The sequence below is a fragment of the Shewanella eurypsychrophilus genome, from assembly GCF_007004545.3.
Classification (GTDB): Bacteria; Pseudomonadota; Gammaproteobacteria; order Enterobacterales; family Shewanellaceae; genus Shewanella; species Shewanella eurypsychrophilus.
The window spans coordinates 4,667,862-4,725,532 of sequence record NZ_CP045503.2; the positions used below are offsets into that span (position 1 = coordinate 4,667,862).

A 57,671-nucleotide genomic window follows, 5' to 3' on the forward strand; every position below is an offset into this window, starting at 1 on the left:
TGTGGGCAGAATGGGTGCATGTTGCCAAACTCAGCCCAGCTTACCGGCATCATCTCAGTCGCAGCGTTAAGCTTCATGGTACATGAGCCTAAAGATATCATTGAGTGGTTAAGCGCGAGATCTTTGTTCTCGAGACGCTTGATGTAACGCATCATCTCGGTTTCGCTGTGGTAGCGGTTGAACGTTGGGTGAGTCAGAATAGCATCTTTACGGACTAGCGCCGCTGGAATCGATTGACTACCAGAAGCGGCTACCGCTGTAACGATTTGCGCATCAAGTGCCGTAACATCGAGTCCATGGCCTTCACCTAATATGATATCGAACAACTGAGCAACATCGGCGCGGGTGGTCGTTTCAGCAAAACTGACACCGAGAATGCCGTCGTTGTCGATACGCAGGTTTACGCCTTGGGCTTCAGAGCGAGTCTTTATAGCGGCTGCATCTAGGCCTTTAATCGATAACGTATCGAACCAAGTACTATTGACTAACTCAACGCCTTTGGCTGTTAGACCAGCACCAAGAATATCGGCTAAACGGTTGATGCGCTCTGCGATAACTTTAAGACCTTGTGGGCCATGGAATACGGCGTAGAAAGAAGCCATGTTCGCTAGCAATACTTGAGCAGTACAGATGTTTGAGTTGGCTTTTTCGCGGCGGATATGTTGCTCACGAGTCTGCATCGCCATACGTAGGGCGCGGTTACCGCGAGTATCTTGTGATACACCGATAATACGACCAGGCAATGAACGTTTGTGAGCGTCACGCGAGACGAAGAATGCTGCGTGTGGACCACCAAAGCCCATTGGAACACCAAAACGCTGTGCACTACCAAATACCACATCGGCGCCCATTGAGCCTGGTGATTTAAGCAGGACCAACGACATGATGTCGGCGGCAACTGATACAACCGCTTTCTTAGCCTTCAGTGCAGCAAATAACTCAGTATGATCGCTTATCTCACCATACTTGTTGGTGTACTGAAATAGCGCACCAAACAATTCATAGTTAACCGCATCTGATGCTGGGCCTACGATGACTTCAAAACCAAAACACTCGGCGCGTGTCTTGATAACATCCAAAGTCTGTGGAAACACATCGTTGGCAACAAAGAAGATATTGGCTTTCTTAGCTTTAGATACACGCTTAGCCAGCGCCATCGCTTCTGCGGCAGCTGTGGCTTCATCGAGCAGTGAAGCAGAAGCTAGGTCAAGACCGGTTAGGTCCATCGACAGCTGCTGGAAGTTAAGAATAGCTTCAAGACGACCTTGGGCGATCTCTGGCTGATATGGAGTATAAGCTGTGTACCAGCCTGGATTTTCGAACACATTACGCAGGATAACTGACGGGACTTCCGTACCGTAGTAACCCATGCCGATGTAGCTCTTAAATACCTTGTTCTTATCCGCTATTTGACGAATATACGCCAAACCTTCGGCTTCGCTAACACTGTCGCCAACGGCAACATCACGGTTAAGAAGAATCGACTCAGGGACGATCTGATTAGTCAGATCGTCTAATGATTCTGCGCCAACAAAGTTCAACATCTCTTGACGTTGCTCGCTATCAGGGCCGATGTGGCGGCCGATAAAACGATCGTGTTGCTCAAGCGTAGTAAGCGTTTTAGTGGTCATGATAAACCTAATTCCATATTTGCCAGTATCCGCCTGTAGGGGGGCTAAGCTACCGGTCTCGTTGTATTATTTATAATGGTATTGTTTAATAACAAAGTGGTGTTTGGTACATGTACATATAGCTGAATAACTTCCATCAATGTCTTTAAGCTGTAAGTACCTAGCACCTAGCACCTAGCACCTAGCACCTAGCACCTAGCACCTAGCACCTAGCTTCTTACACCTAACCATGAGTTAAAAGTCACTTAGCTATATTCTTACCTATATACTTTTCAATATAAAAAACAAAGCCCCAACCGGTAATGAGTTGAGGCTTGGGTATCGACGCGTTCTTACTCTTCGTCGATCACTGCTTGATAGCCTTCGGCATCAAGCAAGTTTTCAATTTCAGCCGTGTCAGTTGGCATAACGCGGAAGAACCAGCCGTCACCAAATGCATCGCTATTAACTAGCTCTGGAGAATCTTCCAATGCTTCGTTAATTGCCAGTACTTCACCAGAGATAGGTGCGTAGATATCAGATGCTGCCTTTACAGACTCAGCGACTGCACAATCTTCACCAGCGGTGACATCATCACCCACTTCTGGAAGCTCAATAAATACCATGTCACCTAGAAGCTCTTGTGCGTGCTCACTGATACCGATTGTGTAGCTACCGTCTTCCTCTTTGCGGATCCACTCGTGTGAAGAGGCGTATTTCAATTCAGCTGGGATATTGCTCATTGTTATTTATCCTTAATCTATTGTTCTAATTCTGTATTAATAAGACTAAAAGGCTTGCTTGCCGTTACGTACGAAGCTTGGTTTGATCACTTTTACAGCAACGCGCTTCTTACGCATTTCGACTTCAGCCGTATCTGAGATACTTTTAGGTACTCGCGCCATCGCAATAGAATAGCCTAATGTTGGCGAGAATGTACCGCTGGTAATCGTGCCTTTCTGCTCAACACCATCGGCGTCATTGAAGAACACGGCCATGCCTGGGCGAATAACGCCTTTGGCTTCCATGATAAGACCCACCATCTTTTCGGTGCCCGCAGCCTTGATCGCTGTGAGTGCTTCGCGACCGTTGAAGTTACGTTCTTCCGGCTCCCAAGCAATAGTCCAGCCCATGTTAGCCGCTAACGGATTAACCGTTTCGTCCATATCTAGGCCGTAAAGGTTCATGCCAGCTTCTAAACGTAGGGTGTCACGTGCGCCAAGGCCACATGGCTTAACGCCAGCTTCAAGCAGTGCCTGCCACAGAGCTTCGGCTTCGTTTTCAGGAACGATGATCTCGTAACCGGTTTCGCCTGTGTAACCTGTGGTTGCAATAAATAATGAGTCAGCTTGTACGCCGAAGAAAGGCTTCATGCCTTCTACTGCTGCGTTTTGGTCAGCATTGAATACTGTCGCGGCTTTGGCTTTAGCGTTGGGTCCTTGAACGGCAATCATCGCCAGTTCTGGACGCTCAGAAATCACCACGTCGAAGCCTTTGACTTCTTGAGCAATCCAAGCCAGATCTTTTTCGCGAGTCGCAGAGTTAACCACGATGCGGTAATGAGTATCGGTGAGGTAATAGGTGATGAGGTCGTCGATCACGCCAGCGTTATGATCTAGCATGCCGCCATAAAGTGCTTTACCCGGCACCTTAAGTTTAGCGACATCATTCGCTAATAATTTACGTAGGAAAGCACAGGCGTCAGTGCCAGTCACATCAACAACTGTCATGTGAGACACGTCGAACATACCAGCGTCTTGACGGACAGCATGATGTTCTTCGATTTGAGAACCGTAGTTAAGTGGCATATCCCAACCGTGGAAATCTACCATCTTAGCGTCTGATTCTAAGTGCTTGTTAAAGAGTACAGTTTTATTAGCCATTATAATCTCGTTATTATGCCCTTTTCGGGTCTAACCTGGCGTAACTACACAGCTCTCTGTTCTAGCGTCGTCTATTGATAAGAAGCACCGCAGAACAGAAACACCTCGCGTAGGGTACATACGGCCAAAGTGTGTCTGCAAACATATTACTTGAGTCACTATTTACTGTTGCAATAGGCCTAGCGTAATACTTGCAAAAATTGCGTTAGATAAAATTGCATTTATGAGTTTCAGCTTGAAATCTCATAGGTACTAAAATGCGGCGAAATTATACCTTGCGTCACCGCTTTGTATACAAAAGAATTTTCTAATCCGAAGCCTTTTGTCATTACTTTTTCTCATGTTAAACATGTCATTTTTTAACACATAAAAAAAGTTTGTCGCATGATAAATAACAAGCCACTGAAAAGTCAGGTTTTATTCGAGTAATACAGCCAATGATTTAATCTTGCTTGCACAGCTTAGGCAGGCTGTTTTTATTACCCATCGCCTGTTGCATAAACAGTGTTTTCACAGGAGAAAGATTATCGACGAAATTAAGACCAAAATCCCGCAACGCTTTCTTAACTGGGTTGCTACCTTCGAATAACCGTTTAAAGCCTTCCATTGCGGCAATCATCTCTAACGCATCGGCTTTACGCCAGCGCTCAAGTGCACGCAAGTGACTGTAATCGCCTATATCTTTACCCTCTTGCTTAAGCTCGGTAATGGTTTGAATAATGGCTGCAGCATCGAGGAAACCCAGATTGACCCCCTGCCCCGCTAAGGGATGTATGGTGTGCGCCGCATCCCCAGCCAATAACAGACGATGACGGGCAAAATGTCGGGCATAACGCATTCGTAGTGGGAACGCTTGTGGCTCACATTCAAGCGAACACATCCCCATGCGCCCATCAAACTCAGCGGTTAAGGTGCGCTCAAACTCTTGCTTGTCGGCCGCGAGCAGTTGCTTGGCCTTAGCGGGGGGCACCGACCAAACGATGGAACACAAATTATTTTCATATAAGGGTAAGAAAGCTAAGGGGCCATCTTTAAGGAACACCTGACGGGCTGTGTCTTGATGAGGAATTTCAGTGCGAATGCTGGCAACGATGGCATGATGACCGTAATCCCAGAAGGTCATGGGGATCTTACACTGTTCGCGCACCCAAGAGTTGGCACCATCGGCACCTATGACTAATGCCGCACTGATATTGTCGCCATTATCTAATGTCAGCCAAGCTTCGCGCTCGCCGAAGGCTATTTTGTCTAATCTCTGGTTTTCAAGATGGGTGATCTCATCAAATTCGCTGACACGTTTCGCCAGAGCAAAGCTGATGTTGGCATTTTCGATAATACTGCCCAAGTATTCTTCGCTTAAGCTGTGGGCGTCGAAACCTATCTTGCCTAAGCTGTCTTTATCCCAGACTTCCATTTTTTGATAAGGACTGCTGCGCTCACTGTCGATATAGCTCCAGGCCCCTAAGTTTTGCAGTAAGCGTTGACTCGCCTTATTGATGGCACTGACGCGTAATTTAGCATCTCCAGTTACGGCTTGGGTCTCACCGGCGTCGATAACCACCACGCGAAGTTCGTCCATTGCCAGGCCGATAGCGGTGGCTAATCCCACCATACCGCCGCCGATAATTGCGACATCATAGGTTTGCATTGCACTTGAGTTTGAGTTTGTGTGCATGTTACTTCCTTCACTTAAGGTCTAGAGCGTTATATTAAATTCGTATTGATCTTGTAAATAGCTGTAAGCATTAGCTGAGCGACTTCCAGCCCATGGCCGTTCTAACCACAGGTGCTTTTAATGGTGGCACCCAAGACAGTAGCCTTAAGCCGAAACTGCGCCCGGCGACTAATGGCCAATAATCGTTAGAAAAACCGCGCACTAAACACTCGATATTATTCATGGTGGCGTTTCTGTCGCTCTCACGGCTCTGCAAATAACTGTGTGTCAGTTTGGCCGAGCCAAGATCTGCCACTTCTTCAATCGAGTCTTCAGCGAGCAAAGTCTGCTTAACCACGTCCAATAAGCTGACGACATCGCGCAGTCCTAGGTTAAAACCTTGCCCGGCAATCGGATGCAAGGTTTGCGCTGCATTACCGATAAAGACGGTGCGATGGTAAATAGGCCTTGGCATATGCGACAGTAACAAAGGATAAGAGACACGCTCGCCAACGCCAGTAAATTGTCCCGCGCGGGAGCCAAAGGCGGCTTGTAGTTCAGTGAGAAATGCCTGTTTCGATACGGTTTGCAAGCGCGCAGCTTCGCTCGGATTCAGTGCCCAGACTAAAGACACTCGAGTTTTTCCATTAAGCGGTGACAGTGGCAATACGGCTAGTGGTCCGCTATTGGTGAATCGCTCGAACGCCCAATTGCAGTGCTCTTTAGCGGTTTCGACATTGGCAACCAGTGCCACTTGCTCGAAATCTACTTGTTCAAGCGGTTGTTTAAAGGCCTGTCTAACTTTGGAATTAACTCCGTCTGCAGCAACGACCAGCTTGGCCTGAATTTGCGTACCATCATCTAAAGTTAATAGCTGATGCTCACTCTTCGCCTCAATATCTTTCAATTTAGCCGGACAATAGAGCTCAATATCACTGGCTTCAACTTGCTTAAATAGCACCTGACCGACACGCTCAAGTTCAATCACTTGGCCAAGATATTTAAGATGAAAGTCGCTAGCGTTAAGCTCAGTCATACCAAAGTGACCACGATCTGAGATATGAATGTTTTCAATCGCAGTGCCAAGATGAGCCAATTTAGACCAGAGACCGAGCCGTTTAAGCTCGAAAATAGAACCGTGGGCAATGGCAATAGAGCGGGCGTCGAACCCTGGGTGTTCATTGCCAGGCTTATGCGCCTCGATAAGGGCAACCTTGATAGGTCTATTTAACTCGTGAGCTAATTGCTGAAACCCAAGTGCCAATGTCGCTCCGGCCATCGCGCCACCGACAATCGCCACATCCACCTGTTGAGAGTCTGCATTTTGAGACATTGGTCTTGTAACCTGTTGTTCTGTATCCGCTGTCATCTGTGTTCTCTAATGTACCAAAGCGAAGCGAATCACTTCGCCTCGGCAGCTAGATGTATAAAGGGTGTAGGTTTACTATATAGGATGTAAACCTAGAAGAGCGTCAGCTAGTTTAATGGATTACGTTAGCTTCGGTTTGATTTGGATCAGTCAAATCGGGACCAAACTCTGCATAACAAAGCAGCGCCGCCATTTTGGCAAATTCCATCAGCTCCATATAAGCCGCTTCAGACTCATCATCATCGGACACGTCAAATTCGACCAGCGCGATCTCGGCCATATCTTTGATCACTTCCTGCACATCGGCAGACGCTTTACTAATCTTAGGCTGCACCATGGCAATGCCAGTCAGGAAGCTTTGTACCCATAATGACAAGGCCTCAACTCGCTTTGACAGCGGCTCTTCCTCTTCTGGCAACATAGGCGTGAAACCAAAATCGACATCGGTAATTCGGCTTAGGGTGTCTTGATACAACTCTTCAAGCAGTGACTGTAAACTGTCAGGCAGCAGCTGGCCATCGTTCATTAACTCTAACAGTGGTTTAGCCCAAGCCGCTTTCGATTGCTCCACACCGCCACAAATAATGCCTACTAAGGCGCCATGAACTTCGACCGGAGTCTGGCCAATTTCGGCAGCATCTAAAGCAGCCGCTATATTATCGATACGGAGAGAAGGAGGGGTTGCCATAACTGTTTCCACAGGCTGAAAATACTCAGCCCATGCTAGCAGAAGTGGGACGTTCGGCCAAATTAAACAAGGGCGTAGGAGTGAGTTGCTAGCATTACACTCAATTGTAGGACCTGCTTTAGCCGGGAAGGAGGAAAAATACACATCTCGCAGCTAAAGCAGCTCCTACAAAAATCCAACTAAATGTTTATAAATACAGCAACCCTGTCTATCTAAACAACATTTAATCTAATCTTACGCACCTTAGGGCTTACTCATGTTGCACTTTACAATCTAGACCGATATAGTCCGCTCAAGAGACAATAACTAGGATCCTTCGCGACATGACTAGCCACGCTATAGAAATTAGCTTACTAGGCCGCACATACTCCATCGCTTGCCCACCAGGACAAGAGAAAGCATTGCAGCACGTGGCAGAAAAACTTGAACAACAGTTGAGTTCATTGAAAACACGAACTAACAACTTGAGTCGCGAAGAAATTGCCATTATGGCAGCATTAAATACTGGTTATGAATTGCTGGAAGAACAGCAAAAGAATCAAGATTATAATAAGCAGATGGATGAAAAGATCGGTCTGTTGCAAGCAACTTTAGAGAACGCACTCGTTGAGCGTTCGACAAAAGAAGATTAGACTGTACAAACATTAATCTCTTTGGTTAACGATTTTCCGCTACAATAGTGAGGAATTTCTAACGTTAACCAGATTTAGAGCTAGCTTTAAAAAGAGATTTATAATCAGTACCCAAATTTAGATCGGAAGGCTTCACCTCTCAATTAAGAAATGTAATTAAGAGGTGCTATTAAAGAGACACTCTTTAAGAAGCGTTTCAGATCAACAGTTTTGTTCTCTGGGCTACGCGTGAGCCGGCAATGTCCCTGTGCCGATACTTACAAACCCAGGGTGAATGTTTTAATGACATTGAGCAAGCTCGGCTCGTATCGAGAAGCCTTAGGAGTTATTCATTTACCCGCCTTGAACCTACGGTTCTTAGGTCGAAGTCGGCCACGGTAGCCTTGAGAGCAATTTATTCAGTAACTTAGCGTAATCATTACGTTTTTCCGCCTTCTGTATTCAGGTATCATATACAGAAAGGATATACAAAGATGCGGCCACGAAAGAACAATAACGGCGTCTATTCACTACGTAAAGCGATCCCCCTCAAGCTGCGCCCGTACTTCGGAAAAAGTGAGCTAATTAAGTCACTCGGCACAAAAAGCCTCTATGAAGCAACCCGCTTAGCCCCCCACGAAGCGATCAAGATAAACGCCGCGCTAGATACTGCACAGCGGCAATTCTCCGACTCAGCTCTCTGGACGGCTTCGCTGGTGGCCGAAGTTTCTCACAACTGGTTAACCTACTCACTACGGCTTAATGATTGGTCGATAGACACCGACATTGAACAACTAACCGAACTACTAAACGGCACCGCGCTCGACCTTTACGCCAACCTTGCCGCCGATATCAAGCAAGCCTTATCACTGAAAGATATCAGGATTCAAGAAGGCTCTGAACACTGGCACCCGCTGCTATTAGCTATCGGTCACGCTAAGATAGATCTGGTCAAGAAGTGCCGACTTCACCGCCGTCAAGAACAAGCCTTTCAGCGCTTCACAGAGGAGGTCTTTACCTGCCCCGAAGTGATCACGCCTGATTATCTGAATAAGCCTACAGCGCTTGACCTGTGCGGCCTGAGAGACCTCTACAGCTCAGCCACTCGTCGCCGTGACCCGAAGGCAGAAAACAAGTTAGCAACTTATAACGCTGGACTCAATCGGGCGGTTTCTTACTTCGGTTCTCTTGACATAAAGAGCATTGATCGCCGCGCCCTGAGTGACTACCGCACCATACTTGAACAGCTACCCATTAAGCCGAGCCTTAAGGCTCTTTCGCTTGACGAACAGATCATAATTGCCGACCGTGATAAGCTAAAGAGAATTAGCTCCAAGACCGTGAGACTTAACTTAATGGCTCTGTCTGCCGTCCTCTCTTTCGGTGCCGATGGAGGCTACTTGACTGATAATCATGCTAAAGGAATGACAAAAAACATAAGCAGAAAGCCCACCACTGACGGCACCGCCTATACTGCTGCTGAACTTGATCTGATCATGGCAAACCTTGACCCGACCCCGACACAATACGGTCTTGCTCACTACTGGCTACCGATACTAGCAGCAAGCACAGGCGCTCGGGTTAACGAACTGGCACAACTGAGGGCTTCACAGGTCATTCTCGACCACGAAATCCCACACATCAGGATAGCTGCCGACCATCCCGATCAGAGCGTCAAGACCGATACAGTGCGCCTAGTACCGCTCAGCGCTGCCCTGTTATCTTCTGGTTTTCCTGAATACGCAAGCAGCCAAAACGGACAACTGTTCCCTGCGCTGGTGGTCGATAAGCAAGGCAAATATGCCTACAATGTATCATCTTGGTTTTCAGGCTTCATCAAGCGCCTAGGCATTGACCGAAAAGAGCTTAAGCCGTTCCACGGTTTCCGCCATAGCTTCATCAATAGATGCCGCGCTGCCGGGATTCGTGAAGATATCCAGAACGCGATCACAGGACATAGTAACCACAGCACACAGAGCGGCTACGGTTCGATAAGCCTGTCTGTAATGGCTGAAGAAATTGAAAAAATCACCTCTATTGGATTAGCTACAAATGAGTCTTAATGTGTATCTTAGCTGCTTGAAGTCCCCCACATAATTAGACGAACTTCACACTTATATAGCCAACCACAACAAATTGATACTCACATGTGTAGCATGTAGAATGTTTACTATTTCTTCAATAATAATGCCAGAGATTGTTATAAGTAATATAGAGAGGAGCACATCGCTCCAGCAGAATAGAGGTGTCACTATGGAAACTTTACTACAGAATGCTATGCGTGCAGATGAAGCCTTATGGCACGCAGAGTATGATAGAGATCGTACGGTTGGATTCTTCGGTAAGCCGAAGAAGGAACACGATATGGAGAGGATCACTATCTTCCACGAGGCTGCCGAGAAGGCTATCCTGGATGTGTTCCGTCCGGAGATGGAGAAACTACAGGCAGTACGGGAAGAGAACAGAGATCTATGGCAGATAAAGGCTGTAGGTGATCGCATGGCGACTCACTGTAGTTGGTGGAGTCGCACCTTCGGAGAAGCGTCAGCCGAGTACAAGGCGCTAGTCAGGGAATATACTAAAGGGGCTACCGCACTGAATACAGCAGAAACTCGTCTACGCTCTATACAGGGGGATATCAGTAATCTTAACCTTAAGCGTCAGAACAATCTAGAGGAGTATGTCAAGAAGCACGGTCCGCAGGACTACAAGCTACTTAAGTTCGCCGCTAAGGCGACAGTCGCTATCGTCGCTATGGACTTCCTAGCCGGTGGAGAGGGAGTATGGGAGGAGCTACACGGAGAAGGCGCAGGAGATTGGAACGAAGGGGCTACCCGTAACGGTACGGCTAACTGGCAGCCAGGACGTGGAACACTAGGGGAGACGATATAATGTGCGAGTCTCACTGATCTTTCTCGACCACGAAACGCCGCACATCAGGATAGCTGCCGACTATGATAATCAGAGCGTCAAGACCGATACAGTGCGCCTACTGCCGCTCAGCGCTACCCTGTATCTTCTGGCTTCCCTGAATACGCAAAGGCACAGGACAGGCAATTATTCCTGACACTCAAGGCAGATAAGCAGGGCAAGTATGCCTATAATGTATCGCCTTGGTTCTCGGTCTTCATCAAGAAACTAGGCATCGACCGCGATCTTAAGCCGTTTCACGCATTCCGCCATAGTTTCGTCAATCGGTGCCGCGCTGTTGGCGTCCGTGAAGATATCCAGAACGCCATTACTGGGCACAGCAACCACTGCACACAGAGCGGCTATGGGTCTATCACGTTGGCGGTAATGGCTGAAGCAATTGAAAAAATCACCTCTATTGGATTAGCTACAAATGAGTCTTAATGTGTATCTTGGCTGCTTGAAGTCCCCCATATAATTAGACGAACTTCACACTTATATAGCCAACCACAACAGATTGGTACTCATATGTGTAGTATATGGAATATTATTTATAAAATTCTGGCTAATTTAATGGCTACAAGTACTTCTAGTTCGGGCTATTCTGAAAAAAGGTTTTGGAGTAAATGCAAAAGGTGTGCAACAAAGATAGGGACTGAGTCTTTAGAGAAAGTCTTATACCTATACTATGCTCTAGACTCCCCTCAATGCTCTACTAAACATAAGGCTACAATTTATGGCGCCTTAGCTTATGTGGTATCACCAATTGATGCTATACCAGATTTAACCCCTGTACTTGGCTATACAGATGATTTGACTGTCGTTGCTGCAGCACTCGTTGCAGTTGCTACTTGCATTGATAAAGAAGTTAGAGGCAAAGCAAAGAGTAAGGTCACAGAGGTATTTTCATGAGTTTTTTCAAGAATTCAATCGATAACGTTAAAAAATCTATTATCAAGAAAAAGGTTAAGGACGCTGTTAATGACAAGCTGTCACTTGAGGGCAAGCATGATGAAAAAATTGATGATATTTCTAATAAGCTGATAGACAAGGTTGGGGTAGATAATATTCTAAAAGCTAAGAAGATCATCGATACTATAAAGAGTTAATTTTAGAGTAAGGCGAACGCCGTGAGCATCGAGGGGAGAAACCGTCAGTGGCTACTGATATGTAGTAGCCTATGATAACTTACAAGCTACCCACCTTTAACACGCTGAACAGTCGATAAAGAGCATCCAACTTGAGCCGCTATCTTTCTCATGCTGACCCCATCGGCTAGCAACTGCTTTACTTGCTGGTGGACATCAGTACTAGCCTTGCGACCCGAATACACACCCCGCGCTTTGGCCTTGGCAATTCCTTCCTGCTGGCGTTCACGGATCATACTACGCTCGAACTGTGCAACCGCTCCCAGCATACTAAGCATTAGTTCAGCCATTGGGCTAGCATCATCGGCGGTAAAGGTTAGACCTTCCTTTACGAAAGTAACATTTACGCCCTGCTGTCTGAATTCAGCGACAAGGCCACGAAGGTCATCAATGTTACGGGCTAGGCGGTCGATACTATGAATAACAACTGTGTCACCCTCACGAACGAACTCACGCAATCTGTCAAGCTCTGGGCGTTCCAGACTGCCGCCACTACACCTATCAGTAAACGCCTTATCGAACTCAACGCCGTCTAGCTGGCGGTCTGTGTTCTGGTCAACTGTTGAAACTCTGATATAAGCGATAGTAGTCATAACTGTATTCATTTGGGTCTTAGAGTATGTATACGATATCGTACCCAATACACGAAAGCAACCCTAATGAATACAAATAGCGTATTCTTTTCCTGTACCCGTTAGGGTGTACTCTATTAGGTACAAAAAAGGCCAACCCCGAGAGATTGACCTTGATGTTACGCCGCTAGCGGGTCTTTCGGCCTGACCATCTGCCCTGCCAACTCACCAACCGCGCCAAGACCTGCCGCCGCTCCAACCGACTTAACAGCCTTCGGGATCTTCGGCTTCCTTAGCATCTTGACTCCCGCACGAGCAAGATTAGCCAGAAACGCCGCCTTGGTCATTGGCTTGCTCTGCTCATTAAGTCGCTTATCGCTAATGATAAACGACTGAGACCCGCGCCGCTCAAGCCTAAGAGCTGACTCTTTACGATGCCCGACGACGGTAATGCTCTTTTCCTTCGGTGCCGGGATCATCTTGACCTTAACCACGGGGTCGGGCTTTATCTTACGTTGAGCTAACACGCTCGACGCAACGCCCCGATTGATGTAAGCCCCCCGCTCAAGCGGTGTGATCGCCATGCCAACCGTGGCCGACTTCATGAAGTTATTAATCTTGTCCACTGCGAGCCCTGTAGCGGCTCCATCAATCGCAGAGACAATCTTCTTGATGTGGTTTTTCTGTGCCTTCGGTAGTCCTGAATAAGACCGCCGCGCCTTCATCGTTAGTGCTCTAACCCTCGGGCTTTTCTTAGCCCCGATCCGGGAAATCATACCAGCTAAACTACTGGCAAATGCCTGTTTCTCCATGTGTCTTGTACCTCCTGTACTATGTTGTCTCATCCTTCGAGCCATGCGCTTTGCTGCTCGATTCTTTACTGCTCGATGGTGAATGGCAAGCCACAAGGCCAACGCTTCACCTTCACTGATACCTTGAGCCTCAGCAAGTGCTAACACTCCGCTTGCTCTGGCTTCCCTTGCTGCCATGCGCTTAACGCTGGCCATTAACTGCGGTCTATATAGTTTCATTGTCTCCTCTTATCAGATAACGGGACGGGGGCGGGTCTTAACTACCACGCTATCACTGGTAGAACTCTTAGTTTGCATGGCGCACAGTATTGTCGGTCAAAAACGTTTTTCCCCACCATAAAAACCCTTTGCCCTGCTGTTAAGTTATCGCATCATATCCGCTCTCAAGTAGTGCCTTGTCGCCGAACTCATAGATAGTAGTAAAACCGCACTGGTGATCACCTACGCCGTAGGTCGCCCAACACTGCTCGAACTTATGGCCGCTGCTTGGGTCTTGAACTGCCGCAACCACTGCCGCCCCTACGTCACTTTCAAAACCGACATTCTTAAACGCTGACCCGAGTCGCACCAAATCAGGATGGTGTAAAGCGTACCTGTTGCGCCGAACTAGGTCACGAACAAAAGCCTTGCCAATGCGCCCCCGCTCGCCGTCTAAGGCTTCTAACTCGTCAACGGAACCACTTGCCACAAGCTGCGCCCGTGTCGCCTCTGGTGGCTTCTCAGAGATCCGAGCGGGTTTAATCCTGGCCTCACCTGACTGCCTGACTAAATGGACTCGCGCCCCCACTGGATCTGCTTCATCTTCATACACTGGATTCGCCGTGTAATGTACCTGTGCTGCACTGAATGGCGACTTATCACGTATGGTCTTACTGAATGCGATCTTAAGCTGGCGACCCGTTAATGGCTCCTCGTTAATCATCCAGATATGAACCTTGAGCAAACCGCCGTCGGGTCTGTAGCTGCTGCTCAACTGGTAGACATAATCGGCATCAGAGCAAGGCAACCCCGCCACCACTTCGGCCACGGCTTCGGCTGCTGGTTTGTCGGTTTCATAATCGTCAATATCCAGCATGAACCAACGGCGCGGCACTTCCCGGAGCGTGGGCGCTTCTCCATCCCATTGAGTGTTTGTCGTTCTGCGTTTCGGCTGGTGGTCTTCATCTACTTGAGCCGCACGAATCACGGCGCTGTGTGGATCGTCTGCCAACTGCTTAAGTAACTCATAAAGCTGCTCGATATTCTCGACGGCTTCGGTCTTCATCGTGAAGGTTTTTTGCTTGCTGTAACCAGTTTTGACGCCGCCTGAAAACGTCTTCGTAAGCGGTCGATTCTTATCAACTGCGGTAATTATTGTTATTTCCATATTGGTTTCTCCTAAAAAGGACAGGGTGAAGGACAGGGTAAAGGACAGGGTTAAGGACAGGGTGGACAATAAACGCACAGTAAAAATCCTAAGCCCTTGCTAGCCGTTTTTACTAGGACAGGGTAGGACAGGGTTAAAGTCCACCCTTTTATATAAATGTTAGTCCTTATGTTTTTTTAGCATCTAGAGTAGCCTGCTTCGACCCTTCCGCTTCCACATTTAGCTAAGACGAACTCGACGACTTGCGACCCATTCAGGCCACCCCGGCTACGTGCCATAGCTTTCTTACCCGATGTATTACACGAGTGCCTTTTGTTCTTTCCCCAGCCTTGAGCCTGTAGTTTGCTCTCAAAGTGACTATCACGATTCTTAAGCAACTCCTGATAGGTAAACCCATCGGTATAGCCTAGATGTTCAGCGTGGTCATCCCATAAGTTCTGGTTCATCACATCGAACTCATAGGTCTCAATTAAGTGATCAGCCCCCGTATCACACAGCCCCAAGTATTCCCGTTTAGCTTCGGTTTCAATGGCATCATGAGGCGACCAATCACCTAAATCTATTCCTGCAAGATAGTCCCGAATGTCACTAATGACCCCCGACTCAAGCCAACTAGAATACGCAGAACCAAACGCTTTGCTATCTGCCTTACTCACCTTATGTTCGGCATACTGGCAGATATAAAAGCGACGATCGTCTTGCTCAATAGGTATGTTTGCGCCTTTATCATTGGACGCAAAGAAGAGGCGACTAAACACCCGCTGGCTGTGGGCGTTCTCGAACTTCTTCTCAATCATGTTGGTATCGTCGGCCATCTTTCCCTTAAGCGCTCGATAAGCACCACCACCTATGGACTTACTCTCATCTACCATCGTAAAAAGATTACCATCGTCACCGACCCCGAACCTCGTAAGGTACTGTTCAAGGCTATCCAGTCTCACTGCCTGTTTGTGAAGCACGAGATCCATAGTCCGAAACAATAGCCCTTTACCCGTACCATGCGCAGATCTCACGCTCATGTGAACGCTTGGCCGCTCCTCAGGTTTCTGTACCATATGAGCAAGCCACTTCACCCCCTGATCTCTATCGCACTCCAACGGCCACACACGGCCACACAATTCGATAAACATGCCGACATCACTCGAACCGAAGGCCGTGCCTTCAAGTTCATCAACGGCACCCCCGCTCACATCTAGGTAACTATTAATAGCCCATGTACCGCCGCCCAGATCAATGTACTCGCCGCAATCAGGTCTAAACTCAACATGCTTGATAACCTTGCTATACTTCGCCAGACAACTAGCCTCAAGCGCCCCGAGTCGTATCTGTGCCGCCTGATAATCCATCCCGGCACCACTGTGTCGATTCTTAAAGATAAGCGCACCATTAGGTGTATTTGTCTGATACCACCCACACGCCACAAGACCAGCTGCAACCTCTCTGGCATCACCATAGGCAACCTGTGCCCCTGCTTCTCTATCGACCTCAGCAACTCGCTTAACTTCACTCCTAAGCCGTTCAACTTCATTCTTAGCAGCGACACCCAACTCACGACATTGAGCAACCTCAAGCTTAGCCGCCGCTTTATCACTAGCAGACTCAAGCGCCGTCTTGGCCTCGGCAAGCATCTCCTTTGCAGCACGTTCATCATTAACGGCTGCTGCTAACCTCATTTCTACGTCCATGTTTCGCCCCTTTATCGCCCGGCACATCCTGTGCTAAATACTGTCTGACTATCATCTTGACCAGCTTCTTTGCTGGCATATCGGCATGATTAGCCGCTGCGACTATTCCTTGATAATCATCCCGCCCGAACTCAATCACCATGCGATCACCATAAGGACACTAAGCCCTATCATGAGGCCGAAGTAAGTCCCGAACCCTGCCGCCTGTCTGCTCATGCCTTCACCACTCGATAAATGGTGCTAACGTGAACGCCGAACTTATTAGCGATACTCTGGCGTGTGTACCCATCGGCAACCATTGCCCGGATCTTCTCTTTCTGCGTAGTCGTAAAACAACCTCTTACTTTTAGTTCGCTCATTGGACTATCTCCTTGTAAATACGGTCTCTTTTCTCATGTAGGCGCTGTGCGTCCTGCATCATTTCGCGTCTAATATTCGGTTCCACGAACCACTTATAGCGGTCAACCACCTCATAGTAATCCCACGCTAATTCATTGAGCCTATCGACTCCACACAATAGGTCTCTTGCCCGATCGCTCAAGCGGTCATACGCCTTCTGTTGTTCCATCTGTTTATCTCCCTGTGGTCTCTATACTTATTTTAAGGTGTACTAGATAACAGCAAGGTAAATAGAAGATATCTGCTAGGCATTCCATATAGTTATCAATCACTTACTACTGATAAATACTTGAAAACTAACTACTTCGGCTTAATCATGTGACCTGACTCTCTGAAAAGTCAACTTGCCCCCGGAATCCCGACCCTGTATCATATACAGAAAGCGATACAGAACGCGAAAAGGCAAACTGCTAAGCCACTGATAAATAAGACACCAATAAGGCCACCAATGAACCTACGGTTCAAGGGCTACGCCGGCAACGGTAGTTTGGAGAGCAATTTAAATAAAGAAGGTTCTAGTCGCGAGACCTGAGCAACGGATTAGCCACTGCATTTATGTAGTGGCTTTTTTGTGCTTGAATAAAAGTACGAGGTTCGAGTTCCTAGGAAAAGAGAAACCGTCGTTTACCATGACGGTCTTTTTTTATGGCTAAAAAAACACGGTTCAAAGGGCTCTTTGTTAGGAATAGCGTAAATATTGTGATAACGGTAGTTTGGAGAGAGATTTAAATTAGGAAGAGTATCGAGGTTGGATCCGCGAGTCGTAGGACCGGCTTTAGCCGGGAGCGATGGAGCAAACAAGACACCAAAGATAAATCAGCGTCGACATAAAGCAAATAAATTGATCGGTGTGACTATATTGCCCTATTTATTTAACCAAGTTTTAAGAAAATAGCCGCCATACCCAAGCGTTGTGACAAGGGCAATAATCCACTCATACCAATCTATTATGTCACCGGTTATCAATGAGTGAGCCAGATGGCTCCAAAATACAATAAGTAGAATGATTGGCGAAAGTACTGCTGAAATCATATTATTTCCTCTTACCTTGAGATAGAGTTATTTCACTTCATTAGTCATAGAAAATAGGAAAAAGTTTCAAGCGTTTAATCCGAACTCTTAAATAAATACAAAACTGGATCCTGAGATAAACTCAGGAAGAAAGCCTCCTGAAACTAAGGTTTTGTACTTGAATCGATATCAAACACAAGCGTACACTGAGCCCTCCTATGTATGAATAAGCCGTTGGAACTTATCTTGAAGCAAGTATTTTCATCAAGTTTAGATGCTACAGAGAGCCGTAAGGCTATCCGCACTCAGATCCGCTCAGCACGTCGCAATATCAGCGCAAGTGAGCAGAGTCGCTTTGCAGAGCAAGCTTCGCATTCCATGCTTGCAGAGCTTATTCAACTCAAGGCTAAACATGTCGCCCTGTATCTGACCAATGATGGTGAGCTTGGTACTCAGCGGCTCATTGAGATGCTCTGGCAACGAGGAGTCAAGGTATACCTGCCACGCCTACACCCATTTAGTAAAGGCAATCTGCTGTTTCTGGCATACACCTCATCGACACCTTTAGTACAGAACGCCCTGAAAATTTGGGAGCCAAAGCTAGATATCACTCAGCTGATATTGCTGCATCAATTAGATGTGGTGGTGACGCCTCTGGTCGCTTTTGATTTGGCGGGTAACCGTATGGGGATGGGCGGTGGATTTTATGATAGAAGTTTAGCAAATTGGTCATTAATCGGTAAACCTTATCCAATCGGCTTCGCGCATGATTGTCAGCAAGTCGCTACATTACCCTGTGAGCATTGGGATGTGCCCTTACCTATGCTGGTTACCCCCACTCGGGTGCTGAAGTTTGATCCAAAACTCTAGACACCTAGGTTCTGGTTCTAGGCTCTAGTTCTAATTCCTAGGACCCTGTTTTAACTCTTGCTGCCAATAGGCGTTTGTCTCGAAACCGTGCAGTTTGAGAATACGCTCGACGCTACCATCTTGCTTCATCTCATTGAGGCCGTTATTAAACTGCTTGATAATCTCTTTATGATCCCGCCTATTTCTAGATACCCCAAAGTGAAACAACTCTACACTGAAGGGGGCACCAATCACCTCAAATTCGTCACGATAGTCGATGGCGTTTTGACTGATTAGAAACTCTGCAACACCTTGGCTAATCAATATCAGATCTGTGCGACCAAGATGGAGCTTTTTAAGATTTTCACTATCAGAGCTACCCTCCTCAGTGGTTAATCCAGCTTCATCAAATGCTGCTGGGTTAGCATAGCCTCGTCCGACACCGATTATGTACTGCTTTAAATCACTCAGCTGATCGAAGCTAATGTCTCTATCTATGCGTTTATATAGCACAACTTGCACCGATAGTAAGGGCTGAGAGTATTCCACCCACTCCTCTCTAGATTGTCTAAACCAGATCCCTACAATCCCATCTGCATAGCCCGCCTTAGTGAGTAGTACGGCGCGTGAAAAAGGGAAGAAACGATGGGTAACACTCAGGTTTGCGCGTAACAGGGACTCATGGATCAGATGTGAAACCACGCCATAGTTTGGTAATTGGTTGGAGTAAAATGGTGGATACTCATTAGAGACAAGCTTAAGGGGATCCTCTTTTGCATAAACGGCTGTAGAGATGATGCAACTAACCAGAAGTGCAATAAAAGGTAAAGTTCGCCTTAAAACACAAATTGGCTTTACCATATCCCCACTCCCTGCCTGAGCCATTAATCCCATGAACTATGTCATTATCCATCTCTAGTCATAGTCACTCTCTATTCATAGAAAAGTATAGCTAATAAAATGACAACAATAGCTGGAACAAACTTGCAATGAAACGATTGGGCATCAGTTAAAATATGACACAAAGATAGAAAGAGAGAGGTGACTTTCATAAACAATGATTAAGCTTTGACTCAGATAAACACCACCTTTTCTATGTTAACCTCAATCTATTGACACCTATGGTCAATTCTTAAGGAATAGAATGAAATTTCAACTCATAGCCATCTCGCTGATTGCGTTCAGCATCAGTGCTTGCTCAAAGCAAGACACAACAGCCGAACAAACACCCGCTGCAAAAGCTGAAGTAGCAAGAACACTGGCTCAAGTTGAGCAACTCCCAGTTGGAGATACTAGCCGTACCTCACTGGATTGGAACGGTACCTATTCAGGCGTCATTCCTTGTGCCAGCTGTGAAGGTATTAGTACCGTGCTGACGTTAGAACTTGATAACAGCTATGTTTTAGAAACATCCTATTTAGGTGAAGCGGAGCCAGGACAAAAAACTAAAGTGTTTGCTGAATCTGGCTCCTTCGAATGGAATAAGACAGGCAATACGATCAGCCTGATGGGCGATGCGAGTCGTCAATCACCGCAACAGTTTCAAGTGGGTGAAAACCAGTTGTTCATGCTAGACAACGAAGGCAAACGCATCACAGGCTCTCTGGCCAATAACTATCGATTAGCTAAACAAGATTAAGCATTTCCGGCTTTAGCCGGAATACGACATCATCAATTTAACTCTTCACTCCTAGGCACTAGATCCTAGGAACAAGTTTAAACCTGCCAATCAATCGGCTTAGTGCCTAGCGAAGTTAAAATCTCATTGGTTTTTGAGAAATGCTGGCAACCGAAGAAGCCTCGGTAAGCCGATAATGGCGAGGGATGAGGACCCGACAAAATATGATGCTGTTTGGCGGTGATCACCTTGCCTTTTTTCATCGCATGAGCGCCCCACAAGATAAAGATAATCGGTTTTTTTTGCTCATTAAGCAGTTTAAGCGCATTAGAGGTAAAGGTTTCCCAGCCCGATTTAGCATGGGAATGCGCCTTAGCTTGTTCAACGGTAAGCACTGTATTTAACATCAAGATCCCTTGCTCAGCCCAGCTTGAAAGGTGGCCGTGTTCAGGGGTTTTAAATCCAGGTATATCCGTCACTAGCTCTTTATACATATTGACCAAAGAAGGTGGCGTTTTCACCCCGTGCTTCACCGAAAAGCAGAGGCCATGAGCTTGATTCGGTCCATGGTACGGATCTTGGCCTATGATCACCACGCGTACCTTATCTAGCGGGGTTTTATCGAATGCGGTAAACACTTCCTCTTGTGGCGGGAATATCGCCTTGCCACTGTCGCATTCAGCTTGAACAAATGACGCTAATTTTTGGTAATAGGCTAACCTTTTCTCTGCGTCTATAAAGGTGTTCCAATCTGTGTGTAAAGCCATGTTGTCCTTATTACTAGTTAGATACACCCATTAGGAATATCGCCAACATCAGCAACACACCGTAAAAAGGCACCGCACATAGTTTTAAAATAGATAAAAGTGTTACAATCGTCCTATCAAAATTGATACGGTTATTATGATAGATGTTCTGCCTCACCAACAAAACTTGTGTTAATACTCCCAGCCCTAATAGGGTACAGACTAGTGCTGTGATGAATAGCCACAGAAGTAGAAATAGCAAAGCAGCAGGCTTTACCTTAATCGAACTTGTTGTGGTGATCATTATACTTGGAATTCTTGCTGTCGTCGCAATGCCTAAATTTATCAATATATCTGAAGATGCACACGTATCAACGGTCAAAGGCACTGGCGGCGCATTCAAATCAGGAATCAACCTTGCCCATAGCGTATGGGCTGTACGTGTGGGTTCGGGACCTGCCGACGACTTACCGACTTTTGGCGATAATGAGTCTGGTGAGATGGACTTTAATGATAACGGTTGGCCTGCACAGCATTGGGGAACGGCGGATTCAGAAGGCGACTCTCCTCAGCTCGACAACACCGATGACTGCATTTCAGTTTGGCAAACAATTTTTGCAGGCGACGAGCCAACTGTCTCAAATGATATCAGCAATGAGACCGACTATGTGGCGGTTTATAATTCTGATAACTCGTGTACTTATACCTATTCAGCCAACACTAACCTGAGTATCACTTATGACTCTCTCGACGGCAGTGTAACTATCGATGCAGATCCTACATAAAAACTAAAAACGATAATTGTATAGAAAGGCGTAACTAAACCGCATGAAAAAAGTCGCAGGCTTTACCCTGATTGAGCTGGTCGTGGTGATTATCATCTTAGGGCTCTTAGCGATCGTCGCCCTACCCAAATTTATCAACATCAAGCAAGATGCTCAGGTATCGACGCTGCAAGGAACTGGTGGAGCATTTGCAGCAGGGATTAAACTTGCCAATGTAAAATGGGCTGCCGAAGGAAACTCTGGTCCCGTTGATAATTTGCAAGTCTACGATGGTGGACAAGCAGGACAACTCGATATCAATTTATGGGGTTGGCCAGCACAAAATTATCCACCCTTTGAATCTAGCCCCAGACTGAATAATACCAACGACTGCATGTCAGTATGGCGAACAGTGCTACAAGATGCGCCTACCGTTTCGACCTCAATCGATGTTGCCGACTCAGATTACCGCGTGAGCTACATCTCCCCAGACCAATGCCAATTCTTCTTCAATGAGTTGCCAGCATTATCTATCTATTACGATTCTCGCGATGGTTCAGTGATCACAGATTCAGATCCAACGACATAGAAGCTCAAGGAAAGGTCCTAGGTCCTAGGTCCTAGGTCCTCCAACCCTGACCCAGATCTCATATAAATGATAAGAGTGCTTCATTAATGGCTAATTTACGTTAGTATTCGGTCACGAAAATTTCGATTACCTTCTTATTAAACTATTATAAAATAGCGAGAGCATTATGTCAGAAGCAGAAAAAGAGACCACAATCTTTCAATTGGCCGATCAGTTTATTGCCCTTGCCAATGAGTTAAGTGCGAAAGAACAAGATGTTAGCAAAGTAGGCACAGCAATGCGTTTTGCAGCCTCTCGTTTCAATGCGTTCGAAGCATCTCTTAAGTCTGCCGATCTGTCTGCAGAAAGAGATAATGCCATTGAATGGTTTACTAGCGAATACAAAGAGATGCTTACAGACAATCTGAATGATCATATTAAAAACCCGCCAGCATCTTCAAAGCAAGAGGCTAAAGAGCCAGCATCTTCAAAGCAAGAGGCTAAAGAGCCAGCTAATGATGACGCGGTTCAAGTTTTTACTAGTTAAGAAAAGTTTCTAGGTGCTAGGATTGAGTTCCTAGGACATAGCTCGGAGCGCTATCTCGCTCAGAGAAAGAATAATGCCATCGTTCAGTGAATCACTGCGATGGCATTTTAATTTCTAGGACTTAATTCCTAAGTCCTAGAACCTAGGAACTAGCGCCTCATCCCTCGCAACCTCCAACCTAAATCGTCACTATTACCCGTACAGCTAACAAGATAAGTACCACGCCCGATAGTTTATCGATTAATGCCGCCTTGGCTCTAAGCTTTGGCAACACTGACTTGTGAGATAACACCATAGCAATCACTGTGTACCACAAACCATCGATGATCAGCGGAGTAAAAACGATTAACGACTTGCCCCATAAGCTGTCAGCTACCATCACAAATTGACTAAACAGCGCCAGAAAAAACAGTAATATTTTAGGGTTAAACAGTGAGATAGCTAAACCATCTCTCGCTGCAGTAAGTGCATCAGTCGACTTACCCGCCGCTAACTTCTGTGACATGCCGCCTTTTGAACGTAACGCTTGCACGCCCATCCAGGCCAGATAAAGCGCACCCATGATGGCAATGCCATTAAAGACCATAGGGGCTTGTTTAAGCACCACTGCCAATCCCAACAAGGTGACTAAGGCATAGATACCTATGCCGATAGAGTGAGCCCAAGCACAGATAATCCCCTTATCTCTGCCTCCGCCTAAGGTGTGCCTCACTACCATGGCCAAACTCGGCCCCGGAGACATGGCGCCTAAACAACAGATGGCTACCAAACTAAGCCAAGCAGTAAAACTCATACTATTTCCCTAACCTTCAAATTTTCAATGAATCGATACCAGTCACAATAACTCACTCAAATAGCTTACAAACATTACCGAGTCTAAGCAAAACTCATTTTAAGTCGCGCACCTTTTCCCTTTGAGGTGGCCCTTAACTTTGGGAGCAACAGACATAAAAAATGGCTGCGTGTGCAGCCATTTTCATTTCAGGTGTTAGTCGCTATTCACACTCACTACTAGAAAGTGTAGTTAACACGACCGTAGTAGAATCCACCGTTATAATCGAATGGCCCACTTTCATAATAAACGCCACCAAGCTCGCCTAAAGTACCATCTTTCAGCTTGTGCGCTTCTTGATCAAAGATGTTATTCGCACCTACTGAGAAAGTTAAACTGTCAAGCACTGCATAGCTCACTTCCAGATCAATGGTCACAGCTGCATCTGCCACTTCAGATCCCCATTCAGTAGTATCATCGGCGTGAGTTGCATAATATTCGCCGAAGTAATTAGCTCTAAGTGTAGTACGTAACCTTTCCCATGATTGCCCCCACGTGAATGTCGCTCTATGAGCTGGAATACCGTCCTCTAAACGACGAACTTTTCCTTCATCAGTTGTATCGGGATCAAATTTATCAACGCTGGTATCGGTCCATCCATAAGCCAAACTGAGGTTAGCATCGCCACTTAAGAATGCAGCCTCATAAGAACCGACGATATCGATGCCTTGCGTGGTTGTATCAAAGTCATTGGTATAAAAGGTCACTGCAGAGATAAGCTCTGGATGCTCAACGCCAGCTTCTCTAAGCTCATCGTAATCCTCCTCCTCTACCGTGATTTGACTCGACTGAGCAATACGCCCACTCACTTCAATGTTGTAATAATCTACTGTTAAAAAGAAATTCTCGTACTCAAAAACAGTACCTAAGGCATAACTTATAGATTCTTCAGGGTTTAACACTTCACCACCATAGAAAGCCGCAAGCGGATTAGTTGGAGGCGCTATGAAGGTCTGGATCAGGTCCCCATTCACGATTGAAGTTTGTGTATTAACAACGTTCTCTTGACCCACTGTTGGCGCTCTAAACCCCGTGCTGTGAGAAGCTCGAAATGATAGGAAGTCTGTCGCAGAATATTGAGTCGAGATTTTGTAGTCAAGTGTGTCTCCGAAGGTAGAGAAGTCTTCATAACGCAGTGCTACACCCAATAACCAATCATCAGTAATGTAGCCTTCAACATCAGCGTAGACACCAATGTTATTGCGAGAGTTTTTACCTGCCGACTCAGGACCAAAACCTTTAAAGCCATGAGAACCAATATTGAAACCTTGATCAGCATAAGGTCCAGCTATCCAAGATGCTTCTTCACCTTGTGTGATCTCAAATGACTCCTCTCGCCACTCAAAACCTGTCGCAAAGCTTATGTCCTCAAGGCTGCCAATAGAAAACAGTCGTGAAAAATCAATATTGACTGTTGTTTCAGCCTGCTCATAAGCCCCTGTCTCAAAATCTGTTGGTGTATCTAAGCCTAGAGATGGGTTTAATGAATTACGTAAGCTAAACGTCGATTTGTTATTTCCCATTCCAGCACTGGCATCATAACTCCACTCACCAATATCACCTTTTACACCAGCAAAAAATGAATGGTCTTCTACAGTACCGGCAAATTGAGGTGTATATCCGCCCGGCCTAACCTGATTCATAGAGAAACAATTCGGGTCGGCTAACATGTCCAGATACGCCTGACTCGTCAGTACGTTGCCGTCAACAGTATTGCCATTAGCGTCCGTTACTTTAGGGATCGGAACCACATTACAGGTAGACTGATCACCATTTACGGCACCAACCAATAACGTCTCACCATCATCGACCGAATAGACGTTGCCACGGTTATGCGGATTACGATAATAAAAACCGCCCACGACATCTCTTGAAGACAAGTTACCAAATGCATAAAGTTGAACATTTTCATTAATATCAAAACCTGAATTTACAAATACAGTGTAATCATCTTTGATTTCAGGATTACCCCAGACTTGAGCGGGGTCATTAACATCAGTATTGCCCTGTTCTATCAGGTTTGCAGCATCAGGACGCTGGACACTTCGACTCGTCGCATCTGCTGTTTTATATTGAGCACTGATATTAACAAAACCACTGTCAGTAAGAGGTAAGCCAATATTGCCATCAATCGTTGTTGTCGCACCATCACCTTCGTAATACTCACCTTGACTGACAGTAATCGAGCCACCTTCGGCATCATCTTTTAAAACAAAGTTCATCACACCTGCAATCGCATCAGAACCGTATTGCGCTGAAGCACCATCTCTTAAGACTTCTACTTGTTTTAATGCAGCCCCTGGAATAACTGAAATATCTGGGCCCTGAGCACCATCATTAATACCACCGCCCTGAAATGCAATCACAGAAGCACGATGACGACGCTTACCATTAACTAATACCAAGGTGCTATCTGAAGGCAACCCCCGTAGGTTAACTGGACGCACTAAGGTTGCAGCATCACTGATTGGCTGTGCTCTTGAGTTAAAAGAAGGCACTGAGGTCACTAACATATCAATCATGTCAGTTGAGCCATTCTTTCTTAAATCTTCGCTATCGATAATATCGATAGGAACTGGTGAGTCACCAACTGAACGTGGCGCAGCTCGTGAACCTATGACTGCAATTTTTTCTACGTTATCTAGCTTTGTCTCTTCTTCAGCCATAGCTTGTGTGCTGATCGAGGCCCCGGATAGCGCAATTGAAACCGCTAAGCTCAATGAGCTCACGGTAAATCTTTTTTTGTTATTCATGGTTTTTAATCTCATTTAATTATTATAATTTTTCTGACCATTGCGCTAAAAAGAGCACGTTCAACCCTGAACAAAAATGGTACCCCCAGAAAGTAATGATAAACATTACCAATACTTTTTATAACAAAAATAAAACAAGATCCATTTTTAATTTATTAAGGTCTAAAGTAAGAAAAAAAGTTTATGCACAAAAAGCGACTTTTGGTGACTTATTATTCGAGGTTAACTGAATATAAATTCTAAACTTATTATTCACCCAACGTTTAAAACAGTCAAAACTGAAACAATTATTTAACAAGATTATTTGTACCCATTCGAAACATCTACAGTTTTAAATAAGTAGCCACTCCAAGTAACGAACAAAAATCAAACTAAAACCTAAGTGAGAAAGATCCGAGTAAAACAAAAGCTAAAGACGTTAATACTGCAGGAATCGTTAAAGAAATAGCTGAGAAGTAATACCAAAGGGGTAACTAAATAGTTCACGATATATCGCGTGTTTATATTTTTGATTACACTGTAGATGAACTTGATGCTTTTAAGGTGACTAGATGACCGACTCAACTCAGCTAAATATCGATAGCCATGCAGACTTTCTCCCGGAAAATAAATTGCTGCTCAACGCCGTAGGCGAAGGTATTTACGGATTCGATCTTAACGGTAATGCGGTATTTATCAATCCTGCAGCCGAGCGCATGACAGGCTGGAAAAATGAGGAGCTACTTGGACGTAATATCCATGACTGTCATCACCATAGTCATGCCGATGGCAGTCATTACCCTCAAGAAGAGTGTCCAATCTACAATACCTTGAATGATGGTATCGCCAGAGAGATCAGTCATGATGTCTTCTGGCGCAAGGACGGCAGCAGCTTTCCAGTTCACTATACGTCGACACCGGTTTACAAGTCCGGAGAACTCATCGGTGTTGTCGCGATATTTCGTGACATCACAGTACAGAAGCAGACTGAAGACTCACTCAGACAGGCTTTAGAACAAGTTCAAGCCATGTCAGAGAAGCTAGCCAACGAAAACCACTATTTACTTGCTGAGCTGGCAGACAGAACGGGCGATGTAGGCATATCGGGTGAGAGCGACATCATTAAGCAGATGATTTCACAGATAAAGCTGGTAGCAAACACTAGCAGTACCGTGTTGATCACGGGTGAGAACGGCACAGGTAAAGAACTAGTAGCACGTAACCTACACAAGTTGAGTGACCGCAGTGACAAACCTATGGTTAGCGTTAATTGTGCCGCATTTTCTCCGGCTCTATTAGAAAGTGAGCTGTTTGGTCATGAGAAAGGCGCATTTACCGGTGCGATAAGTAGACGTAAGGGCCGTTTCGAGTTAGCAGATAAGGGCACCCTATTTCTCGATGAAATAGCAGAATTGAGCCTAGAAGCACAGTCTAAGCTGCTCAGAGTCATACAAGAACAGGAATTTGAACGTGTCGGAAGTAGTGAATCAATCAAACTCGATATCAGGTTAATTGCTGCTACTCATCACGATTTACTAAAGCGAGTCGATCAAGGTTTATTTCGTATGGATCTTTTCTATCGTTTGAATGTTTTTCCTATCAAGGTTCCCCCGCTCAGAGAGCGTCCTAATGATATCCCTTATTTAGTCAGTCATATTGTCAACGAACTCAATAGAAAGTTAGGCAAAAAGCTCAAAGGTGTTAGTAAGCAAAGCTTGAAAAACCTCATGGCTTATACATGGCCAGGTAATGTGAGAGAACTGCAAAATGTACTTGAAAGGTTTAGTATTCTTGCGGATAGTCAGATTTTACGGATCCCGAAAATCACCATTTCAAACACTGAGGCAACGGCCAGCAGATCTCGAACCTTAAGTGAATTAGAAGCCGAGCATATCACACACACTCTGCAGCAACTCAATTGGCGGATTTCAGGCCCCCTCGGTGCTGCAGCCTTATTAGGCTTGCCGGCTAGCACCCTAAGATCACGTATGAAGAAATTAGGCATTCAACGCACCACTTAGTTGATAGCCTCCCTATGTAACACGACTAACGTCACCACAGAAAAGTCACGACATATGACACAAACGCGATATATCGTGACACGGGGGTTTAAACTAATTTTTAATTCACTAGTTTTCAACTGGTTAACAGCAACTCATTCTGGCCTCAGGCTTGCATTAGATTATTCACTTTGAAGCCTATTCACATTAAAGCTTATCGTCTTTGTGTGAGAGTAAGTCGCCGAGATCAACAATGAGTAAAACCAATAATCTAGCCGATAGTGATCTGCTATCGACGAATAGCAAACGAGATGAATTTTCAATAAAAACAAATACCCATGAGTCTATTGCTATAAAACAGATCCCAAGTCGCTCACCCAATACGCAGCCGAACGCCAGAAACACTAAGATCCATATTAGGGAGCAAAAAGGCTTTTTTCAGCGTATAAGAACAGGATTGAATAGCCTGTTAGTGGTACTTTTCTTTCTTATGCCGCTTATTCAATATCAAGGCAGGCAAGCCGTTTTGTTCGATCTTGAAGAGCAAAACTTTTTCTTTTTCGGTACCACGCTTTGGCCTCAAGACTTTACTTTACTGGCTTGGATTTTAATTACCGCCGCATTTCTACTTTTCTTTATTACTACCTTTTTAGGTCGTGTCTGGTGCGGTTACTTATGTCCACAAACCGCTTGGACATTTATATTTGTCTGGGTTGAAAATAAAATTGAAGGTAACCGCAATAAACGTCGAACCTTAGATAAGGCTCCTTGGAATAAGAATAAAATTATTAAGCGAGTGAGTAAGCATCTTATTTGGGGGATCATTGCTCTGTTCACCGGTTGTGGTTTTATCGCTTATTTCGTGCCAGCGCAGACTGTTTATCCGCAAATTTTTAGCGTTAATGCCAGCTTTTTACTCACTGCTTGGGTATGGTTCTTTGCCATCTGTACTTACGTTAACGCTTCATTGATGCGAGAAATGGTCTGCCTACACCTTTGCCCCTATGCTAGATTTCAATCATCTATGTTCGACGCCAACACCATCACTGTGGCCTATGACGCTACAAGAGGAGAGTCCAGAGGACCACGTAAGCGCAAACAAGAAACCAACTTAGGTGATTGTGTCGATTGTAATTTATGTGTCGATGTCTGCCCGACGGGTATCGATATTCGCAACGGATTACAGTATGAATGCATCAACTGTGGGGCTTGCGTCGATGCCTGTAACCAAACCATGGACAAGTTCGGTTACCAAAAGAACTTAATCGGCTATCGCAGTGATAACGATTTGGCAGGTAACAAAAATGCACCGCTTAAATCGCTAAAATTTTCTGGTTATGGGATCTGTATTTTGATTATGCTGGCTGTTATTTCAGCCGATATTTATCTGAAGAAAGACATTCAACTCAATGTGATCAGAGACAGAATGAACCTATATCGTGAAACCTTGGACGATAAAATTGAAAATAGCTTTACCCTTAAGATCCGTAATAAGACTCAGGAAAAAAAGATATACCAGATAAACATAACTGGAGATATGGACTATCGACTCAATGGCAGTAGGTTTGTGACAGTAGAAGCAGGAGAGCAGGTAACTCACCCTATTACAGTGGTCATTGACTCCACCTTTTATGCTACTGGTATGGGTACAGATAGCCATGCTGGACATGCAAACATAAGCTTTAAGATCGTCGATATCAGCCTTACCAGTAATCAAGTGTCTCAAGAATCTAACTTTTTCACTCCATAAAACAAAGAGAAAGGCTGCTACCTTAACCAGGTAGTAGCCTCACTCCCCTTATAAAGCGTCTCAACACCTCACTATATAGAGTTAAAACTCTAAAGTTAACATGGTGTTATCCCAATCAATTTATTGTGATCTAATTCACAATTTTAGTTGACCTTATCCTATTTTTAGCTCTAATCTAAACGCCTGTTTGATTTTTTAAAAATATAGCATTGCTAAACATAAATAACGCTATTTGACGATTAGATGACAACAAGGGTTTAAGGCATGGCATACGATTCAGATCCAACTCTCGACCTCACTCAATACACATCACTTATCGATTTGATTGAGCAAGCCAGTGAAAAGTATGCCGATAAAACGGCCTATGCCTGTTTAGGCCATCACAGTACGTTTAGTGATATAGAGCGTGACTCACGCTACTTTGCCGCTTATCTGCAAAATATTCCAGGCTTGAGAGTCGGAGATCGTATTGCTATTCAGCTGCCTAATATCACCCAATACGTGATTGCGGCTTACGGTGCAATTCGTTCAGGTATGGTGCTGGTAAACACCAACCCGCTATATACCGAACGCGAGTTAACCCATCAATATAATGACTCAGGCGCTAAAGTCTTAGTCGTACTGTCGGATCTACTACCAAACCTTGAGAATGTAGTTGCCAACACAAGAATAGACACTGTCATTTCGACTCATGCGGCGGATCTGCTCGCACCTCAGGCACAACCAGAGGTTAGCTTTGAAACACATAAACTGTTAGATGTTTTAGCCCTGGGAAAAAGTCTCCCATTTGAACGCTTAAGCGCCAACTTAACCGAGCTTGCAGCACTGCAGTATACCGGTGGCACTACCGGATTATCTAAGGGTGCGATGCTTAGCCACTGCAATTTAATTGCGAATGCGATGCAGATAAAATCACGCTTGAGCGACAAGTTAGTAGAAGGTGAGGAGATATTTGTTGCACCACTGCCTGTCTACCATATCTATGCCTTCATGGTGAATCTAGTGCTGTATTTCGAGCGCGGTTGTTGTTCTGTTCTGGTACCTAACCCAAGAGATATCTCATCACTTATCAAGACACTATCAAACTACCCTTTTACTGGCTTCGCTGGGCTCAACACCCTGTTTGTCGGTTTGTGTCATCAGCCAGAATTTAAAGCGTTAGATTTTAGCCACCTTAAGGTCACCATCTCAGGTGGCACGGCCCTAACACAAGCAGCTGCGAATATGTGGCAAGAGACCACCAAGTGCACCATATCTGAAGGCTATGGCTTATCCGAAACCTCTCCGGTTGTGTCACTCAACGCGCCCGGTCTTGAGCAGTTAGGCACCATTGGTAAGCCCGTCATTGATACTTGTGTAAAGATCCTCGATAACGATGATAATGAAGTGCCTCAGGGCGAAACTGGCGAACTGGCAGTCAAGGGCCCTCAGGTAATGAGTGGCTATTGGAACAAGCCCGAAGAGACTGCCCAGGTAATGACCAAGGACGGCTATTTCAAAACGGGTGACATTGCCTTAGCGACGAAAGACGGTCTGCATAAGATAGTCGATCGTAAGAAAGATATGATTATTGTCTCAGGCTTTAACGTCTATCCAAATGAAGTCGAAGATGTGCTGGCTAATCATGAGTCTATACTGGAATGTGCCGTTATCGGCATTAAAGATGAACGCAGCGGCGAAGCGGTAAAAGCCGTTATTGTGTTAGCTGATCAAGCTGCTGATACTGATGCTGCAAAGCTCGCTATCACAGCATACTGCCGAGAGCAGCTTACCGCTTATAAAATACCGAAACAGATAGAATTTATGGCAGCACTGCCTAAATCGACAGTGGGCAAAATCTTGCGTAGAGAGTTAAGAAAAAGCTAAGAAAATGACCAACAAGGTACGAGTTCCTAGGTCCTAGGAACTCGTACCTTGCTTCATCTACAATCCCTCTAACCACTCCTTAATAACAGGCCTGACATCTGGGCTGACGACTATGCCCATATGGCTTAAACCTGGCAATACCTTCACTTGAGTCTTTTGACTGTTAACAGCATGCTTAGTGATTAATCCCTGATACTTATCGGCAAACATGGTCTCATCTTTGCTGCCAGCAAGGAGCAATAAGGGCTGAGTCAGCGCACTTAAATCTTTGCCATAATCCCTTGGAGCAAATGAGGTGTTAAGCCTGTAGGAGTAAGCGAGTGTTTCAGTGCCATTTCGTACCTCTGGGGGCATATTAAACTCGATACTGATCAGATGGTTTAAGCCATGAATACCGATATTATTTAGCATACTCAAACCAATAATTCTGGCGGTATAGGGCTTAGCCCAACCACCCGCATTGGGCCGAGTTGTAGACGCGTTATAATAGACAAATGGTGCCAGCAGCAGATAGGCATCGGCCAATTGCCCATGTGTGCCACCTGCGAAACGGATCGCTAAGCCACCGCCAGATGAGTGGCCGCCCATGATGATGCTGGAACCGGGCGAGTCCTGTTTTATCCCTATAATCAGATCGGTAAGGTCATCTTCGAACTGGCCGATATAATCGATATCTCCGCGCCGCTTAGGGTTAACGCCATGGCCACGCAGATCCGGCGTGTAGACCTGCGCCAAGCCCTGCTCACTGATAAATTTGGCCAGCGGATAAAACTGTTGGCTGTGCCAGCCGGAGCCATGGAGTAAAATTAACACCTTATCCGAGTCTGAAGAGTAATACCGATATTGAAGCTGGCCTTCCCCTCTTGTGCCATAGCTTTGCAGTGGCGGCATCTGGCTGTAGTCGATAAGCATTTCACTGAAGTTAATACCGGCTTGCTTATCAGACGTATCTGCTTCGTCAGGTTCTGATGATGACACACCAAACAGGGTAAGACTCATCGCGATAACAAGGTAGCCCCCCATAGATAACAGCACAGAGAATAGTACTTTTTTTATCACTTTATTCATAAAGATCCCTCTTCTATAAAATGTGTCAGCTCACTTCTGGCACCAGTTTCTGTTTGAAGATTATCTCGGGTGGTCGATCACACACGACTTCGACACAATCATCACTGGTCGTTATAAAATAGGAGAATCCATCATCGCTGCCCATGGCAAAACTCACCGGACTCTCTTCACTCCAGCCATGACCTTTAACTTTGAAACAGTTATGCTCCGTCTTCTTCTCAGCCCAGATATCCAGCAAACCTCCCTCATCTAACACCCGAAACGCCGATGCAGATAGGAATCTCAATTCATACACCCCCTCAGTTTCCAGATGAAATACCGTAAGGGTTAATATCTCTTTCGAGCCTGTCGGTATCGGCAGGCGATAGGTTTCCCCTCCGGGATAACTAACGCTCCATTCGTCTCCGCCCCACATTGCGTTAACGAGAAATAACTCTCCCTGATTGAAAGGGGTGTCCCAAGTATCAAACATCATAGGTAAATAGTCTCCACTCATATCAGTCCATCATATTCGCTCGTAACTCTAATCTTCTGGGCCTTCGCGGCTAAAGCCGCTCCTACACTTGCTGCTTACAACTCCAAGGCCCTAGCTCGTAGCTCGTAGCTCGTTATACAGTCTCAGTGATCAACTGCAGGCTGGCAAACTTGCGATATCGATACCATCCAACTCAATGCTGCCACTGTCTAAGCAATAAAATCGCTGCTGCAGTTCAAACAGCCTCCTCTTTTGGCCCACCAAAGTAGGTAAGCCCCAAGGCAATGCTTAGGTAGATGGCAATATGCGCTCATTGACATCATGTCCCCATCATCAGATAAGTTCAATCATAAGTTAGTTTGCTTCGAATGAAGCATGATGGCATTTTGTCTTTGCTTCATTAGGATGTGTTGGTATTTGGGAATGTGTTTGAAGGTCTAACCTTCAATGTCACCTATCGCTTCCCAGCGGGGGGTGTGCAGATGCTTCTATGACACACTGCAAGTACATCCTTGTAAGTTCGGCCGTGACACGGACGGTCACAGCCGCATCTACACTTGGGGTTTAACAAGCAGTCCTACCTTGTCCAATCGGAGTCTTTTGTTACTTTTGAAAGTGTGACAGTCCGATTTTTATTGTGCATGTGGCATAATGGCATTCATTAGATAACAGATAGCTAGATAGCTAGATAACAGAGAGCAACAATGGACAACGAACAAGACAGCTACATGACTCAAGAGATGTTAATTGAAACCGTCGAAAATCAGATCGCCGACGGTGAACCCCAAAAGGTAAAAGCAACCTTGATGCGTTTAGTCATGACAGGAACGTCCCGTGAAGAAGCGATTCAATGGATAGCCTGCGCACTGGCTGTGGAAATATTCGACATAATGAAAAATGAAACCACTTTTAACGCAAAGCGTTATGACCAACATTTGGATGCATTACCGAATATGGATTGGCTAGACGATTAAGCTGGCCTTTGAATGAAGGCTGATTACATTTTTGTTGGCTCATTGGGCTATGTGGGTACTTGATGGTGAGTTTTAGCAACTACATCGTGGCCCATTGCGAGGCCGATTAAAAGGGGATGGGTCCATTCCATTATCCATGTTTCGGAAGCTCGCAGCTGCATCTACACAGGTTGTTTAACAAGAATATTTCTCTTGTTAGCTAAGCGCATTGCTATGGAAGTATGATCTCGGAAACAGATCAATTATTACGATCCTTTTGTTTTTAATCATTACTAGAAAGCCTATGTATTACTTCCAGCACTCAGGACCGAAAATATCAAAGTCAGATTCATCATCAGTATGCATAAACAACCGAATTTCTTTACCTTTATTAGTGGTAATTAAATTAATATTATTACCGCTAAATAAGGGCGCGTAGTGCAAGGTCTCATCTATAGTTGTAGTAGCATAACCTCTGAAATCAACTATATGCTCAACTGTTTCTCCCACTTTTAAAACATACCAGTCGTACTGTTCATAATTTGGTTTAGCTTTGTATTTAAGGTTTATTGCTTGCCCTTCTGGGTCTGTATACAAAGATAAACCAGCATAGATTGGATCAAACTTTGATTTATCCATATAGTGAGGATCAACAAGTAAATGTTGCCCAGAGACATTGGTAAAACTTAGTGTAATCTGACCCTCAGCAGTACATAAAGGAGCAATACCTACGGTTATATAGCTGCCATCATTGCTTGTTGAACTTGCTACCGCTGCATTAGCAACAAATGTAAAAGTCACAGCTGCCATCATAGTCATAAAGTTCTTCATAAATATTCCCCTAGGGTCTGATCAAAAAGTAAGCGCTATTGAGTAATATCTCTAGTGGGTCTGCTCTTAGGCGTTTATTTGCTGGGAGCTAGTGGGGTCAGTGTATACTTTAATTCCCCACACTTAACCTAGTAGCAGTCAGGAAGTCTCTCACTTCCTCTGAACTAGCTCTATTGGAGGAAGTGTTAGGTTGCCATACACCTCATAAAGTAAATAATCGCTTTATGACCTTTAACCCTAACAACATTTTGTCCAGAAATGAGTTGCTGCCAGTAAGCTTAAATCCGGAGCCGTACCTTTCTTTAAATCAATAAAGTGTGAACGCGGCTGTGACCTTCCGTGACATGGATGTCACGGCAGAGCCCACAGGAATTGTGCTTGCGGCGAGTCACAGATAATGGAATGGACCCATCCCCTTTTAATCGGCCTCGCAATGGGCCACGATGTAGTTGCTAAAACTCATCAGAAAGAGGACGGGTCCACTATGAAGATTACTACAATTGGTTTAGATATCGCAAAGTCTGTTTTTCATTTTGTTGCAGTAAATCAGGCTGGCAAGCTAGTAAAAAAGAAGATGCTCAGGCGAAAAGATGTGATGTGCTTTGTTGCCAAGATAGAGCCATGCCTAATAGTCATGGAGGCCTGTGGTAGCGCAAACTATTGGGCTAGGGAGTTTCAAAAACTCGGGCACCAAGTGAAGTTAATCGCGCCACAATTTGTCATTCCCTATCGACAAGGGAATAAGAATGATTATAACGATGCCCTTGCCATTGCTGAGGCTGCCCAAAGGCCGAACATGCGCTTCGTACAACCAAAGCCTGTTGAACAGCAGGATGTACAGATGCTTCACCGAATGAGGCAGCGTTTAAACAAACAGTCTACAGCTTTAGTCAACCAAGTCAGAGGCATGCTGGCAGAATACGGCATCGTAATAGCGAAAAGCAAAGCGGCATTTAGAAAAGCGTTTCCTGACATTTTATCTGATGAAAACAATGAGCTGACAGTGAAAGGAAGATACATATTTCGTCAGTTGCATGACGAGTTTAGCGATATTGAGAAACGTCTAAAAAGCTGTGATATGCAGATAGTAGAAGAGAGAAATACAAACCCAGTTTGCCAGCGTATAGAGACATCGCCAGGTATAGGCCCTATCACCTCTACTGCTTTTTACGCAGCCGTAGGGGATGGAAAAGACTTCACCAATGGTAGGCACTTCTCAGCCTGGTGTGGCTTAGTGCCAAAGCAACATAGCAGTGGCGGTATTGATAACCTGCTAGGGATAAGTAAAAGAGGCAATGCCTATTTACGAACGTTATTTATACACGGCGCAAGAGCGGTCTTGCAGCACTGCGGAGGGAAGCAAGATAAGCTGAGCCGCTGGGCATACGCTTTGGCTGAAAGAAAGGGGTTCAATAAAGCTTGTGTTGCAGTAGCGAACAAGCTTGCAAGAATGACCTGGGCTATTGCTGCAAGGGAAGATGAATATAGGACATTTGCGTAGCAGTTAGCCCTACAGTAAGACGAACCGAGTTAGTGTAAAAACACACCAGCAAGTTGCTACGACACTTGATTTGATGATGAGACAGTCAGACTGCTCTACTTAAAACCTTACAAACACTTAGGCTCTATAAGAAGCCGTACAGATGATAAGGAAAGTAGAGGCAAATATCCATCAGGGCCAGAGGTTAACCTCATAAACAGGCCGAATATATGGGTGCAATGAACTCTTCTCAAAATTGATATCAAATGTCTTGCAAACGGGATGGGTCCATATAAGTGTTTGCACATCCCTCGCCGGGCAGGCGTTTAATAGCAATGAAATATCGGCAAACCTAATATTGCCAAATACCAAAACCTTCAAATGAACCCATCCAAAGATACTTCCTACCTGTTATCAGACAGGTTAAGCCAATTTGTTATCCGACAAGTCGATCACACCACTGGTTAAGCAACATCAGTGATCAACTGCAAGCTGGCAAACTCTCGATAGAGCTCACTTGAGCCCATTAACTCTTGATGTGTGCCGCTAGCGATCAGTTGGCCTTTATCCATCACTAAGATACGATCGGCATTAAGCACTGTCGCTAAGCGATGGGCAATAATCAAGGTGGTCTTGCCGACCATTAAGCTGTCTAACGCTTGCTTAACTTTATGCTCACTGATGGCATCGAGGGCGCTGGTTGCCTCATCGAGAAGCAGTATTGGCCTATCGGCTAATATGGCGCGGGCGATGGCGATGCGCTGCTTCTGACCACCAGATAAACGTACACCTCGTTCGCCTAAATAAGTGTCATAGCCGTCACTAAACTCACTGATGAATTCATGGGCACGCGCCGCTTCACAGGCTTTGATCACCTCAGATTCGCTGGCATCTAAGCGACCATAGCGGACATTTTCTAACACTGAGGTGGCAAAAATAACCGAATCTTGTGGCACCAGTGCATATTGCTGACGTAGCTCCTGAGGTTTAAGCTGCGCAATATCGATACCATCGAGCTCAATGCTGCCGCTATCTAAGCTGTAAAAACGCTGTAGCAGTTCAAATAAGGTGCTCTTACCCGCACCACTAGCCCCTACTAACGCGACGCGCTCGCCAGGCTGGATATGAATATCTAGCCCTCGAATCACCTCTTCATCTTTAGTGCTACTTTGAGCACTCATATTTTGATAGCTGAAACGCACCTGTTTTAACAGCAGTTCGCCCTTTACTTGCTCAGGCAGAGTCAATGGATAGTCTACGATTGGAATATCTATCGGCGCTTCAACCAACTCGATTAAGCGTTCGGATGCGCCGGCAGCACGCTGAATTTCACCTATCACTTCACTAATGGTGGCGACAGAACCTGCGACCATCACCGCATAAAACATAAAGGCAGATAACTCACCACCTGTCATCCCACCAGCCATCACATCATGGGCACCGACCCAAGTCACCAAGGCGATCGCCAGAATACTGAGAAACATCACTAACGCGATAAGCACTGAGCGATACCAGATCCGCCCTCTTGCCGCGTCCATTACCGACTCGACTCTTTGAGCAAACAGCTTTCTATCCTGCTCTTCATGAGAATAGGCCTGTACGGTATGGATCTCATGCAGAGTCTCATCCACATAGGCACCAAGATCGCCGACTCTATCCTGACTCTTGCGAGACAGCTCTCTCACCTTGCGGCCAAAGAAGAAAATAGGCACCAACACCATAGGCACGGCAAGTAAAACCAGGCCTGTCATTTTAATGCTGGTGATCGCCATCATGACGATCCCACCAATCACAGTCACACTGGCGCGCAGTGCCATAGAGAGGCTAGAACCAACAACAGATTGCAGTAAGGTGGAATCGGCAGTGAAGCGGGAGATCACCTCCCCGGTACGTAATTTGGCGTAAAACCCCGGTGAGAGTTTGAGCAAGTGGTCATACACTTTGAGTCGAATATCCGCGCTGACCCGCTCACCCAACCAGGTCATCAGATAGAAACGACAAAAAATGGCTGAGCTACTCAGCGCTGTGATACCTATCACCAACATGATTATCTCGTTGAGGCGCTCACCATTCTCTTGCAAGAAGCCTTCATCGACCATCAAGCGCACACCTTGCCCTAATGAGAGCCAAGCGAGCGATCCGATAAACAGAAAGATAATCGCAGCGATAACTCGTAGTCGATAGGGCTTGAGGAATGTGGCAATCCAAGTCAATACAGAGCGCTTTGCCACATTATCAGGCTGTTTAGATGCTGATATTGACGAAGAGTGGCCCACTAGCGGTGTCGATATTGCTGTTTTCTGAGTCAATTGCCTTCCTTACTTTGTGAACCAGTTCTCAAATTTGAACATCAATTAAAATAGATAATATCTAAACTATACGCTCATTACGCAGTTAGTTTGTATCTAAATCTACTGGCTCCAATAGTAAAAAGCTAAGCACCTAGTCACTTTATGCCCATGATGTTAATCTTACTAACATCAGCATTCCCCTAGCACTTCCTTAATAGACAGCAGCAGAGACCAGTAGATACGATGGCCAAACCAATCTCAACAGAAACACAGAATGAAGCGATGAAAGTTGCCAAAGCCACTCAGAAGCCGGGACAAGCCAAGGAGCAAACTAAGCTCATTGCTCTGGGTATCGAAAAAGGCATTGCCGAATACAAGAAGCAGCAAAAGAGCAAGGCACGAGATAGAGATAAGTCGCGTAAACAAGATATTAAGGCTAAAGCTCGCGCTGCAGAGTCTGAAGTGAATGAAGATGTTGACGTTGAATCAAACTCCAAAGGACATCTATTGCCTTGGGGATTACTGATTATCAGTTGGCTAGGATTTATCGGTTACATTGTAATCAAGTAAACATAAGATCCTAGGAGCTAGATTCTAGGATCTTATGCCTTTTCAGCATTTAGAACTTATATGAAAGGCTCGCCGCAAAGGTACGACCCGCTTCAGTGAGCTGACTCATATCAAAATCTTCTGCATGACCTGATACATTGCTGTAACGGACATATTCAGTATCGAAGAGATTATTTACTGCAAGGTTTAGCCTGAAGTTATTGCTAATATCATAGTTAAGTAACCAATCTACTACCGCATAACCAGCAACTTCTGCATCACCTTCATTGACCTTAGTCATGCGATCCGCCCAGTTCATTACCAAATCTGATGACCATGTATCTGACTCATAGCTCACCCCGGCAGTCCCTGAAAGCGGGCTAATGCTGGTGATGTACTCTCCAGTGTTATCATTCTTACCATCTTGATAGGCTGCGTTAGCAAAGATTGATAGTTCATCGCCAATATAATAGGTCAAACCAAGCTCAGCCCCTTTAATGGTTACCGAGTCGATATTGTTATATTGATAAGTCTCGTAACGCACACCGTCTATGGTTTCGGTATTGACCAATTCCGTGGTGAGGAAGTTGGTGTAGTCGTTATAGAAAATAGCCGAAGTAAAGGCCATGTCGCCAACATGACCACGTAGACCTATCTCATAGCTGTTGCTCTCTTCTGGCGCTAAGTCTTCACTCGGTATAATGGTGTAGGTATAATCTGAGCTCGGTGAGTTAGTGTGCTCAATATAGGCTAGATCATATGAGGGTACCTTAAAGCCCTGACCGAACTGAGCATAAGCCGTGAGGTAATTGCTGATGGAGTAAAGCGCACCTAAGTTAAACGAAGTGTGGTTCTCATCAAACTTCTTAAAAGCTTCACCGTCGGTTTTAAGTGCCCCATTGGGATCCATCTTGTACATATCGAAACGTACACCAGGCGTGACTGTTAAGCGGTCATCGAGGAACTTCATCTCATCATTAACAAACAGACCCGCTCTGAAAACATCGGTCTCTGGAAACTTATTGGTTGTCGCATCTTTAGTTGGCTCACCTTCCACTTCACGGTACTCAACGACAGTGCGTGAACTGGTTGAGCTTTCGATATCTAAGCCATAGCCTAGAGTGTTCCAGCCATTAAGCTCTTTGGTAGCATTTGAAAGAAAGCCTGTCGTCTGCTGCTCAAAGTAACCTGTTTTCCACATATCGCGCTTCTCTATCACACCAAACATGGGCGCATTGATATCGAGAAAAGCATACTCTTCATCATCTTGATTAGTAGAGTTGCTATAAACCGCCACACTTAAATAATCGTAAAGTGCAGTATTGGCTTCAGAGCGATACTCCAATTTAAAAGAATCTGTACTCTTCTCTGATGTAGAGTTCTCCTCCTCAATTTTATAACCGTACTGCTCAAGTCCTCTAAAATAGGAAAGCAGACCATCAGCAGACTCGCCTTTACGGGTTTGACGCCACAGATCCGCACTAAAACCTAAGTAATCCGTATCGTTTAGATTGTATTTGGCTTTGTATAAGAAGCTGGTAGATTCAACAGTAAAGGGGCTCTGGGATTCATTATATCGCTTCTCCTCTTCACCATCTCGATAGCTAGCGTTTAGCATCTGCTCAAAATCACCGGTTTTCAACGCCAAGGTACCTGAAACATTGGCCTGACTACTCAAGTCTGAATAACCCACCTTGATGTTACCGCCAACCGTCTCACCATCCTCGAGATAATCACTGGCATCTTTAGTGGTAAATACCACGATACCGCCCAGCGCATCAGAGCCGTACAGTGATGAAGCCGCCCCTTTGGCGACCTCGACCTGCTTGAGAGTATCAGTCTCGATGAAGCCACGGCCGACAATATCGTTAAGCCCGTTGGCACCATAGCCTTCATTCATACGCATACCATCTTTGATCATCAGTATGCGATCGCTGCCCATGCCACGCACTATGATATTTTGCGCCCCACCAATACCACCGGTGATCTGCACACTTGGATCATATTTAAATAACTGGCTCATATCGGTAGCGACTTGGCGCTCAATCTCTTCAGCCGTAACCACAGAGATGCTTCCTGCAACATCTTTTAACGGCTTTTCGGTGCGAGATCCACTGATCACAATCACTTCCATCTGCTGGGCAGCATCATTGATTGGCAGATCATCAGCCTTAGCTCCCGTCGAAAACAAAACAGTCGATACGGCAACAGCAACCAGTGCAGGGACAGGCTTAAACATAGCGTGTATTCCTTAGAATAATTAACAAAATATAGACAGGTAAATAGTTATGTGAACTCATCATACTTAAGTTTCAAATAAGATCAAATGAAAACACGAATAGATCTCATTTGCATTCTTGCCATTGCTATTCAAATAGTTTACATTTCACTTTCTTTACAAACCTGAGACCTAATACCGTGAATATTCAACAGATCGAATCTTTAATGGCAAACGTATCCGCCATGCTTATGACCCCAGTTCTAATCATCATAGTTTTACTATTTATCTATGCCATTTATGCACTGGGCCGATTCCTGTCTCTCTATTTAGTCAGAAAAAAGAATAACTCCGAATATCAGGCTCAGATAAAAAGTAAACAATCACAATGGTTAGCCGGTTACCCGATACACAATTTCTTTGCCAGCAATCCTGATGCCTCTGAAGATGAGATGGAAGTGTTTGCCTTGAAGAAGCTAGAAAGCCTGCGCATTGTGACGCGTATCGCCCCCATGCTTGGACTCATCGCCACCATGATCCCAATGGGACCCGCGCTAAAAGCATTAGGCGATGGCAATATCCAAGGCATCAGTGAAAACCTTATCGTGGCTTTTGCAGCGGTGATTTGGGGACTCGTTATCTCAACTATCACCTTCTGGCCAGCATCAGTTAAGAAGCGCTGGTTCGCCCACGAATTGATCAACATCCGTAAAATCAAGGGAGAGGCTTAATGCGATTTCTCGATGAAGATGAGGAACTCAACCCTATTGTCAGCGCCGTTAACTTGATTGATGTCTTTCTGGTGATCATCGCGGCGCTACTGATTTCAATCGCTCAAAACCCGATGAATATCTACTCTGCCGATGATGTCACCGTGGTGAAAAATGCCGGTAAGCCCAACATGGAAGTGATCGTCAAAGAGGGGAAAGAGATAAAAAAATACAAATCGACCGGGTCAATTGGCTCGGGTGAAGGTATGCGTGCTGGTGTTGCTTACAAGATGGCTGATGGTAGCTTTGTTTATGTTCCTGAAGCAGGCGAGCAGCAATCAAACTCAAGTAAAAATGTCTCACAAGCCTCTAGCCAAACGCCTGTTCAAGCTACTAAGGAAAAATTGTAATGCGAATAATTCTGCTCTGTATGTTACTGGTGCTATCCCCAACAGCATTGAGTAAAGAGCCGCCAGAAGTCCTGCTGATGATGTCGGGTCATGCATCAAAATCTAAAGGTGCACTGCTCGAAGACCTAGCAAAATCTCAACCTTTTACACTCGAAGTATTCAGTACAAAAGGTAAGAGTGACGAGGAGGTACTTGCCGTTTGGTCTAAAGCCGATCTCATCTTACTCGATGGCATCAACCCTGCGCTGTCTAAGTATATGTTCAAGCAATTTGAGCCCAACTTAGTTATGGCCCCAAATGTTGCAGTGCTCTCTCTGGGCGATCTTAACAATGGTAAAATGAACCAAGGCATTAGCGATTCAGATAAAGAGCAGCTAGGGAAATACTTCAACAATGCGGGGCGTAAAAACTATCAAAATATGATGATTTACCTCTCTAACAAGGTATTTAAACTTTCAGAAAATCAAGCCGCTGCACCTGTCATCGTGCCAAATGTCGGCCTTTACCATCCTAACTTCCCCGACCTTGTCACCAATGACGAGACCGCTTTCTATCAATGGCTTTCACCTAACCATCAAGAAAAACAGCCTGTTATTGCCGTAGCTATGCACAGATCGGTTATCGACTATGAGCAGCAACAGATTGTTGATCAGATAATTAACGACCTTGAAGCAAAAGGCGCACGCGCTTTCGGCGTATTCTTCGAAGGTAATGATGAGTCTCTGACCTATCCAGAACTGCTGATGGACAGCAATGACATCGCCCGTATCGATCTGATGATCAACTATCGCTCGCTGCACTATGTAGAAAAAAGACGTAGCGAATTTACTGAAATTGGCGTCCCCGTGATCCATGCACTTAACTACAGTGATGGTGATGCAGCAGAATTTGAAGCTGATCATACTGGTGTTTCAGCAGCGCTGACTCCCTTCTTCCTTGTTATGCCTGAAGATACAGGTAGCACAGATCCCATCGTTATCGCCGCGAGCGATAAAGGGGTAAAAAAAGCCATGCCTGCGCAGATGAATGCCCTGGTTGAGCGAGCCTATAACCATGCAAGTCTAAGCAAGATTGCTAACGCAGATAAGAAGGTTGCCACCTTTATCTGGAACTACCCTCCGGGTGAGAAAAATATCGGCGCCGCCTTTCTAGATGTGCCCTCCTCTATCGAGCAGATCGCCAAGGCAATGAAGGCTCAAGGCTACAAGATTGAGCTTAAAGAGGCACAAGAGATCATCGACAGTGCCGGTAAATTGCTGCGCCCTTACTACCGCAACGAAGATACCTCAGGTTTAATTGAGCAAGACCTTGCCGATTACCTACCACTGGATACCTACCTTGAGTGGTTTAATCAGCTACCAGCATCGGTCAAAGATCCGATTATCGCCCGCTGGGGGAAACCTGAAGAGAGCAAGCTTCTGGCCGATAATGACGGTAAACCCGCATTTGTCATTCCTCGTATGAACCTTGGTAACATGATTGTATTGCCACAAGGGATGCGCGGCGAGACCATTGATGAGCATGCAGCACTTTATCACAGCACCAAGACACCAATTAACCACAGCTACTTAGCACTGTATCTCTACACCCGTGAAGTGTTTGGTGCCGATGCCTATATTCATCTTGGTACCCATGGCTCACAAGAGTGGTTAACGGGTAAAGAACGTGGCCTATCCGTCTATGATGCCCCAAGCTTAGCAGTTGGCAATATCCCAGTATTCTATCCCTACATTATCGATAACGTCGGTGAGGCGATGCAAGCTAAGCGCCGCGGCCGCGCGACGATGATCAGCCACCTGACCCCAGGTTTTGCAAAAGCGGGACTCTATACTGAGGTCGCTAAGCTTAATGACCTAATTTCAAACTTTATGACGCTAGAGGAGGGGCGAACTAAAGAGAACACCCGCGAAAATATCATTAAGGCGGCAAGCACACTCAATATCCTTAAAGATCTATCGATCACACCCGAAGATTTAGCGGCTGACTTCGATACCTATGTGGTCAAGATACAAGATCAACTCAACCAACTGGCACAACTAAGCCAGCCGCTTGGGGTGCATATCTTCGGTCTACTACCAGAGCAGACACACCTTTACAGCACTATGCTGCAGATGCTGGGTGAAGAATATGTCACTCTAGCCTCAGATTATGAGCTAGAGCATGGCTTAGCCATTGCCGTCGATAATCGCAAAGATGAGCGCGAGGTGGTCAAGCTTGAGGCACTAGAAGGTTTTGCGCTACTTAAAGCCTTTATCGAAAAGCAGCCACTTAAGGATATTCCTGAAGCGTTAACACCTAAGCTTGAGGAAGCGCAGAAATTTTGGGATAACTTCCAAGATATTGCCGAGATAGACAACCTGCTTGCAGCACTATCGGGTAGCTATATTCCGGTGAGTTATGGTGGCGATCCAATCCGTAACCCAGATGCGGTTCCCACTGGTCGCAACCTTATTGGCTTTAACCCAGCAAAAGTACCGTCTAAAGAAGCCTATGATGCGGGTGTCACCTTGATGGATCAAACCATCAATGATTACGTGGCTAAACATGGTACCTATCCAAAGAAGCTGGCCTTCTCACTGTGGTCACTAGAAACCATGCGTCATCACGGTGCCCTTGAAGCGCAGATCCTCCATGCCATGGGTCTAAAGCCTAAATGGGATGAGCGCGGTGATGTCGTCGATACGGAGATTATCCCAGTCTCAGAGCTTAAGCGCCCACGTATCGATGTGGTGATCTCAGCAACCGGGCTCTATCGTGACGCCTTCCCTAATGTGATGCTGTTCCTTGCCGAGGCAATCGATAAGGTGGCTAAGATGAAGGAGGAAAACAACTTCGTCTACCGTCATGCCAATGCCCTCAAGAAAACGCTAATCGAGGAAGGTAAATCAGAGGAAGATGCAGACTATCTATCTTCTATCCGTATTTTCTCTAATGAGACGGGTAACTATGGTACAGGTCTTGCAGGCAGCAGTTTAGCGTCTGATACCTGGGAAGATGACAGCAAACTCGCCAACCTCTACCTTGATCGCATGGGCTATGCCTTTGGTAAAGATGAGAGTCGCTGGAGTGAAAATGTCGGCGATACAGGACTTTATTCAAAAGTACTATCGGGTACCGATGGGGTGATCTTCTCTCGCTCGACCAACCTCTACGCCCTGATGACCAATGATGATCCCTTCCAATACTTTGGCGGTATCGGCCTTGCTGTTCGTCACTTAGACGGTAAGACGCCTGAGATGTACGTTTCTAACCTTAGACGTAAAGATCAGCTTAAGAGTCAGACCATGGGTGAGTTTATCAACCAAGAGATGCGTAGCCGCTACTTCCACCCTCGCTGGATCAAGGCGATGCAGGATTCAGGCTATGCTGGCGCCACTGTGATGTTAGATAGAATGAACAACATGTGGGGCTGGGAAGTCATGACGCCCGAAGCGATTCGTGACGATCATTGGAAAGAGTTCTTCGATGTCTATGTCGATGATAAGTACGATATGCAGATGCGAGAGTTCTTCGAAAATGCTAACCCTGAAGCCCTAGCGCAGATCATCGAGCGTATGCTTGAAGCTGTACGTAAAGGTTACTGGGAAGCGGATGCTGAAACCATCAAGAAGATGGTTGAGACCTACACAGAAATTGCTAACCAGCACGATGTTGTCACCAGCAATAAAGCCTTCACCGATTATGCCAATGATAAAGCAGTTGGTTTTGGTTTAGCCTTGATTGCCAGCACTCAGCCACAAGCGGCACCTGAAACCAGCGCTGTACCACCTAAAGGGGCTACTCAGCAGGTTTCAGGGCAGAAGCTTGAGCAGGTCAACGAAGAGATTCAAGAGATAGAGCAAGATTACCGCCTCTGGTATCTAATCCTATTTATCTTCTTCACCGGCTTTATCCGCACCGGCTATGAGCAGGTGTCAAGACGCAAGGCTGCCTAGCTCCTAGCTCCTAGCTGCCTAGCTCCTAGCTCCTAGCTCCTAGCTCCTAGCTCCTAGCTCCTAGCTCCTAGCTCCTAGCTCCTAGCTCAGCATGATCATCTAGCCACTCTTAAATAGAGTGGCTTTTTTATTAACCACTTTCGAGTCAGCACTCTTGTTCTGCCTTATATCATGACTAAAAACAAGCTTCTGCAGTGCCACTCAGTGGGAAAAAAGGAGGGAAGGAATAAATAGACCAAACGTCTTAGAAAACGTAATATACTCATCCTAGTTTGAGGAGACATCCTAAGGCTCGTAAAGCTTCGCTTTTTAAAAGGCTCACTTGACTTCAAGTAAAGGAAGCAATGCTTCCCTAACACTGTAAGTGAGCTTCGAAGCAATCCGTTAAACGAGACCTTCTTTTCTTGAACTTTTATAGTTATAATTTCAATTAAATTCAAGATCTGTTTTTGTCATGGTGATAGCGAAAACAGATTATATTCTTCACCATACGATAAAGAGCACATTATGAGTAAAGGTACTGTTAAGTGGTTTAATGCAGATAAAGGCTTCGGATTTATTACACCTGAAGACGGTAGTAAAGATCTGTTTGTTCATCATTCTGAAATTCAAGCGGGTGGTCAATACGCTACATTGAATGACGGTCAGGCTGTTGAGTTCGAAGTAGGTCAGGGTCAAAAAGGTCCTTGCGCCAATAACGTTCGCCCTCTATAAGGCAAACAATACCAGACCTGCTAATCGCTCAGCAAAATTACGCTGGTCTGGACTTGCTGCACAAGCAGGCGTTATCTCATATCCGCTTAGCTAACCAGTAAACAGCGTAGTTAAAACGCTGAAAACGAGTTCCTAGGGTCTAGATCCTAGGAACTTTTTTATTAAGCCTAGCCAGCCTTTTGTACACTTTGTACACTTTGTACACTTTGTACACTTTGCATTAGCATACCTTTAAGCTCAGCTATCTGTGCCTTAAGCTCCGCCACATCGGCTGCACTCGCAGATTCATCATGTTCTATCGGCACACACAGAGACGTCATCCCTTAGAAGCCATTAAAAACCTTACCTTTATTTGTCGCTATCGACTTCGGCGAAGGCCTTGCGTGAGTGACCTAATGTCATCATGATGAGATATCAAAGCACGACGTACATTTAAGCTGAAATAGTTGAAACTTATCACTCAATTAGTGATATTCATCACTGTTTTTTATTCAAAAAGGCATACTATGCGATCTTCTCAGAAGGAATGTTCTTTCCTTCGCACTGCTTACCACAATTTATTTCAGGATACACACAATGAAGAAGCTTCTTCCTACATTGATCATGCTATTGATCCCTTCTGTTTCATGGGCACACCCAGGTCACGGTTCTATTGGTTTATTCCATCACTTGTCTGATGTTGCACCACTTATCTTATTGGCCATTATCGTCGCTTGTGGCGCTGCATGGATCCGTTCTAAACGCTAACTATTCATCACCAGCTATTTATTAGGTTTTAAAAAGCGCTCGCAGCCGATCCTTCATTGAATCGTTTGTAACTTGTCGCGGCTACACATTTAGATTAAGTCTAAAATTTCATCAATCCTGTATTGACTGAACAGCCTAGTTGCGCGTGTTTTTTGAGACCGTTTATTTAATCTACATAGCTATTTGAACTGTATGTGATTTTTAGGCTGTCTAGATAGCCATCTATATTTGGATAAGTTTCATTGATGAATATTCCCGAGAGTGTTTATTTTAAACGCCCTGAGTCTCATTTTGGCTGGCGTGCAGAGTTGAGCCTTACATATGGTATCAAGCGTGAAAAAACTCGCCTTTTAGAGCGTCATCAACTTGGCCCCTTAACCGTACAAAAAACCTTTTTCCCTGAGGGTTCAGCTTGCCATACCTATCTATTGCACCCTCCTGGCGGCGTAGTGGGAGGCGATCAGCTCAGTTTTAATATTGATGTTGGCCCTCAATCACACGCCCTATTGACCACGCCGGGGGCGACAAAATTTTACCGCAGCAATGGCGAACAAGCATGGCAAAGCCAAGTGTTAAAGGTTGCTAAAGGGGGCTTGCTTGAATGGCTACCTATGGAGAATATTTTCTTTGCTGGGGCTAACTGTAAATTACTGACTCAAATTGAGCTAGCGTCTGATGCTCGATTTATAGGTTGGGAACTACAGTGCTTTGGTCGGCCGATGTTGGCTGAGAGGTTTGATAAAGGGCAAGTATTAGGACAAACCTTTATTAGCCGAAATAACCGAGTATTGCTGGCTGAAAGCCTACGGGTTCAAGCACAAAATAACATCGACCAAGCTGCAACATTACGAGACTTTGCAATGACCGGCAGCCTTTATATCACCCCGATTGAACCCGAGCTAATCGACAAAATTAACCGGGTCATCGATGAGCAACAACGCCGCTTTAATGGCGATGTTCTACTCGGTTCCAGTGAGATCGGCAGTTCGTCGACAAGTAGTGCTATGTCATTAACCAGCACCGCAGAAGATAGCTTAATGGTCGTACGCGCCTTGGGCCAACAAACAGAACCTATGATGGCCAGCTTTGTGCAGATCTGGCGCTGCGTTCGAGAACACTGGTTTGGAGAATATCCAGAGGTACCAAGGATCTGGTCGACCTAGCCCGACGCTCATTTTAGCTAAATTGGTAGACCAAATAACATGCTCGTCATTGAAATAACAGAGCGATTAAAAAGAGAAACATGTCATGGAATTAACCCCAAGAGAGAAAGATAAGCTGATGCTGTTTACCGCTGGATTAGTGGCTGAGCGTCGATTAAGTCGCGGCTTAAAGCTGAATTATCCCGAAGCGGTAGCACTGATCAGTTGCGCCATCATGGAGGGTGCAAGAGATGGCCGTACAGTGGCTGACTTAATGAATTATGGCCGCACTGTTTTAACCGCTGAGCAGGTGATGGAGGGTATTGCCGACATGGTGCATAACGTCCAAGTTGAATGCACTTTCCCTGATGGAACTAAGTTAGTTTCGATTCACGAGCCTATTGTTTAATAGCTGATGTTATTGGCACTAAACAAATTAAGTTGTTTGAGGACTACACCATGATCCCTGGTGAAATCATTGTAAATAAAGCTCTTGGCGAAATAGAGCTTAATCAAGGCTACGACAAATGTAGCTTATCTGTAGCAAATATTGGCGATAGGCCTATACAGGTAGGATCTCATTATCATTTTTATGAAGTGAATGAGTTTCTTAGTTTCGATAGAGAGCAAACCTTAGGTTTTCGTTTAGATATTCCAGCCGGAATGGCGGTTCGATTTGAACCTGGACAGAGCCGTACTATTGAATTAACCGCCTTTTCTGGCCATCGCATCATCCAAGGCTTTGATGGCCGAGTGATGGGAAAAATTAAGGAGTAAGCATGGCTAAGATCTCAAGACAAGCCTATGCAGATATGTTTGGCCCTACAGTTGGCGACCGCGTTCGTTTAGCGGATACCGTGCTAATGCTAGAGGTCGAGCAAGACCTCACCACCTATGGTGAAGAGGTAAAGTTTGGAGGCGGTAAGGTGATCCGTGATGGCATGGGTCAAAGCCAAGCGTTAAGTCAAGATTGCGTCGACGCCGTGATAACCAATGCACTAATTCTCGATCATTGGGGCATAGTCAAAGCCGATATAGGTATTAAGAATGGCCGTATTAGCGGTATTGGTAAGGCGGGAAATCCCGATGTGCAGCCAAATGTCGATATTATCATTGGTGCTGGTACAGAGGCGATAGCGGGCGAAGGTAAGATTATTACCGCTGGGGCGATTGATACACACGTGCATTTTATCTGTCCACAACAGGTTGAAGAAGCCTTATGTGCGGGAACCACCACCTTCATCGGAGGAGGCACCGGCCCAGTTGCTGGCTCGACAGCAACGACCGTGACGCCGGGAATTTGGAACATGCACCGCATGTTAGAGGCTGCGGATGAGTTACCGATTAATGTCGGCTTATTTGGTAAAGGAACCGTCAGTAACCCAGATGCGATTCGCGAACAGATAGCAGCGGGCGCGATTGGGCTCAAGATCCATGAAGATTGGGGCGCAACGCCTGCTGCTATCGATATCTGCATGACAGTGGCTGAGGAGATGGACGTACAAGTGGCGATTCACTCCGATACGCTAAATGAAGGTGGCTTCTATGAAGCAACTGCCAAAGCGATTGGTGACCGTGTTATTCACGTATTCCACACCGAAGGCGCTGGCGGCGGCCATGCACCCGATGTGATTAAATCTGTGGGTGAGGCCAACATTATTCCGGCGTCAACTAACCCGACGATGCCATACACGATTAACACCGTTGATGAGCATCTGGATATGTTGATGGTTTGCCATCACTTAGACCCTGCCATTGCCGAAGATGTCGCCTTTGCAGAATCTCGTATTCGCCGAGAAACCATCGCTGCCGAGGATATCTTGCATGATTTAGGCGCAATATCTGTGATGAGCTCTGATTCACAAGCGATGGGACGTGTTGCCGAAGTGGCGATGCGAACTTGGCAGTGTGCCCACAAGATGAAGTTACAACGTGGACCGCTCGAGGGTGATTCTGAGCACAGTGATAACACTCGTCTTAAACGCTACGTGGCTAAGTACACCATTAACCCGGCAATAGCCCATGGCATTAGCCATGAAGTGGGTTCGATTGAAGTGGGTAAGCTGGCGGATATCGTATTGTGGGACCCAGCCTTCTTTGGCGTTAAACCCACTTTGATATTGAAAGGTGGTCTGGCTGTTTATGCGCCAATGGGAGATATCAATGGTGCGATTCCGACACCGCAACCTGTGCATTATCGCCCCATGTATGCGGCTACGGGTAAAGCACGGGCTGCCACTTCAATGACCTTTCTATCTAAGGCGGCACTCGAAGCGGGCATCCCAGAAAAGCTTAAGCTGACTCATCTTATCGGAGAGGTGAAGGGTTGCCGTGATATTCGTAAGAAAGACATGATCCATAACAGCTACACCCCAGAGATAGAACTCGATTCACAAACTTATGTGGTTAAAGCCGATGGCATGCCCTTGGTCTGTGAACCGTTAGCCGAGCTGCCAATGGCCCAGCGTTACTTCCTATTTTAAAACACACGCCGATTGATTATTCAATAAAACTCAGTCGGCTTATTAAAGAGATAAAAATGATTAAGTTAACTCAGATACTCACTGAAGCGTCTCACGTGGACGCAAGGATTTGTTTGACTATGGTGCAACGCACTAAAAGCCGTTTACGTGCAGTGCTTGAAGATGGCCGTGATACCGGCTTACTACTTCCTCGAGGACATATTTTGCATCATGGGTCTTTATTATCAACCGATGACGGTTTTGTGGTTGAAGTTGTTGCAGCAAAGGAACAAGTTTCTACCGCACGCAGTGACGATCCAACCCTTTTTGCTAAAGGTTGCTATCACTTAGGTAATCGGCATGTGCCATTGCAAGTTGAAGCGGGGTGGTGTCGATTTCAGCATGATTATGTTTTAGACGAGATGCTTATTGGCCTTGGATTACAAGTGACTGTTGAGCATGCAGCATTTCAGCCTGAACCGGGCGCATACGGCGGCACCACAGGTGGCCACTCACACGGTGAAAGCTATGACTCTAGTCTAGAAAAAGCAGGCAGTGAGCATAGCCATGATCATAGTTATGCCCACCAGCCTGTTCACTCTGATGACGACTCACATAAGCATGAGCACTAATCTATGTACAGCGTTCAAAACATGTTGCCAGAGTTGCGGCTCTATCAGCTCATTAGCCCCTCACTGCCTGTTGGCGGTTTTACCTACTCTCAAGGCTTAGAGTGGGCAATTGAAAAGGGTTGGGTAACCACGCCAAAAGCATTGGAAGATTGGCTTAAAAGCCAGATGTTAGAGAGCCTAACGAGCCTTGAATTACCCATATTAGTGCGTATCCAAGGTTATTTGGCCGCTGCGGATTATGTTCAAGCGCAAGCTTGGTGTAATTATCTTGCCGCGAGTCGTGAGACCAAGGAGTTACGGCTGGAGGAGCATCAACGTGGTATCGCCTTTGTGCGCTTGCTGCCAAAGCTCGGGATAGAGCTGACCCCAGCGCTAACAGATATGGTGAAAACCACTCAACTGGCGGCTTTTGCTTTAGGGATTAATGAATGGCAAATCCCCTTAGATAAAGCACTCGGCGGTTATCTGTGGAGCTGGCTTGAAAATGCTGTTGTTGTTGGGATCAAGTTAGTCCCATTAGGACAGAGTGATGGTCAGCAACTCTTAATGTCGTTAGCCGAGAGTATCCCTACTGCGGTAGAGAAAGCACTGCAGATGACAGATGAAGATATTGGCAGTTTCACCCCTGCTCAAGTGATGGCCAGTTGTCGTCATGAGCATCAATATACTCGGCTATTTCGCTCTTAGCTTCACAGCAGCAATCAATAAATAAATAGATAGATAAATCAAACTAAATACAGCTTGCGGCCACGGGAGCTGATAACACTTTGGGCACAGTCTCAACATGAGCCTTTGTCGTAATTAGGAATAAATAATGACTGAAGTAGATTATAAGCAACCGCTGCGTATAGGCGTCGGTGGACCTGTTGGCTCGGGTAAAACTGCACTTTTAGAGGTGCTGTGTAAGGCGCTACGTGATAAGTATCAGATTGCGGTTGTCACTAATGACATTTACACCCAAGAGGATGCCAAGATTTTAACCCGTGCTGAAGCGCTAGACGCTGATCGGATTATCGGCGTTGAAACGGGTGGTTGCCCACATACCGCTATTCGTGAAGATGCCTCAATGAACTTAGCCGCGGTTGAGGAGCTAGCCAAACGTCATAAGAATTTGGACCTGGTATTCGTTGAAAGTGGTGGAGATAACCTAAGCGCAACCTTTAGCCCAGAACTTGCCGATCTAACGATTTACGTAATTGACGTCGCTGAAGGCGAGAAGATCCCACGTAAAGGGGGCCCAGGGATCACACGCTCAGACTTGTTGATCATCAACAAGATCGATCTGGCACCTTACGTTGGTGCGTCACTCGTAGTAATGGATCAAGACACCAAGCGTATGCGTCCTGAAAAGCCATACATATTTACCAATATGAAAACCGGCAAGGGTGTACCAGAGATCATCACCTTTATCGAAACTGCAGGCATGTTAAATGTTTAACAGCTTTAGCTGCTAACAAAAGGTAAAAGCTTATAAAGCATCAAGCTTTATTTGAATATTGGTGATATTGCAAGCTGCAGATCCATCTCTATCACCATCAAACTAACATCTAAATAAACACTATATCAAAGAGGTAAAAATCAATATGAGTAACGACATCATCAAAGTTTCAAGAAACACAGCTAATGCACCAACAAGCTCTGTATCTACACAAACTGTCGCCTTTTCTCATTACAACAATATTTCAGCTCAGTTGCCTGTCAATCCTAAAACTGATGAGATTGTCGTTGGCAATGTCACTGTTCAGGCAAAGCAGTGTTTAATCAATATAAAAGCCATTGTAGAAAGCATCGACCACGTGATGGACGATGTGGTTAAAATCAATATCTTCGTGAAACATATCGCTGATATTGACGCCATAAACGATGTTTATTCCTCATTCTTCCAAGGTGCGCTTCCTACACGAACAACCGTTGCTGTGGCCGCCTTGCCGATGAGTGATGCTTTGGTACAAATGGATGCACTTATTTCAAACGGTGAAGGCACAGCACCACAAGCACCGTGTGAACTGATCAAGGTATCAAGAAATACCGAAAATGCACCACAGGGTCTGTATTCACAAACAGTGGCTTTTTCTCATTACAACAACCTGTCGTCTCAACTGCCTATCGACTCGAAAACAGGTGAAATAGTCAAGGGAGGTATAAAAGAGCAGACAACACAGTGCTTAAATAACATCAAAGCTATTTTAAACAGTATCGACCACGTGATGGACGATGTCGTTAAAACCACGATATTCCTTAAAGATATCTCGAATATTGAAGCCGTAAATGAAGTTTGCCAAACCTTCTTCCCAGACTATGTGCCAACACGAACCTTTGTTAACGCAGCCGATTTAGCTATGGGAGCTTTAGTGCAAATTGATACTGTGGTGTCACACGGAGATGGTACGCCGCCACAAGCACCTGAAGACACAGCTCTAATTGTTATAGAAGCAAGCAATACCGACAGTGCCCCCAAAATGCCATACTCGCACACCGTTGCTTTTTCTCATTACAATCATATTTCAGGTCAACTGCCTGTAGATCCAAAAACCACTGAGATGGTAGCGGGTGGCGTAAAAGCGCAGACAGAACAATGTCTAAACAATATTAAGGCCATTGTGGAAAGTGTCGATCACGTGATGGACGATATCGTTAAAGTGAATATCCAAGTAAAAGATATCGCAGATCTTGATGCTGTAAACCAAGTTTACTGCACATTCTTTAAAAGCGACCTTCCAGCAAGAACAAGCATAGGTGTTGCGGCGATCCCTATGGGTGCCTTGGTGCAAATCGATGCTGTGGTTTCTAACTGTGAAGGCACGCCTCCACAGTTAGAAACCGCATCCAGCTTATCGCTCTGACTTATAGCTGAAAGCTGCTAACTTATTAAAAGGAAGCAAGCTCCTAGGATCTAGATCTTAGGAGCTTTTCTATTAAACTTATCCTACCTTCTGCTCCGCTTGCGTACTTTGCGCAGTTTTAATTAGCATACCTTTAAGCTCAGCTATCTGTGCCTTAAGCTCCGCCACATCGGCGGCGCTAGCTGGTTTATCATCTGCTACTTCTAAAGGCTCGAGTAAAGGCGCCAGGTTTTTGGCCTTCTCAGCTTCTTCCTCGGCTCGCATCGCTGCAGTTTCCTGAGTCATCACATCTAATACCGCACCGACCATCATGTTCAAAAACACGAAAGCTGTCAGAAAGATAAAACTTAAATAATAGATCCAGCTCAGTGGATAAACCGCCATGGTTTCATACATCACAGAGGTCCATGACTCGAAGGTTGAAACCCTAAACAGGGTCAACATGGCTACCGATACATCACCCCAGAGGAAATCATTAATATGGGCAAACAGCATGCTGCCAATTGCACCGTATATATAGAAGATAACGAACATCAACAAGGCGATATAGCCCATGCGTGGAATGGCTTTTAATAGCGCGTTGACCAGCATTCGCAGCTCAGGGATCATCGAAACTAATCGCAGTACGCGGAAGATCCTCAATAGGCGAGCAATGAGAATTCCTGCGCCACCAGCCGGGATCAAACTGCCTATCACGATCAGCGTATCGAAAATATTCCAGCCATTGCTAAAGAACTTCTTCGGCCCATCACTAGCTAAAAAGCGGATCACAATCTCTATGGCAAAGAAGACAGTAATACCGATATCCAGCACGAGTAAGCTATTCTCGATCCAGTTTGGTAGATGATAAGTATGCGCACCAATCGACAAGGCCGAAACAATAATGACAAAGATAACAAAGCCCTGAAACGCTTTACTGTTATCAATAAGTTTTAGTTTGTTCTGTAAACCAGAAACGTTAGCCAACACGGCTTTCTCCTATGAAATATATGACTGTTTAACTGCGCGTTCACTGTGCGACAAAAAATGTGGGGGATGACTCTGGAATTGTTCTGTAGATACAGGAATCAGGGAGTGTTTGGCCACAGTCGCAGCCGGCGGAGCATATCAGTGATTACTTAAGAGAGCATTAAAGAAAAGATCCTAGGCACTAGATCCTAGAACCTAGGCACATCGCTATCTCATTTAAGCAGCTCGGTGATCGTTTGTAGGTGTGTATCTACCCAGGCTGAGTTTATAGGCCCCCAGGTACTGATCTTGTAATAACCAGAATTATTACGCTCACCATCCTGAATGAAATGGCACTCAATACCAATATCATTAAGAGCCGCTATCGAGTCTTGCAAGGTACGACGTGGCATGCCCGTTAATTTATTCAATGAAAGCAGGTTATGCTGTTCACTATCGATAGCGTGAGCGATATACAGCTTACGCAAGAAAGCTTTCTTCTGTTTTGAAACATCTTCAGTTGTCACATTCAGGCCCAAATAGTTTTATATTCTTATTAATAGCAATCAGTATAAGCTATCACAATCAAGTATTTATTAATAATTCCAATCACAGGGAAATACATATCTTGGCTAAAGTGTTGTGAAATATGTCACAGCCTAGAGAATGATAACAAGATACTGATATAGTGGTCATATAATGGATATAAGAAAATGATAAGCAATGGAAGATTCGATTAAGCCTATGACAGAGCCTGTAAACTTAGCTGAAGACTTACAACTAGATACACATACACTTCCACCAGCCCTTTCACATACTAAGCAGGATGAAAGCGACTGGCTTAGCTTCGATCAAATTCCGCTAACCTTGGTCGATGAACGTCATTACACTCAAGTCATGGGCGAGAGTATCTTAGCTTCATTGGTGCTATTTACCTTACTGTCACTTTTTATTATTTTAGTTGCGACAGTGCCACTACTCATCGCCCTACCAATATTGTCAGCCTTAGCCTTAGTATTAAGCACCATCAGCTACTTTAGATATGCTCACGCGAAATCCATCGGCTACGGGGTCTGTGATAATGAGTTATTGATGCAAAAAGGCGTTATCTGGTTTAAACGTATCTCCTTGCCTTATACCCGATTACAGCATATCAGTTTGTCTCAAGGACCTATCGAGCGAAAATTTGGTTTGCATACCCTTAAGTGTTTCAGTGCAGGCAGTGGCAGCGCTGAAATCGAACTACCAGGACTTGAAAGCCGCACAGCCGAAA

Annotated in this window: 55 protein-coding genes and 1 other RNA gene (2 of these 56 cut by a window edge); 31 read left to right on the forward strand and 25 right to left on the reverse strand. The window is 45.4% G+C overall.

The genetic code is table 11. The features are described 5' to 3' along the window. The 6 genes from gcvP to FM038_RS19970 all read right to left on the reverse strand — a co-directional run. A protein-coding gene (gcvP, locus tag FM038_RS19945; RefSeq protein ID WP_142871521.1) for an aminomethyl-transferring glycine dehydrogenase crosses the window boundary here: on the reverse strand, window positions 1–1,631 show its 5' portion. Its footprint begins 1,270 nt before the window's first position; the window shows 1,631 of its 2,901 coding nt (coding positions 1–1,631); its start codon is at window positions 1,629–1,631; its stop codon lies beyond the left edge, outside the window. 332 nt (window positions 1,632–1,963) lie between these two features. Then, entirely contained in the window at window positions 1,964–2,353 is a 390-nt protein-coding gene (gene gcvH / locus FM038_RS19950) for a glycine cleavage system protein GcvH (RefSeq protein ID WP_142871520.1), read from the reverse strand. Between the two features lie 45 nt (window positions 2,354–2,398). Next, on the reverse strand, window positions 2,399–3,493 hold the full coding sequence (gene gcvT, locus FM038_RS19955; protein ID WP_142871519.1) for a glycine cleavage system aminomethyltransferase GcvT: 1,095 nt from the start codon (window positions 3,491–3,493) through the stop codon (window positions 2,399–2,401). A 442-nt stretch (window positions 3,494–3,935) separates the two neighbouring features. Beyond that, a complete protein-coding gene (locus tag FM038_RS19960; protein ID WP_142871682.1) occupies window positions 3,936–5,141 on the reverse strand; it encodes an FAD-dependent oxidoreductase in 1,206 nt (401 codons plus the stop codon). 97 nt (window positions 5,142–5,238) lie between these two features. After that, window positions 5,239–6,516: a 2-octaprenyl-6-methoxyphenyl hydroxylase gene (gene ubiH / locus FM038_RS19965; protein WP_185965724.1), complete on the reverse strand. Its 1,278-nt coding sequence runs from the start codon at window positions 6,514–6,516 to the stop codon at window positions 5,239–5,241. A 112-nt stretch (window positions 6,517–6,628) separates the two neighbouring features. Next, window positions 6,629–7,204 carry a UPF0149 family protein gene (locus FM038_RS19970; protein ID WP_142871518.1) on the reverse strand — a complete coding sequence of 192 codons (576 nt, stop codon included), beginning with the start codon at window positions 7,202–7,204 and terminating at the stop codon, window positions 6,629–6,631. A gap of 323 nt (window positions 7,205–7,527) precedes the next feature. On the opposite strand from FM038_RS19970, the gene FM038_RS19975 reads away from it, so the two are divergent. The 6 genes from FM038_RS19975 to FM038_RS20000 all read left to right on the forward strand — a co-directional run bounded on the left by FM038_RS19975 (window position 7,528) and on the right by FM038_RS20000 (window position 11,834). Beyond that, window positions 7,528–7,836 (forward strand): cell division protein ZapA, encoded by a 309-nt coding sequence (locus FM038_RS19975; RefSeq protein ID WP_142871517.1) that lies wholly within the window; start codon window positions 7,528–7,530, stop codon window positions 7,834–7,836. Window positions 7,837–8,047: 211 nt separating this feature from the next. Continuing rightward, a non-coding RNA gene (gene ssrS / locus FM038_RS19980) (6S RNA) lies at window positions 8,048–8,229 on the forward strand. A gap of 80 nt (window positions 8,230–8,309) precedes the next feature. Then, window positions 8,310–9,878: a site-specific integrase gene (locus FM038_RS19985; RefSeq protein ID WP_142871516.1), complete on the forward strand. Its 1,569-nt coding sequence runs from the start codon at window positions 8,310–8,312 to the stop codon at window positions 9,876–9,878. Window positions 9,879–10,068: 190 nt separating this feature from the next. Further along, a complete protein-coding gene (locus FM038_RS19990) occupies window positions 10,069–10,707 on the forward strand; it encodes a hypothetical protein (RefSeq protein WP_142871515.1) in 639 nt (212 codons plus the stop codon). Between the two features lie 591 nt (window positions 10,708–11,298). Beyond that, window positions 11,299–11,637, forward strand: coding sequence for a YkvA family protein (locus FM038_RS25335; protein ID WP_142871680.1), 339 nt, complete (start codon window positions 11,299–11,301; stop codon window positions 11,635–11,637). Then, complete coding sequence (locus tag FM038_RS20000; RefSeq protein ID WP_142871514.1) at window positions 11,634–11,834, forward strand: hypothetical protein; 201 nt, start codon at window positions 11,634–11,636, stop codon at window positions 11,832–11,834. Before FM038_RS25335 ends, FM038_RS20000 begins: the two co-directional genes overlap by 4 nt. 86 nt (window positions 11,835–11,920) lie before the next feature. On the opposite strand, the gene FM038_RS20005 is transcribed toward FM038_RS20000, so the two are convergent. The 7 genes from FM038_RS20005 to FM038_RS20035 all read right to left on the reverse strand — a co-directional run bounded on the left by FM038_RS20005 (window position 11,921) and on the right by FM038_RS20035 (window position 17,739). Then, entirely contained in the window at window positions 11,921–12,466 is a 546-nt protein-coding gene (locus FM038_RS20005; RefSeq protein WP_142871513.1) for a recombinase family protein, read from the reverse strand. Between the two features lie 158 nt (window positions 12,467–12,624). Next, entirely contained in the window at window positions 12,625–13,476 is an 852-nt protein-coding gene (locus FM038_RS20010) for a hypothetical protein (RefSeq protein ID WP_142871512.1), read from the reverse strand. Between the two features lie 139 nt (window positions 13,477–13,615). Beyond that, the gene (locus tag FM038_RS20015) at window positions 13,616–14,701 is read right to left on the reverse strand and encodes a hypothetical protein (RefSeq protein ID WP_142871511.1); all 1,086 of its coding nucleotides are present in this window, start codon (window positions 14,699–14,701) and stop codon (window positions 13,616–13,618) included. 98 nt (window positions 14,702–14,799) lie between these two features. Continuing rightward, on the reverse strand, window positions 14,800–16,308 hold the full coding sequence (locus tag FM038_RS20020; protein WP_142871510.1) for a primase-helicase family protein: 1,509 nt from the start codon (window positions 16,306–16,308) through the stop codon (window positions 14,800–14,802). Continuing rightward, entirely contained in the window at window positions 16,274–16,450 is a 177-nt protein-coding gene (locus tag FM038_RS20025) for a hypothetical protein (RefSeq protein WP_185965723.1), read from the reverse strand. The genes FM038_RS20020 and FM038_RS20025 overlap by 35 nt, the downstream gene beginning before the upstream one ends. Window positions 16,451–16,520: 70 nt before the next feature. Beyond that, window positions 16,521–16,667 (reverse strand): helix-turn-helix domain-containing protein, encoded by a 147-nt coding sequence (locus tag FM038_RS20030; protein WP_142871509.1) that lies wholly within the window; start codon window positions 16,665–16,667, stop codon window positions 16,521–16,523. Window positions 16,668–17,571: 904 nt separating this feature from the next. Next, window positions 17,572–17,739: a hypothetical protein gene (locus FM038_RS20035; RefSeq protein WP_185965722.1), complete on the reverse strand. Its 168-nt coding sequence runs from the start codon at window positions 17,737–17,739 to the stop codon at window positions 17,572–17,574. 225 nt (window positions 17,740–17,964) lie between these two features. Here FM038_RS20035 and FM038_RS20040 point away from each other — a divergent pair, with 225 nt between their 5' ends. Next, window positions 17,965–18,588 (forward strand): 5-formyltetrahydrofolate cyclo-ligase, encoded by a 624-nt coding sequence (locus tag FM038_RS20040; protein ID WP_223292921.1) that lies wholly within the window; start codon window positions 17,965–17,967, stop codon window positions 18,586–18,588. 30 nt (window positions 18,589–18,618) lie between these two features. Here FM038_RS20040 and FM038_RS20045 read toward each other — a convergent pair whose 3' ends face one another. Further along, window positions 18,619–19,428 (reverse strand): substrate-binding periplasmic protein, encoded by an 810-nt coding sequence (locus FM038_RS20045; RefSeq protein ID WP_185965721.1) that lies wholly within the window; start codon window positions 19,426–19,428, stop codon window positions 18,619–18,621. Window positions 19,429–19,711: 283 nt separating this feature from the next. Here FM038_RS20045 and FM038_RS20050 point away from each other — a divergent pair, with 283 nt between their 5' ends. Next, window positions 19,712–20,206: a copper resistance protein NlpE gene (locus FM038_RS20050; protein WP_142871506.1), complete on the forward strand. Its 495-nt coding sequence runs from the start codon at window positions 19,712–19,714 to the stop codon at window positions 20,204–20,206. A 77-nt stretch (window positions 20,207–20,283) separates the two neighbouring features. Here FM038_RS20050 and ung read toward each other — a convergent pair whose 3' ends face one another. After that, window positions 20,284–20,952 (reverse strand): uracil-DNA glycosylase, encoded by a 669-nt coding sequence (ung, locus tag FM038_RS20055; protein WP_142871505.1) that lies wholly within the window; start codon window positions 20,950–20,952, stop codon window positions 20,284–20,286. 212 nt (window positions 20,953–21,164) lie between these two features. Here ung and FM038_RS20060 point away from each other — a divergent pair, with 212 nt between their 5' ends. The 3 genes from FM038_RS20060 to FM038_RS20070 all read left to right on the forward strand — a co-directional run bounded on the left by FM038_RS20060 (window position 21,165) and on the right by FM038_RS20070 (window position 22,810). Further along, window positions 21,165–21,716, forward strand: a complete 552-nt coding sequence (locus FM038_RS20060; RefSeq protein WP_142871504.1) for a type II secretion system protein — start codon at window positions 21,165–21,167, stop codon at window positions 21,714–21,716. A gap of 43 nt (window positions 21,717–21,759) precedes the next feature. Continuing rightward, a complete protein-coding gene (locus tag FM038_RS20065; protein WP_142871503.1) occupies window positions 21,760–22,284 on the forward strand; it encodes a type II secretion system protein in 525 nt (174 codons plus the stop codon). A 166-nt stretch (window positions 22,285–22,450) separates the two neighbouring features. Further along, the gene (locus FM038_RS20070) at window positions 22,451–22,810 is read left to right on the forward strand and encodes a DUF3144 domain-containing protein (RefSeq protein WP_142871502.1); all 360 of its coding nucleotides are present in this window, start codon (window positions 22,451–22,453) and stop codon (window positions 22,808–22,810) included. Window positions 22,811–22,988: 178 nt separating this feature from the next. Here FM038_RS20070 and FM038_RS20075 read toward each other — a convergent pair whose 3' ends face one another. Both FM038_RS20075 and FM038_RS20080 read right to left on the reverse strand, forming a co-directional pair. After that, window positions 22,989–23,603: a LysE family translocator gene (locus FM038_RS20075; protein ID WP_142871501.1), complete on the reverse strand. Its 615-nt coding sequence runs from the start codon at window positions 23,601–23,603 to the stop codon at window positions 22,989–22,991. A gap of 218 nt (window positions 23,604–23,821) precedes the next feature. Next, entirely contained in the window at window positions 23,822–26,395 is a 2,574-nt protein-coding gene (locus tag FM038_RS20080) for a TonB-dependent receptor plug domain-containing protein (protein ID WP_142871500.1), read from the reverse strand. Between the two features lie 551 nt (window positions 26,396–26,946). On the opposite strand from FM038_RS20080, the gene FM038_RS20085 reads away from it, so the two are divergent. The 3 genes from FM038_RS20085 (at window position 26,947) to FM038_RS20095 (ending at window position 31,990) form a co-directional block, all read left to right on the forward strand. Then, complete coding sequence (locus tag FM038_RS20085; RefSeq protein WP_142871499.1) at window positions 26,947–28,395, forward strand: sigma-54 interaction domain-containing protein; 1,449 nt, start codon at window positions 26,947–26,949, stop codon at window positions 28,393–28,395. Between the two features lie 232 nt (window positions 28,396–28,627). Further along, complete coding sequence (gene ccoG / locus FM038_RS20090) at window positions 28,628–30,124, forward strand: cytochrome c oxidase accessory protein CcoG (protein ID WP_142871498.1); 1,497 nt, start codon at window positions 28,628–28,630, stop codon at window positions 30,122–30,124. Window positions 30,125–30,388: 264 nt separating this feature from the next. Continuing rightward, window positions 30,389–31,990 (forward strand): AMP-binding protein, encoded by a 1,602-nt coding sequence (locus FM038_RS20095; protein WP_142871497.1) that lies wholly within the window; start codon window positions 30,389–30,391, stop codon window positions 31,988–31,990. A 57-nt stretch (window positions 31,991–32,047) separates the two neighbouring features. On the opposite strand, the gene FM038_RS20100 is transcribed toward FM038_RS20095, so the two are convergent. Next, window positions 32,048–33,058 carry an alpha/beta hydrolase gene (locus FM038_RS20100; protein ID WP_142871496.1) on the reverse strand — a complete coding sequence of 337 codons (1,011 nt, stop codon included), beginning with the start codon at window positions 33,056–33,058 and terminating at the stop codon, window positions 32,048–32,050. A 25-nt stretch (window positions 33,059–33,083) separates the two neighbouring features. Then, complete coding sequence (locus FM038_RS20105; protein WP_142871495.1) at window positions 33,084–33,554, reverse strand: hypothetical protein; 471 nt, start codon at window positions 33,552–33,554, stop codon at window positions 33,084–33,086. 683 nt (window positions 33,555–34,237) lie between these two features. Here FM038_RS20105 and FM038_RS20110 point away from each other — a divergent pair. Continuing rightward, complete coding sequence (locus FM038_RS20110; RefSeq protein WP_142871494.1) at window positions 34,238–34,507, forward strand: hypothetical protein; 270 nt, start codon at window positions 34,238–34,240, stop codon at window positions 34,505–34,507. Between the two features lie 288 nt (window positions 34,508–34,795). Here the strand turns inward: FM038_RS20110 and FM038_RS20115 are convergent, their stop codons facing one another. Then, window positions 34,796–35,317: a hypothetical protein gene (locus FM038_RS20115; RefSeq protein ID WP_142871493.1), complete on the reverse strand. Its 522-nt coding sequence runs from the start codon at window positions 35,315–35,317 to the stop codon at window positions 34,796–34,798. Between the two features lie 484 nt (window positions 35,318–35,801). Between FM038_RS20115 and FM038_RS20120 the strand changes: the two genes are divergently transcribed. Beyond that, on the forward strand, window positions 35,802–36,818 hold the full coding sequence (locus tag FM038_RS20120; RefSeq protein WP_142871492.1) for an IS110 family RNA-guided transposase: 1,017 nt from the start codon (window positions 35,802–35,804) through the stop codon (window positions 36,816–36,818). 443 nt (window positions 36,819–37,261) lie between these two features. On the opposite strand, the gene FM038_RS20125 is transcribed toward FM038_RS20120, so the two are convergent. Then, on the reverse strand, window positions 37,262–39,073 hold the full coding sequence (locus FM038_RS20125) for an ABC transporter transmembrane domain-containing protein (RefSeq protein ID WP_223293105.1): 1,812 nt from the start codon (window positions 39,071–39,073) through the stop codon (window positions 37,262–37,264). Window positions 39,074–39,331: 258 nt separating this feature from the next. Here FM038_RS20125 and FM038_RS20130 point away from each other — a divergent pair, with 258 nt between their 5' ends. After that, a complete protein-coding gene (locus tag FM038_RS20130) occupies window positions 39,332–39,658 on the forward strand; it encodes a DUF2956 domain-containing protein (protein WP_142871490.1) in 327 nt (108 codons plus the stop codon). 49 nt (window positions 39,659–39,707) lie between these two features. On the opposite strand, the gene FM038_RS20135 is transcribed toward FM038_RS20130, so the two are convergent. Then, on the reverse strand, window positions 39,708–41,876 hold the full coding sequence (locus FM038_RS20135) for a TonB-dependent hemoglobin/transferrin/lactoferrin family receptor (protein ID WP_142871489.1): 2,169 nt from the start codon (window positions 41,874–41,876) through the stop codon (window positions 39,708–39,710). 206 nt (window positions 41,877–42,082) lie between these two features. On the opposite strand from FM038_RS20135, the gene FM038_RS20140 reads away from it, so the two are divergent. The 4 genes from FM038_RS20140 to FM038_RS20155 all read left to right on the forward strand — a co-directional run bounded on the left by FM038_RS20140 (window position 42,083) and on the right by FM038_RS20155 (window position 47,624). Further along, entirely contained in the window at window positions 42,083–42,586 is a 504-nt protein-coding gene (locus FM038_RS20140) for a MotA/TolQ/ExbB proton channel family protein (RefSeq protein WP_223292922.1), read from the forward strand. Then, window positions 42,586–42,975 carry a DUF2149 domain-containing protein gene (locus tag FM038_RS20145; RefSeq protein ID WP_142871487.1) on the forward strand — a complete coding sequence of 130 codons (390 nt, stop codon included), beginning with the start codon at window positions 42,586–42,588 and terminating at the stop codon, window positions 42,973–42,975. The genes FM038_RS20140 and FM038_RS20145 overlap by 1 nt, the downstream gene beginning before the upstream one ends. Next, complete coding sequence (gene cobN / locus FM038_RS20150; protein ID WP_142871486.1) at window positions 42,975–46,910, forward strand: cobaltochelatase subunit CobN; 3,936 nt, start codon at window positions 42,975–42,977, stop codon at window positions 46,908–46,910. Before FM038_RS20145 ends, cobN begins: the two co-directional genes overlap by 1 nt. Window positions 46,911–47,417: 507 nt before the next feature. Next, on the forward strand, window positions 47,418–47,624 hold the full coding sequence (locus FM038_RS20155; RefSeq protein WP_142871485.1) for a cold-shock protein: 207 nt from the start codon (window positions 47,418–47,420) through the stop codon (window positions 47,622–47,624). 167 nt (window positions 47,625–47,791) lie between these two features. Here FM038_RS20155 and FM038_RS20160 read toward each other — a convergent pair whose 3' ends face one another. After that, a complete protein-coding gene (locus FM038_RS20160; RefSeq protein ID WP_185965719.1) occupies window positions 47,792–47,944 on the reverse strand; it encodes a hypothetical protein in 153 nt (50 codons plus the stop codon). 256 nt (window positions 47,945–48,200) lie between these two features. Between FM038_RS20160 and FM038_RS20165 the strand changes: the two genes are divergently transcribed. The 9 genes from FM038_RS20165 (at window position 48,201) to FM038_RS20205 (ending at window position 55,450) form a co-directional block, all read left to right on the forward strand. Then, on the forward strand, window positions 48,201–48,371 hold the full coding sequence (locus tag FM038_RS20165; RefSeq protein ID WP_185965718.1) for a hypothetical protein: 171 nt from the start codon (window positions 48,201–48,203) through the stop codon (window positions 48,369–48,371). A 245-nt stretch (window positions 48,372–48,616) separates the two neighbouring features. After that, window positions 48,617–49,534, forward strand: a complete 918-nt coding sequence (locus FM038_RS20170) for an urease accessory protein UreD (RefSeq protein WP_142871484.1) — start codon at window positions 48,617–48,619, stop codon at window positions 49,532–49,534. A gap of 85 nt (window positions 49,535–49,619) precedes the next feature. Beyond that, window positions 49,620–49,922, forward strand: coding sequence for an urease subunit gamma (gene ureA / locus FM038_RS20175; RefSeq protein WP_142871483.1), 303 nt, complete (start codon window positions 49,620–49,622; stop codon window positions 49,920–49,922). 50 nt (window positions 49,923–49,972) lie between these two features. After that, window positions 49,973–50,290, forward strand: a complete 318-nt coding sequence (locus tag FM038_RS20180; protein ID WP_142871482.1) for an urease subunit beta — start codon at window positions 49,973–49,975, stop codon at window positions 50,288–50,290. Between the two features lie 2 nt (window positions 50,291–50,292). After that, the gene (ureC, locus tag FM038_RS20185) at window positions 50,293–51,996 is read left to right on the forward strand and encodes an urease subunit alpha (RefSeq protein ID WP_142871481.1); all 1,704 of its coding nucleotides are present in this window, start codon (window positions 50,293–50,295) and stop codon (window positions 51,994–51,996) included. A 56-nt stretch (window positions 51,997–52,052) separates the two neighbouring features. After that, window positions 52,053–52,607, forward strand: coding sequence for an urease accessory protein UreE (gene ureE / locus FM038_RS20190; protein ID WP_142871480.1), 555 nt, complete (start codon window positions 52,053–52,055; stop codon window positions 52,605–52,607). A 3-nt stretch (window positions 52,608–52,610) separates the two neighbouring features. Further along, window positions 52,611–53,294: an urease accessory protein UreF gene (locus tag FM038_RS20195; RefSeq protein WP_142871479.1), complete on the forward strand. Its 684-nt coding sequence runs from the start codon at window positions 52,611–52,613 to the stop codon at window positions 53,292–53,294. A 127-nt stretch (window positions 53,295–53,421) separates the two neighbouring features. Beyond that, window positions 53,422–54,045 (forward strand): urease accessory protein UreG, encoded by a 624-nt coding sequence (gene ureG / locus FM038_RS20200; protein WP_142871478.1) that lies wholly within the window; start codon window positions 53,422–53,424, stop codon window positions 54,043–54,045. Window positions 54,046–54,190: 145 nt separating this feature from the next. Next, the gene (locus tag FM038_RS20205; RefSeq protein ID WP_142871477.1) at window positions 54,191–55,450 is read left to right on the forward strand and encodes a RidA family protein; all 1,260 of its coding nucleotides are present in this window, start codon (window positions 54,191–54,193) and stop codon (window positions 55,448–55,450) included. 78 nt (window positions 55,451–55,528) lie between these two features. Here FM038_RS20205 and FM038_RS20210 read toward each other — a convergent pair whose 3' ends face one another. Next, window positions 55,529–56,419: an ion transporter gene (locus FM038_RS20210; RefSeq protein ID WP_142871476.1), complete on the reverse strand. Its 891-nt coding sequence runs from the start codon at window positions 56,417–56,419 to the stop codon at window positions 55,529–55,531. 212 nt (window positions 56,420–56,631) lie between these two features. Further along, a complete protein-coding gene (locus FM038_RS20215; protein ID WP_142871475.1) occupies window positions 56,632–56,925 on the reverse strand; it encodes a winged helix-turn-helix domain-containing protein in 294 nt (97 codons plus the stop codon). A gap of 196 nt (window positions 56,926–57,121) precedes the next feature. On the opposite strand from FM038_RS20215, the gene FM038_RS20220 reads away from it, so the two are divergent. Next, window positions 57,122–57,671, forward strand: partial view of a PH domain-containing protein gene (locus FM038_RS20220; RefSeq protein WP_142871474.1) — the 5' portion only. 176 nt of this gene lie beyond the right edge of the window; only the first 550 of its 726 coding nucleotides appear in the window; its start codon is at window positions 57,122–57,124; its stop codon lies beyond the right edge, outside the window.

What these genes read in the sequence shown, in the direction of transcription:
- gcvH (WP_142871520.1), bottom strand. Translation starts at nt 2,353, where the DNA reads ATGAGCAATATCCCAGCTGAATTGAAATACGCCTCTTCACACGAGTGG.
- gcvT (WP_142871519.1), bottom strand. Translation starts at nt 3,493, where the DNA reads ATGGCTAATAAAACTGTACTCTTTAACAAGCACTTAGAATCAGACGCT.
- FM038_RS19960 (WP_142871682.1), bottom strand. Translation starts at nt 5,141, where the DNA reads ATGCAAACCTATGATGTCGCAATTATCGGCGGCGGTATGGTGGGATTA.
- ubiH (WP_185965724.1), bottom strand. Translation starts at nt 6,516, where the DNA reads ATGACAGCGGATACAGAACAACAGGTTACAAGACCAATGTCTCAAAAT.
- FM038_RS19970 (WP_142871518.1), bottom strand. Translation starts at nt 7,204, where the DNA reads ATGGCAACCCCTCCTTCTCTCCGTATCGATAATATAGCGGCTGCTTTA.
- FM038_RS19975 (WP_142871517.1), top strand. Translation starts at nt 7,528, where the DNA reads ATGACTAGCCACGCTATAGAAATTAGCTTACTAGGCCGCACATACTCC.
- FM038_RS19985 (WP_142871516.1), top strand. Translation starts at nt 8,310, where the DNA reads ATGCGGCCACGAAAGAACAATAACGGCGTCTATTCACTACGTAAAGCG.
- FM038_RS19990 (WP_142871515.1), top strand. Translation starts at nt 10,069, where the DNA reads ATGGAAACTTTACTACAGAATGCTATGCGTGCAGATGAAGCCTTATGG.
- FM038_RS25335 (WP_142871680.1), top strand. Translation starts at nt 11,299, where the DNA reads ATGGCTACAAGTACTTCTAGTTCGGGCTATTCTGAAAAAAGGTTTTGG.
- FM038_RS20000 (WP_142871514.1), top strand. Translation starts at nt 11,634, where the DNA reads ATGAGTTTTTTCAAGAATTCAATCGATAACGTTAAAAAATCTATTATC.
- FM038_RS20005 (WP_142871513.1), bottom strand. Translation starts at nt 12,466, where the DNA reads ATGACTACTATCGCTTATATCAGAGTTTCAACAGTTGACCAGAACACA.
- FM038_RS20010 (WP_142871512.1), bottom strand. Translation starts at nt 13,476, where the DNA reads ATGAAACTATATAGACCGCAGTTAATGGCCAGCGTTAAGCGCATGGCA.
- FM038_RS20020 (WP_142871510.1), bottom strand. Translation starts at nt 16,308, where the DNA reads ATGGACGTAGAAATGAGGTTAGCAGCAGCCGTTAATGATGAACGTGCT.
- FM038_RS20025 (WP_185965723.1), bottom strand. Translation starts at nt 16,450, where the DNA reads ATGGTGATTGAGTTCGGGCGGGATGATTATCAAGGAATAGTCGCAGCG.
- FM038_RS20030 (WP_142871509.1), bottom strand. Translation starts at nt 16,667, where the DNA reads ATGAGCGAACTAAAAGTAAGAGGTTGTTTTACGACTACGCAGAAAGAG.
- FM038_RS20035 (WP_185965722.1), bottom strand. Translation starts at nt 17,739, where the DNA reads ATGATTTCAGCAGTACTTTCGCCAATCATTCTACTTATTGTATTTTGG.
- FM038_RS20045 (WP_185965721.1), bottom strand. Translation starts at nt 19,428, where the DNA reads ATGGTAAAGCCAATTTGTGTTTTAAGGCGAACTTTACCTTTTATTGCA.
- FM038_RS20050 (WP_142871506.1), top strand. Translation starts at nt 19,712, where the DNA reads ATGAAATTTCAACTCATAGCCATCTCGCTGATTGCGTTCAGCATCAGT.
- ung (WP_142871505.1), bottom strand. Translation starts at nt 20,952, where the DNA reads ATGGCTTTACACACAGATTGGAACACCTTTATAGACGCAGAGAAAAGG.
- FM038_RS20060 (WP_142871504.1), top strand. Translation starts at nt 21,165, where the DNA reads ATGAATAGCCACAGAAGTAGAAATAGCAAAGCAGCAGGCTTTACCTTA.
- FM038_RS20065 (WP_142871503.1), top strand. Translation starts at nt 21,760, where the DNA reads ATGAAAAAAGTCGCAGGCTTTACCCTGATTGAGCTGGTCGTGGTGATT.
- FM038_RS20070 (WP_142871502.1), top strand. Translation starts at nt 22,451, where the DNA reads ATGTCAGAAGCAGAAAAAGAGACCACAATCTTTCAATTGGCCGATCAG.
- FM038_RS20075 (WP_142871501.1), bottom strand. Translation starts at nt 23,603, where the DNA reads ATGAGTTTTACTGCTTGGCTTAGTTTGGTAGCCATCTGTTGTTTAGGC.
- FM038_RS20080 (WP_142871500.1), bottom strand. Translation starts at nt 26,395, where the DNA reads ATGAATAACAAAAAAAGATTTACCGTGAGCTCATTGAGCTTAGCGGTT.
- FM038_RS20085 (WP_142871499.1), top strand. Translation starts at nt 26,947, where the DNA reads ATGACCGACTCAACTCAGCTAAATATCGATAGCCATGCAGACTTTCTC.
- ccoG (WP_142871498.1), top strand. Translation starts at nt 28,628, where the DNA reads ATGAGTAAAACCAATAATCTAGCCGATAGTGATCTGCTATCGACGAAT.
- FM038_RS20095 (WP_142871497.1), top strand. Translation starts at nt 30,389, where the DNA reads ATGGCATACGATTCAGATCCAACTCTCGACCTCACTCAATACACATCA.
- FM038_RS20100 (WP_142871496.1), bottom strand. Translation starts at nt 33,058, where the DNA reads ATGAATAAAGTGATAAAAAAAGTACTATTCTCTGTGCTGTTATCTATG.
- FM038_RS20105 (WP_142871495.1), bottom strand. Translation starts at nt 33,554, where the DNA reads ATGAGTGGAGACTATTTACCTATGATGTTTGATACTTGGGACACCCCT.
- FM038_RS20110 (WP_142871494.1), top strand. Translation starts at nt 34,238, where the DNA reads ATGGACAACGAACAAGACAGCTACATGACTCAAGAGATGTTAATTGAA.
- FM038_RS20115 (WP_142871493.1), bottom strand. Translation starts at nt 35,317, where the DNA reads ATGAAGAACTTTATGACTATGATGGCAGCTGTGACTTTTACATTTGTT.
- FM038_RS20120 (WP_142871492.1), top strand. Translation starts at nt 35,802, where the DNA reads ATGAAGATTACTACAATTGGTTTAGATATCGCAAAGTCTGTTTTTCAT.
- FM038_RS20130 (WP_142871490.1), top strand. Translation starts at nt 39,332, where the DNA reads ATGGCCAAACCAATCTCAACAGAAACACAGAATGAAGCGATGAAAGTT.
- FM038_RS20135 (WP_142871489.1), bottom strand. Translation starts at nt 41,876, where the DNA reads ATGTTTAAGCCTGTCCCTGCACTGGTTGCTGTTGCCGTATCGACTGTT.
- FM038_RS20140 (WP_223292922.1), top strand. Translation starts at nt 42,083, where the DNA reads ATGGCAAACGTATCCGCCATGCTTATGACCCCAGTTCTAATCATCATA.
- FM038_RS20145 (WP_142871487.1), top strand. Translation starts at nt 42,586, where the DNA reads ATGCGATTTCTCGATGAAGATGAGGAACTCAACCCTATTGTCAGCGCC.
- cobN (WP_142871486.1), top strand. Translation starts at nt 42,975, where the DNA reads ATGCGAATAATTCTGCTCTGTATGTTACTGGTGCTATCCCCAACAGCA.
- FM038_RS20155 (WP_142871485.1), top strand. Translation starts at nt 47,418, where the DNA reads ATGAGTAAAGGTACTGTTAAGTGGTTTAATGCAGATAAAGGCTTCGGA.
- FM038_RS20160 (WP_185965719.1), bottom strand. Translation starts at nt 47,944, where the DNA reads ATGACGTCTCTGTGTGTGCCGATAGAACATGATGAATCTGCGAGTGCA.
- FM038_RS20165 (WP_185965718.1), top strand. Translation starts at nt 48,201, where the DNA reads ATGAAGAAGCTTCTTCCTACATTGATCATGCTATTGATCCCTTCTGTT.
- FM038_RS20170 (WP_142871484.1), top strand. Translation starts at nt 48,617, where the DNA reads ATGAATATTCCCGAGAGTGTTTATTTTAAACGCCCTGAGTCTCATTTT.
- ureA (WP_142871483.1), top strand. Translation starts at nt 49,620, where the DNA reads ATGGAATTAACCCCAAGAGAGAAAGATAAGCTGATGCTGTTTACCGCT.
- FM038_RS20180 (WP_142871482.1), top strand. Translation starts at nt 49,973, where the DNA reads ATGATCCCTGGTGAAATCATTGTAAATAAAGCTCTTGGCGAAATAGAG.
- ureC (WP_142871481.1), top strand. Translation starts at nt 50,293, where the DNA reads ATGGCTAAGATCTCAAGACAAGCCTATGCAGATATGTTTGGCCCTACA.
- ureE (WP_142871480.1), top strand. Translation starts at nt 52,053, where the DNA reads ATGATTAAGTTAACTCAGATACTCACTGAAGCGTCTCACGTGGACGCA.
- FM038_RS20195 (WP_142871479.1), top strand. Translation starts at nt 52,611, where the DNA reads ATGTACAGCGTTCAAAACATGTTGCCAGAGTTGCGGCTCTATCAGCTC.
- ureG (WP_142871478.1), top strand. Translation starts at nt 53,422, where the DNA reads ATGACTGAAGTAGATTATAAGCAACCGCTGCGTATAGGCGTCGGTGGA.
- FM038_RS20205 (WP_142871477.1), top strand. Translation starts at nt 54,191, where the DNA reads ATGAGTAACGACATCATCAAAGTTTCAAGAAACACAGCTAATGCACCA.